The sequence below is a fragment of the Flavivirga amylovorans genome, assembly GCF_030540875.1.
Classification (GTDB): domain Bacteria; phylum Bacteroidota; class Bacteroidia; order Flavobacteriales; family Flavobacteriaceae; genus Flavivirga; species Flavivirga amylovorans.
In genome coordinates, this window is record NZ_JAUOEM010000008.1 from 57,672 (window position 1) to 115,342 (window position 57,671).

Annotated in this window: 57 protein-coding genes and 1 tRNA gene (2 of these 58 cut by a window edge); 30 read left to right on the top strand and 28 right to left on the bottom strand. The window is 31.6% G+C overall.

The window, feature by feature from the left end:
* Positions 1 to 395: the 5' end (the start) of a molecular chaperone DnaJ gene (gene dnaJ, locus Q4Q39_RS18675; RefSeq protein ID WP_303284093.1), read on the bottom strand. The gene continues 724 nt to the left of window position 1, outside the view; the window shows 395 of its 1,119 coding nt (coding positions 1-395); the start codon lies at positions 393 to 395; its stop codon lies off the left edge, out of view.
* Between the two features lie 9 nt (positions 396 to 404).
* Positions 405 to 956, bottom strand: coding sequence for a nucleotide exchange factor GrpE (locus tag Q4Q39_RS18680; RefSeq protein ID WP_303284094.1), 552 nt, complete (start codon positions 954 to 956; stop codon positions 405 to 407).
* 427 nt (positions 957 to 1,383) lie between these two features.
* Here Q4Q39_RS18680 and Q4Q39_RS18685 point away from each other — a divergent pair, with 427 nt between their 5' ends.
* A complete protein-coding gene (locus Q4Q39_RS18685; protein WP_303284095.1) occupies positions 1,384 to 2,604 on the top strand; it encodes a hypothetical protein in 1,221 nt (406 codons plus the stop codon).
* On the opposite strand, the gene Q4Q39_RS18690 is transcribed toward Q4Q39_RS18685, so the two are convergent.
* From Q4Q39_RS18690 to Q4Q39_RS18700, 3 genes are all read right to left on the bottom strand, one after another.
* The gene (locus tag Q4Q39_RS18690; protein WP_303284096.1) at positions 2,596 to 3,501 is read right to left on the bottom strand and encodes a TIGR01777 family oxidoreductase; all 906 of its coding nucleotides are present in this window, start codon (positions 3,499 to 3,501) and stop codon (positions 2,596 to 2,598) included. The genes Q4Q39_RS18685 and Q4Q39_RS18690 overlap by 9 nt on opposite strands.
* A gap of 108 nt (positions 3,502 to 3,609) precedes the next feature.
* Positions 3,610 to 4,299: a tRNA (5-methylaminomethyl-2-thiouridine)(34)-methyltransferase MnmC2 gene (gene mnmC2 / locus Q4Q39_RS18695; RefSeq protein ID WP_303284097.1), complete on the bottom strand. Its 690-nt coding sequence runs from the start codon at positions 4,297 to 4,299 to the stop codon at positions 3,610 to 3,612.
* A 2-nt stretch (positions 4,300 to 4,301) separates the two neighbouring features.
* Positions 4,302 to 4,805, bottom strand: a complete 504-nt coding sequence (locus tag Q4Q39_RS18700) for a DUF4920 domain-containing protein (RefSeq protein ID WP_303284098.1) — start codon at positions 4,803 to 4,805, stop codon at positions 4,302 to 4,304.
* Positions 4,806 to 4,899: 94 nt separating this feature from the next.
* On the opposite strand from Q4Q39_RS18700, the gene Q4Q39_RS18705 reads away from it, so the two are divergent.
* Complete coding sequence (locus tag Q4Q39_RS18705; RefSeq protein ID WP_303284099.1) at positions 4,900 to 5,967, top strand: branched-chain amino acid aminotransferase; 1,068 nt, start codon at positions 4,900 to 4,902, stop codon at positions 5,965 to 5,967.
* Positions 5,968 to 6,123: 156 nt separating this feature from the next.
* On the opposite strand, the gene Q4Q39_RS18710 is transcribed toward Q4Q39_RS18705, so the two are convergent.
* Positions 6,124 to 6,510 (bottom strand): pyrophosphohydrolase domain-containing protein, encoded by a 387-nt coding sequence (locus Q4Q39_RS18710; protein ID WP_303284100.1) that lies wholly within the window; start codon positions 6,508 to 6,510, stop codon positions 6,124 to 6,126.
* A 403-nt stretch (positions 6,511 to 6,913) separates the two neighbouring features.
* Here Q4Q39_RS18710 and Q4Q39_RS18720 point away from each other — a divergent pair, with 403 nt between their 5' ends.
* Positions 6,914 to 7,984, top strand: a complete 1,071-nt coding sequence (locus Q4Q39_RS18720) for a hypothetical protein (RefSeq protein WP_303284102.1) — start codon at positions 6,914 to 6,916, stop codon at positions 7,982 to 7,984.
* A gap of 636 nt (positions 7,985 to 8,620) precedes the next feature.
* Here Q4Q39_RS18720 and Q4Q39_RS18725 read toward each other — a convergent pair.
* A complete protein-coding gene (locus Q4Q39_RS18725) occupies positions 8,621 to 10,660 on the bottom strand; it encodes a dipeptidyl-peptidase 3 family protein (RefSeq protein WP_303284103.1) in 2,040 nt (679 codons plus the stop codon).
* A gap of 184 nt (positions 10,661 to 10,844) precedes the next feature.
* On the opposite strand from Q4Q39_RS18725, the gene Q4Q39_RS18730 reads away from it, so the two are divergent.
* The 4 genes from Q4Q39_RS18730 to Q4Q39_RS18745 all read left to right on the top strand — a co-directional run bounded on the left by Q4Q39_RS18730 (position 10,845) and on the right by Q4Q39_RS18745 (position 14,298).
* On the top strand, positions 10,845 to 11,867 hold the full coding sequence (locus Q4Q39_RS18730) for an SRPBCC family protein (RefSeq protein ID WP_303284104.1): 1,023 nt from the start codon (positions 10,845 to 10,847) through the stop codon (positions 11,865 to 11,867).
* 3 nt (positions 11,868 to 11,870) lie between these two features.
* Entirely contained in the window at positions 11,871 to 12,236 is a 366-nt protein-coding gene (gene crcB, locus Q4Q39_RS18735; RefSeq protein WP_303284105.1) for a fluoride efflux transporter CrcB, read from the top strand.
* A gap of 142 nt (positions 12,237 to 12,378) precedes the next feature.
* On the top strand, positions 12,379 to 13,227 hold the full coding sequence (locus tag Q4Q39_RS18740; protein WP_303284107.1) for a helix-turn-helix domain-containing protein: 849 nt from the start codon (positions 12,379 to 12,381) through the stop codon (positions 13,225 to 13,227).
* Positions 13,228 to 13,287: 60 nt separating this feature from the next.
* Positions 13,288 to 14,298 (top strand): NAD(P)-dependent alcohol dehydrogenase, encoded by a 1,011-nt coding sequence (locus Q4Q39_RS18745; RefSeq protein WP_303284108.1) that lies wholly within the window; start codon positions 13,288 to 13,290, stop codon positions 14,296 to 14,298.
* A gap of 121 nt (positions 14,299 to 14,419) precedes the next feature.
* On the opposite strand, the gene Q4Q39_RS18750 is transcribed toward Q4Q39_RS18745, so the two are convergent.
* On the bottom strand, positions 14,420 to 15,028 hold the full coding sequence (locus tag Q4Q39_RS18750) for a DUF1684 domain-containing protein (RefSeq protein ID WP_303284110.1): 609 nt from the start codon (positions 15,026 to 15,028) through the stop codon (positions 14,420 to 14,422).
* A gap of 43 nt (positions 15,029 to 15,071) precedes the next feature.
* On the bottom strand, positions 15,072 to 16,478 hold the full coding sequence (locus Q4Q39_RS18755) for a cytochrome P450 (RefSeq protein ID WP_303284111.1): 1,407 nt from the start codon (positions 16,476 to 16,478) through the stop codon (positions 15,072 to 15,074).
* A gap of 403 nt (positions 16,479 to 16,881) precedes the next feature.
* Between Q4Q39_RS18755 and Q4Q39_RS18760 the strand changes: the two genes are divergently transcribed.
* Genes Q4Q39_RS18760 through Q4Q39_RS18780 form a run of 5 tightly spaced genes read left to right on the top strand, consistent with a single transcriptional unit; the run spans position 16,882 to position 19,940 of the window.
* Entirely contained in the window at positions 16,882 to 18,132 is a 1,251-nt protein-coding gene (locus tag Q4Q39_RS18760) for an MDR family MFS transporter (protein ID WP_303284113.1), read from the top strand.
* Positions 18,123 to 18,500, top strand: a complete 378-nt coding sequence (locus Q4Q39_RS18765) for a VOC family protein (protein WP_303284114.1) — start codon at positions 18,123 to 18,125, stop codon at positions 18,498 to 18,500. The genes Q4Q39_RS18760 and Q4Q39_RS18765 overlap by 10 nt, the downstream gene beginning before the upstream one ends.
* Before the next feature lie 35 nt (positions 18,501 to 18,535).
* Entirely contained in the window at positions 18,536 to 18,679 is a 144-nt protein-coding gene (locus Q4Q39_RS18770) for a hypothetical protein (RefSeq protein ID WP_303284115.1), read from the top strand.
* Positions 18,680 to 18,689: 10 nt separating this feature from the next.
* The gene (locus Q4Q39_RS18775) at positions 18,690 to 19,433 is read left to right on the top strand and encodes a DJ-1/PfpI family protein (RefSeq protein WP_303284116.1); all 744 of its coding nucleotides are present in this window, start codon (positions 18,690 to 18,692) and stop codon (positions 19,431 to 19,433) included.
* Between the two features lie 3 nt (positions 19,434 to 19,436).
* A complete protein-coding gene (locus tag Q4Q39_RS18780; RefSeq protein ID WP_303284117.1) occupies positions 19,437 to 19,940 on the top strand; it encodes a hypothetical protein in 504 nt (167 codons plus the stop codon).
* 3 nt (positions 19,941 to 19,943) lie between these two features.
* Here Q4Q39_RS18780 and Q4Q39_RS18785 read toward each other — a convergent pair whose 3' ends face one another.
* Positions 19,944 to 20,387, bottom strand: a complete 444-nt coding sequence (locus tag Q4Q39_RS18785; RefSeq protein ID WP_303284118.1) for an Lrp/AsnC family transcriptional regulator — start codon at positions 20,385 to 20,387, stop codon at positions 19,944 to 19,946.
* Positions 20,388 to 20,509: 122 nt separating this feature from the next.
* On the opposite strand from Q4Q39_RS18785, the gene Q4Q39_RS18790 reads away from it, so the two are divergent.
* Positions 20,510 to 20,905 carry a hypothetical protein gene (locus Q4Q39_RS18790; protein ID WP_303284119.1) on the top strand — a complete coding sequence of 132 codons (396 nt, stop codon included), beginning with the start codon at positions 20,510 to 20,512 and terminating at the stop codon, positions 20,903 to 20,905.
* Here the strand turns inward: Q4Q39_RS18790 and Q4Q39_RS18795 are convergent.
* Positions 20,902 to 21,333, bottom strand: coding sequence for a hypothetical protein (locus Q4Q39_RS18795; RefSeq protein ID WP_303284120.1), 432 nt, complete (start codon positions 21,331 to 21,333; stop codon positions 20,902 to 20,904). The two genes, Q4Q39_RS18790 and Q4Q39_RS18795, sit on opposite strands and share 4 nt — an antisense overlap.
* 465 nt (positions 21,334 to 21,798) lie before the next feature.
* Positions 21,799 to 25,239: a methylmalonyl-CoA mutase family protein gene (locus tag Q4Q39_RS18800; RefSeq protein WP_303284121.1), complete on the bottom strand. Its 3,441-nt coding sequence runs from the start codon at positions 25,237 to 25,239 to the stop codon at positions 21,799 to 21,801.
* A 147-nt stretch (positions 25,240 to 25,386) separates the two neighbouring features.
* Between Q4Q39_RS18800 and purU the strand changes: the two genes are divergently transcribed.
* From purU to Q4Q39_RS18815, 3 genes are all read left to right on the top strand, one after another.
* A complete protein-coding gene (purU, locus tag Q4Q39_RS18805; protein ID WP_303284122.1) occupies positions 25,387 to 26,241 on the top strand; it encodes a formyltetrahydrofolate deformylase in 855 nt (284 codons plus the stop codon).
* Positions 26,242 to 26,647: 406 nt separating this feature from the next.
* Positions 26,648 to 27,358: a DUF4197 domain-containing protein gene (locus Q4Q39_RS18810; RefSeq protein WP_303284123.1), complete on the top strand. Its 711-nt coding sequence runs from the start codon at positions 26,648 to 26,650 to the stop codon at positions 27,356 to 27,358.
* A gap of 13 nt (positions 27,359 to 27,371) precedes the next feature.
* Positions 27,372 to 27,713: a hypothetical protein gene (locus Q4Q39_RS18815; protein WP_303284124.1), complete on the top strand. Its 342-nt coding sequence runs from the start codon at positions 27,372 to 27,374 to the stop codon at positions 27,711 to 27,713.
* Here Q4Q39_RS18815 and Q4Q39_RS18820 read toward each other — a convergent pair.
* The gene (locus tag Q4Q39_RS18820) at positions 27,710 to 28,216 is read right to left on the bottom strand and encodes a hypothetical protein (RefSeq protein ID WP_303284125.1); all 507 of its coding nucleotides are present in this window, start codon (positions 28,214 to 28,216) and stop codon (positions 27,710 to 27,712) included. The genes Q4Q39_RS18815 and Q4Q39_RS18820 overlap by 4 nt on opposite strands.
* Positions 28,217 to 28,357: 141 nt before the next feature.
* Here Q4Q39_RS18820 and Q4Q39_RS18825 point away from each other — a divergent pair, with 141 nt between their 5' ends.
* Positions 28,358 to 28,597: a Lacal_2735 family protein gene (locus Q4Q39_RS18825; protein WP_303284126.1), complete on the top strand. Its 240-nt coding sequence runs from the start codon at positions 28,358 to 28,360 to the stop codon at positions 28,595 to 28,597.
* 179 nt (positions 28,598 to 28,776) lie between these two features.
* Here the strand turns inward: Q4Q39_RS18825 and Q4Q39_RS18830 are convergent, their stop codons facing one another.
* The 3 genes from Q4Q39_RS18830 to prfA form a co-directional block, all read right to left on the bottom strand.
* Positions 28,777 to 29,595: an ABC transporter substrate-binding protein gene (locus tag Q4Q39_RS18830; RefSeq protein ID WP_303284127.1), complete on the bottom strand. Its 819-nt coding sequence runs from the start codon at positions 29,593 to 29,595 to the stop codon at positions 28,777 to 28,779.
* A 42-nt stretch (positions 29,596 to 29,637) separates the two neighbouring features.
* The gene (gene pyrF / locus Q4Q39_RS18835) at positions 29,638 to 30,462 is read right to left on the bottom strand and encodes an orotidine-5'-phosphate decarboxylase (protein ID WP_303284128.1); all 825 of its coding nucleotides are present in this window, start codon (positions 30,460 to 30,462) and stop codon (positions 29,638 to 29,640) included.
* A gap of 119 nt (positions 30,463 to 30,581) precedes the next feature.
* Positions 30,582 to 31,658 carry a peptide chain release factor 1 gene (gene prfA, locus Q4Q39_RS18840; RefSeq protein ID WP_303284129.1) on the bottom strand — a complete coding sequence of 359 codons (1,077 nt, stop codon included), beginning with the start codon at positions 31,656 to 31,658 and terminating at the stop codon, positions 30,582 to 30,584.
* Positions 31,659 to 32,062: 404 nt separating this feature from the next.
* Here prfA and Q4Q39_RS18845 point away from each other — a divergent pair, with 404 nt between their 5' ends.
* Positions 32,063 to 32,725 carry an ATP-binding cassette domain-containing protein gene (locus Q4Q39_RS18845; protein ID WP_303284130.1) on the top strand — a complete coding sequence of 221 codons (663 nt, stop codon included), beginning with the start codon at positions 32,063 to 32,065 and terminating at the stop codon, positions 32,723 to 32,725.
* Between the two features lie 158 nt (positions 32,726 to 32,883).
* On the opposite strand, the gene Q4Q39_RS18850 is transcribed toward Q4Q39_RS18845, so the two are convergent.
* From Q4Q39_RS18850 to Q4Q39_RS18865, 4 genes are all read right to left on the bottom strand, one after another.
* Positions 32,884 to 35,439 (bottom strand): adenosylcobalamin-dependent ribonucleoside-diphosphate reductase, encoded by a 2,556-nt coding sequence (locus tag Q4Q39_RS18850; protein WP_303284131.1) that lies wholly within the window; start codon positions 35,437 to 35,439, stop codon positions 32,884 to 32,886.
* Positions 35,440 to 35,623: 184 nt separating this feature from the next.
* A complete protein-coding gene (locus Q4Q39_RS18855; protein WP_303284132.1) occupies positions 35,624 to 36,583 on the bottom strand; it encodes a DUF3078 domain-containing protein in 960 nt (319 codons plus the stop codon).
* A gap of 69 nt (positions 36,584 to 36,652) precedes the next feature.
* On the bottom strand, positions 36,653 to 37,831 hold the full coding sequence (locus Q4Q39_RS18860; RefSeq protein ID WP_303284133.1) for an AIR synthase related protein: 1,179 nt from the start codon (positions 37,829 to 37,831) through the stop codon (positions 36,653 to 36,655).
* A gap of 134 nt (positions 37,832 to 37,965) precedes the next feature.
* On the bottom strand, positions 37,966 to 40,152 hold the full coding sequence (locus Q4Q39_RS18865; protein WP_303284134.1) for a glutamine synthetase III family protein: 2,187 nt from the start codon (positions 40,150 to 40,152) through the stop codon (positions 37,966 to 37,968).
* Between the two features lie 275 nt (positions 40,153 to 40,427).
* On the opposite strand from Q4Q39_RS18865, the gene Q4Q39_RS18870 reads away from it, so the two are divergent.
* Positions 40,428 to 41,444, top strand: a complete 1,017-nt coding sequence (locus tag Q4Q39_RS18870; RefSeq protein ID WP_303284135.1) for a glutamine synthetase beta-grasp domain-containing protein — start codon at positions 40,428 to 40,430, stop codon at positions 41,442 to 41,444.
* 245 nt (positions 41,445 to 41,689) lie between these two features.
* On the opposite strand, the gene Q4Q39_RS18875 is transcribed toward Q4Q39_RS18870, so the two are convergent.
* Positions 41,690 to 42,634 carry a calcium/sodium antiporter gene (locus Q4Q39_RS18875; RefSeq protein WP_303284136.1) on the bottom strand — a complete coding sequence of 315 codons (945 nt, stop codon included), beginning with the start codon at positions 42,632 to 42,634 and terminating at the stop codon, positions 41,690 to 41,692.
* A 246-nt stretch (positions 42,635 to 42,880) separates the two neighbouring features.
* Here Q4Q39_RS18875 and Q4Q39_RS18880 point away from each other — a divergent pair, with 246 nt between their 5' ends.
* The 5 genes from Q4Q39_RS18880 (at position 42,881) to Q4Q39_RS18900 (ending at position 48,035) form a co-directional block, all read left to right on the top strand.
* Complete coding sequence (locus Q4Q39_RS18880) at positions 42,881 to 43,237, top strand: BlaI/MecI/CopY family transcriptional regulator (protein WP_303284137.1); 357 nt, start codon at positions 42,881 to 42,883, stop codon at positions 43,235 to 43,237.
* 6 nt (positions 43,238 to 43,243) lie between these two features.
* Positions 43,244 to 44,830 carry a M56 family metallopeptidase gene (locus tag Q4Q39_RS18885; protein WP_303284138.1) on the top strand — a complete coding sequence of 529 codons (1,587 nt, stop codon included), beginning with the start codon at positions 43,244 to 43,246 and terminating at the stop codon, positions 44,828 to 44,830.
* Positions 44,831 to 45,319: 489 nt separating this feature from the next.
* Positions 45,320 to 45,472 carry an SsrA-binding protein gene (locus tag Q4Q39_RS18890; protein WP_303284139.1) on the top strand — a complete coding sequence of 51 codons (153 nt, stop codon included), beginning with the start codon at positions 45,320 to 45,322 and terminating at the stop codon, positions 45,470 to 45,472.
* Between the two features lie 461 nt (positions 45,473 to 45,933).
* Positions 45,934 to 46,701, top strand: coding sequence for an XRE family transcriptional regulator (locus tag Q4Q39_RS18895; RefSeq protein WP_303284140.1), 768 nt, complete (start codon positions 45,934 to 45,936; stop codon positions 46,699 to 46,701).
* Positions 46,701 to 48,035, top strand: a complete 1,335-nt coding sequence (locus tag Q4Q39_RS18900) for an exonuclease domain-containing protein (RefSeq protein WP_303284185.1) — start codon at positions 46,701 to 46,703, stop codon at positions 48,033 to 48,035. Before Q4Q39_RS18895 ends, Q4Q39_RS18900 begins: the two co-directional genes overlap by 1 nt.
* Positions 48,036 to 48,286: 251 nt before the next feature.
* On the opposite strand, the gene Q4Q39_RS18905 is transcribed toward Q4Q39_RS18900, so the two are convergent.
* Positions 48,287 to 48,360: transfer RNA gene (locus tag Q4Q39_RS18905), tRNA-Arg, on the bottom strand.
* Positions 48,361 to 48,442: 82 nt separating this feature from the next.
* Between Q4Q39_RS18905 and Q4Q39_RS18910 the strand changes: the two genes are divergently transcribed.
* From Q4Q39_RS18910 to Q4Q39_RS18935, 6 genes are all read left to right on the top strand, one after another.
* Positions 48,443 to 49,072, top strand: coding sequence for a Crp/Fnr family transcriptional regulator (locus Q4Q39_RS18910; protein WP_303284141.1), 630 nt, complete (start codon positions 48,443 to 48,445; stop codon positions 49,070 to 49,072).
* Between the two features lie 138 nt (positions 49,073 to 49,210).
* On the top strand, positions 49,211 to 49,768 hold the full coding sequence (locus Q4Q39_RS18915; RefSeq protein ID WP_303284142.1) for a YeeE/YedE family protein: 558 nt from the start codon (positions 49,211 to 49,213) through the stop codon (positions 49,766 to 49,768).
* 3 nt (positions 49,769 to 49,771) lie between these two features.
* Positions 49,772 to 50,185 (top strand): DUF6691 family protein, encoded by a 414-nt coding sequence (locus tag Q4Q39_RS18920; RefSeq protein ID WP_303284143.1) that lies wholly within the window; start codon positions 49,772 to 49,774, stop codon positions 50,183 to 50,185.
* Positions 50,186 to 50,977 carry a sulfite exporter TauE/SafE family protein gene (locus tag Q4Q39_RS18925; RefSeq protein ID WP_303284144.1) on the top strand — a complete coding sequence of 264 codons (792 nt, stop codon included), beginning with the start codon at positions 50,186 to 50,188 and terminating at the stop codon, positions 50,975 to 50,977.
* Between the two features lie 103 nt (positions 50,978 to 51,080).
* Positions 51,081 to 52,490, top strand: a complete 1,410-nt coding sequence (locus Q4Q39_RS18930; protein ID WP_303284145.1) for an MBL fold metallo-hydrolase — start codon at positions 51,081 to 51,083, stop codon at positions 52,488 to 52,490.
* Between the two features lie 2 nt (positions 52,491 to 52,492).
* Positions 52,493 to 52,762: a heavy-metal-associated domain-containing protein gene (locus Q4Q39_RS18935; protein WP_303284146.1), complete on the top strand. Its 270-nt coding sequence runs from the start codon at positions 52,493 to 52,495 to the stop codon at positions 52,760 to 52,762.
* Positions 52,763 to 52,775: 13 nt separating this feature from the next.
* On the opposite strand, the gene Q4Q39_RS18940 is transcribed toward Q4Q39_RS18935, so the two are convergent.
* The 6 genes from Q4Q39_RS18940 to Q4Q39_RS18965 all read right to left on the bottom strand — a co-directional run.
* Positions 52,776 to 53,051 carry an ATP-dependent Clp protease adaptor ClpS gene (locus Q4Q39_RS18940; protein ID WP_303284147.1) on the bottom strand — a complete coding sequence of 92 codons (276 nt, stop codon included), beginning with the start codon at positions 53,049 to 53,051 and terminating at the stop codon, positions 52,776 to 52,778.
* 15 nt (positions 53,052 to 53,066) lie between these two features.
* Positions 53,067 to 53,903 carry a 50S ribosomal protein L11 methyltransferase gene (gene prmA / locus Q4Q39_RS18945; protein WP_303284148.1) on the bottom strand — a complete coding sequence of 279 codons (837 nt, stop codon included), beginning with the start codon at positions 53,901 to 53,903 and terminating at the stop codon, positions 53,067 to 53,069.
* A gap of 198 nt (positions 53,904 to 54,101) precedes the next feature.
* Positions 54,102 to 54,851 (bottom strand): triose-phosphate isomerase, encoded by a 750-nt coding sequence (gene tpiA, locus Q4Q39_RS18950; RefSeq protein WP_303284149.1) that lies wholly within the window; start codon positions 54,849 to 54,851, stop codon positions 54,102 to 54,104.
* A gap of 39 nt (positions 54,852 to 54,890) precedes the next feature.
* Positions 54,891 to 55,373, bottom strand: a complete 483-nt coding sequence (locus Q4Q39_RS18955; RefSeq protein ID WP_303284150.1) for a TlpA family protein disulfide reductase — start codon at positions 55,371 to 55,373, stop codon at positions 54,891 to 54,893.
* A 7-nt stretch (positions 55,374 to 55,380) separates the two neighbouring features.
* Positions 55,381 to 56,457, bottom strand: a complete 1,077-nt coding sequence (locus Q4Q39_RS18960) for an ABC transporter permease (protein WP_303284186.1) — start codon at positions 56,455 to 56,457, stop codon at positions 55,381 to 55,383.
* 101 nt (positions 56,458 to 56,558) lie between these two features.
* Positions 56,559 to 57,671: the 3' portion of a BT_3928 family protein gene (locus tag Q4Q39_RS18965; RefSeq protein WP_303284151.1), read on the bottom strand. It continues 225 nt past the right edge of the window; 1,113 of the gene's 1,338 nt are visible here — the last part of the coding sequence; its start codon lies beyond the right edge, outside the window — the gene reads right to left on this strand; it ends in the stop codon at positions 56,559 to 56,561.

A 57,671-nucleotide genomic window follows, 5' to 3' on the forward strand; every position in this document is an offset into this window, starting at 1 on the left:
AAAGTCAATTTTACACGAATACGGAGATTACTTCCCTTTACACGACGTTGGCCTCCGCCACCGCCAAATCCAGAGAATCCGCCGCCGCCAAAACCGCCGCCAAAAATATCTCCAAATTGACTAAAAATATCATCCATATTCATACCGCCACCGCCAAAGCCGCCGCCATTTTCAAACGCTTGATGTCCAAATTGATCGTAACGTGCTTTTTTATCGCCATCACTCAACACCTCATAAGCTTCGGCTGCTTCTTTAAATTTAGCCTCGGCTCCTTTATCGTCTGGATTCTTATCTGGATGAAACTCTATAGCTTTTTTTCGGTAAGCTTTTTTTATTTCCGCAGAGGTTGCTCCTTTACTAACTCCTAAAACCTCGTAATAATCTCTTTTAGCCATGTCTATATTTTATTGCCCTATAACAACTTTTGGAAAACGAATTACTTTCTCGCCAAGTTTATATCCTTTTTCGATAACATCAATAATTTTTCCTTTTAAATCGTCACTAGGAGCTGGTATTTGAGTAACAGCTTCATGATCGTCTGCATTAAAAGTATCTCCTTTTTCAACTTTAACAACCATTAATCCTTTTTGCTCTAAAGTTTTTACTAACTTTTGGTAGATTAATAAAACACCTTTGCGTAGCTCTTCTGCTTCTTTATCTTCATCTATATGAGTTAGTGCGCGCTCAAAATCATCAAGAATTGGCAATAACGTCTTCATAACATCCTCACTTGCTGTGGAAAATAACTCAATACGTTCTTTAGAAGTACGACGTTTATAATTTTCAAACTCAGCAAATAAACGAAGAAACTTATCCTTCTCTTGTTTTAATTCTTCCTGAAGCTTTTCTTCTACTGTTTGTTCTTCTATAACTTGTTCTTCAACGTCAACAGTTTCACTTTGTACACTGTCTATTTGATCGTTTTCTATATCGTTCGTTTTGTCTTTCTTACTCATTACTGCATTTAAATTTTAACAAATACTAAAATTAGTTGGCAAAAGTACTGCCAATATTATAAAAATGTCATAATGTCATTAAATATTTTTTAATATTAATTAAAGAGGCTTTTTATCCATAATTTACTAGAGAATTATTTTTCTCGAATCACGTTTCTAATGGAATGTATAATTATTATGTGCAACAAAATTGCACAAAGCCTTTAATTGTCCTCTTTATAGATATTTAAGTAAAATAATACAGCATAAATATTATTGCTTGTTAGAAAATAATATAGGTTCAAAGGTAAATTATTTTGTTACATCCCATTAAAAATAAACTATAAGAACAAAGAACTTTTTTAATTAAAGTTGTCATCTTAATTATAAGATTTTATATATATATTCGCTTGCTAAAGATACCACAATAAGAGATCACACATTTACTATGTCCAAAAAAACAGCCCTAATTATACTTCTAATTTTAACGCAAAACATATTTTCCCAAGAAACTTTTAAGAAAGGGTACTTTAAAAATAATAATGGAGAAAAAATTAATTGTTTTATTTTAAACGAAGACTGGAAAAACAATCCGAAAACATTTATTTATAAACATAGTGAAAATTCAAAACCAACCAAAGGTCTTATTCAAAACATTTCAGAGTTTGGTTTTGACAAAACGAAGTTCACAAGGGCTTTTGTGAAAATAGATGCTTCAAGTAATCAAACAAACAAATTAAGCAAAACTAAAAGCCCTGATCTAAGAGATAAAACATTATTTCTAAAATATCTGGTTGAAGGAAAGGCTAATTTATTTGTATATCAGGATAACAATGCTAGACTTTTCTTTTTTAATAATAATGAAAAAATCGAGCAGTTAATCTATAAAAAACATTATACTTCCCAAACCATAACTAAGGAAAACAATCAATATAAACAACAGATTAACAGTAATTTAAAATGCAACACCTTAACAATAGATCACATAAAAAAACTAAAATATAATACAACGAGCTTAATGGAGTATTTTATTAAATATAATGCATGTAATGATCTCAATTATACAAACCCCATACAAGGAGAAAAAAATACCGGGAAATTTAATTTATTTATAAAACCAAGTATTAATTTCACTTCATTATCTACTGAAAATAAAAATAGTGCTCTAGGCAAAATAGACTTTGGCAATAATTTAAATTTTGGGATAGGTTTAGAATCAGAATTTGTCTTACCATTTAATAATGGGAGGTTTGCATTATTATTTGAACCAACATTTCAAAGTTTCAAATCTGAGATTGATGACTATGTTTATGTTAATACTACTTTAGGTCCCAAAACAACGAAAGTATCTATTAATTACAAAGGAATTGATTTACTATTCGGAATTAGGTTCTACTTCCCTATTAGTCGTTCTTCAAAAATATTTGTAAATGCCTTATATAATTTTAATACTATAGATTTGGGTTCTAATTTTGATTACGAAACAACTAGTTTATTAGATTTGGGATTAAGAGGAAAAAACTATTTTGCATTCGATATAGGCTATAAATTTAATAATAAAATAAGCTTAGAAGCTAGATTTTCCTCAAATCAAACAATAATAACAAATAGTTTGTTTGATACGAATTATCCTAGGACATCAATTATTTTTGGATATAATCTATTTTAATAAGTCCTCTAGAGCTAACAACAAGTGATGGTATTTAAAAACAAATCCCTTATTTTCTATTTTCTTAGAACTAACTCTTTGGCTTTCAAATAGCAATGTATGCATCTCTCCCAATACTAACTTTAAAAAGAATTTAGGAATATTAGGCAAAAACAAAGGTCTGTGTATCACATTAGACACCGTTTTTATTAATTCATTGTTTGTGACAGGGTTTGGCGCTACGCCATTATAAATGCCTTTTAAGTTATTTTCCAAAACATATAAAAACATATTTGCTAAATCCTGAACATGAATCCAGGACTGCCATTGTTTACCGCTACCAAAAGCTGCTCCTAATCCAAACTTAATAGGCTTGACCATTTCTTGAAGTGCTCCACCATTCTCAGCCAGAACCAAACCTATTCTTATCTTGGCAACTATGATATCTAATTTAGTAAACGCATCGACTTCTTGTTCCCAAGTCTGTACCACTTCACTTAAAAAAGACTGGCTAAAATCTTCAGAGGTTTCTTCATAATAATTGATTAAGGAGTCTGAATAAATTCCAATAGCACTAGCAGAAACAATCTGTTTTATAGTATGACTCTCTCCTTTTAAAGCATTAATCAATAATTGAGTCGTTATTTTTCTACTAGATAAAATGTCTTCTTTATAAGATGGTGTCCATCGTTTTGATACAGTCGCTCCTGCTAAATGTATAATAGCATCAACATTTTTAAAACAACCTATGTCAATATCTTGACTTTTCGGATTCCAATAAAACCCACGATAATTTTCTTTTTGGGATATTTTTGATTTACGCGTTGTTAAGTAATTAACCGCAATATCTTTTTCTTGACAAAGTGTTACTATCTCCTGCCCTACCAAACCTGTCGCACCTGTTATTAAAACTCGCATTCTCTTTTTTTATAAAGTTACAAAAAGACACCTCTGTTTGCTAACGTTTTATATTAGGTTTAACAGTCTACAATCTGCAGACCAGAAAATTATTAAGTGCACTTTAGATCACGCTTCTTTACAAGCGCGTAACATTTCACGCTTACCAGGCGGTCCTGGTAAACGTTCCACTATAAAACCAACTGCTTGCATAGCACGACGAACACTTCCTTTTGCTGAATAAGTAACCAATACGCCTCCTACTTTTAATGCAATATACATTTTCAAGAATATAGACTCAGTCCATAATTCGGGTTGTACTCTAGCTCCAAAAGCATCAAAATAGATCATATCATACATGTTCTTTTCTGTAATTTCTGAAAAAAAACGGTTTTGCTTCTCTATTGAAAAGTTTTCAGAAATCATATGCTTTTCCTCCCAAGCAACTTTATGCAGCTGTTTAAAAAGAGAGGCTTTACTTTGTGCATTTAATTCAATCGGGTAATTTAATTGATCTATTTCATCCGTTAAAACCGGATAACCTTCAACTCCAAAGTAATTAATATTAATATTTAACTTTTCTGCTTCTAATAAAGTAATAAAAGCATTCAACCCAGTTCCAAAACCAATTTCTAAGATAGATACTTGTTGATTTGTGTTTTTACTTTGTTCTGCATGACAAAAGTGATGTAAGCCATGCTTTATAAATACATGATAGGCTTCTTGTATGGCGCCATGTTTAGAATGGTATTGCTCATCCCAATCTGGTAAGTGAATAGTAGACGAACCATCTCCCGTTATTACAACTTCTCGTTTCAAAATTATTGTTTTAGTAAAACGCCATCTGCTTCAAATGAATACGTCCTTTCTGGTTTTGTAATAGCTTCAATATCTTCAAGAGATTTACCTGCATCTTCAGCATAGTGTCTTAATTCATCAATAGGCACTTCTTTTATATAAGCTTTTCCATTTACAATAACCTCTTTACCTGCTATGTTTTTAGGCACAAAAAAACCATAGTCTTTAAATTTCACCATGACTTCATTACCATCTTCTAAATTTAGAGTCATCCAACACCCTTTTGCCTGACAGACACTATTAACTTTAGCGAACATTTTAGAATTAATGGAATCTCCTACATTCATAGTTTTGTAGTGTGATGCCATAGAGGTAGCTGCAATAGCATCATCTGCAATAATCTCTTTTCCAAAAGATACATATTCTACAGCTTCTTTTTTTGGTGTTTTTTCAGATGATTCATCATTTTTCTTTTTGCAAGAATTTAACATTAAGGCACACACAATTACTAAGATAATCGACTTCATGTTATGAATATTTCAATTTTAAACGATTTATGTAAATATACCGTTTTTTTAAAAACGTTTTTACCTAAATTTGTATCATTAAATAACTAGACTTATGAACTCTATAATCAACAATATCGAGATTATAAAAGCCAAAACTACTAAAATAAATGATGTAGATTTTGACAATTTGAAATTTGGGCATGTATTTTCTGATCACATGTTAGAATGTAAATTTAAAGATGGTGAATGGCAAGCTCCTAAGGTTGTTCCTTACCAAGCTATTAATTTAGATCCATCTGCAAAGATTTTTCATTACGGTCAATCTGTATTTGAAGGAATGAAAGCCTACAAAGATACCAATGAGAATGTCTGGTTATTTCGTCCATTAGAGAACTTTAAACGTTTAAATATTTCGTCAAAACGTTTAGCGATTCCAGAATTGCCAGAAAATTATTTTATGGATGGACTTAAAACGTTATTACAAGTTGATAATGAATGGATTCCTAAAAAGGATGGGAGTTCTCTCTATATAAGACCTTTTGTTTTTGCATCTGGTAACGGTTTTCATGCATCTCCAGCAGATGAATATACATTTATTATAGCTTGTGCACCTTCTGGTTCTTATTTCTCTGGAAAAGTGAGGGTTTTAATTGAAGAAAAATACTCTCGTTCTGCCAATGGTGGGGTTGGTTTTGCAAAAGCTGGTGGAAATTATGCTGGACAATTTTACCCAACACAATTGGCTATAGAAAAAGGCTATCAACAAGTTATATGGACAGACGATAATACTCACGAGTACATTGAAGAAGCTGGTGCTATGAATATTTTTGTTCGTATAAATGATACGCTTATTACTGGTCCAACGAGTGATAGAATTCTAGATGGTATTACACGTAAAAGTATTATTCAATTAGCTAAAGCGGAAGGTATTCCTGTTGAAGTTAGAAAACTATCTGTTCATGAAGTAGTTACTGCTGCAAAAGATGGTTCTCTTAAAGAAATGTTTGGTGCTGGTACAGCTGCCGTTATTTCTCCTATAGCCGGATTTGGTTATAAAGGTGAAGATTTTGACTTACCTGAATTTGAAGATACATACGCTAGTTCTCTGAAGAAGCGTATTACTGATATACAAACCAATAAAGCCAAAGATCCTTTTGGTTGGAGGCTTAAAGTAGAATAAACATAGTATTCATTAAAAAAGAGGCTGTCTAAAAAGTCTATAAATTGTCATTTTGAGCGCAGTCGAAAAATCTCAACACGCTGGTATTCAAAATGTTTAATTTAAAGAGATTCTTCATTTCATTCTGAATGACACTTTTTTAGACAGCCTCTTTTTTTATTTATCTAAAATAGATTCAATATTAGGTTTAAAATAATTAGGTCCTTTTAGAACTTTTCCATCTTCTCTATAAATTGGCTGTCCGTCTTCTCCCAATTTACTCATATTACTTCGTTGTATTTCATCAAACACTTCCTCGATTTTATACTGCATGCCATGCTCTATAATAGTCCCGCATAAAATATAAAGCATATCGCCTAGTGCATCAGCAACTTCAACCAAATCATTATTATTTGCAGCTTCAAAATACTCTTCGTTTTCTTCTTTCATTAAATTGAAACGTAGTGTATTTTTATCTTTTCCTAAATCTGCTTTGGGAGATTCCCTATGCCCTATTTTAAATGCGGTATGAAACGCTTTTACGGCTTCTATTTTGTTTTTCATTATATTAATAGTGTTTTTTTAATTTCCTTGGAGAAGGAAATCTTTAGTGTTTTCTTAAATTTGCATAAAAATAACCATATGTTTAGTAAAGGTCAAATCATTTTTGGAGTTTTATTTTTTATTGCCTTCGCCATTATAATAGGATATACTTACCGAAAAGATTTAAAACTTCATAAGCGCTTTTACGCTGGTAGTATATGGATACTGATTGCTTTTATTGCTTTTATCTTATTAATAGTTGCTATAAAGTTTTTCTTAAAATAAACGCTTTGTCTGATTTTTTAAACACTTTATCGATTATATTGTCTTTTTAAGCGTAATCTTATGCATAATTTTTGCTCAACTAAACTAATATTTCTAGTTATGCACAATGAATTATATATTAACAAATGATAATAAAACTATGAAATTCTTTAAACCATTATTTACATTAATTGCTTTTTCAGTATTATTTTTTTCCTGTTCTTCGGATGATGATAATAATAGTGGAAATGAACAACTAGCAAATGAGCAAAATCAATTAGAAGAAGCTGATGTTCCAATAGCCAATTTAAATTCTGACATTTCTGTCGTAGGAGCAACAAAAAACCAAGGAACGCCTCCAGCACCTAATAGCAATTTAAATTTAGAAATAAGTTCTGATAAAGCTGAAGCTTTTCAAAACTCAGGTTTTAATCTAAAATTTTCTACAACAGAAACAAATATTGCTGGTGCTTACTTATTATTTAAAGATTCAGATAACAATAATGCTTCTGATTATTTTGATATTCCAGTTTCTGAGTTCAATACAAACAAATCTAGTGATACTAAAAACAAGTCTAGAGGGCCATTAAAATCTAGCAAAACTTTAATCGATGGTGAATACGAAATTGATGTAGATTTTGGAGACTCGTTTCCTCCTGGAAAATTTTGTGCAGATTTATGTATTTATGACGAACAAGAAAACATTAGTCAAATCGTTACCGTTTGTGTAGAAGTAGAAGCATGGGGTGGTAATGCAGCTATTGTTGGTGAATGGGTTCTAGAAGAGTCAACTGATGACGATAAATATGAGGTTACTTGTGAAAATCAACAAACAATTGAAGTTGATTATAGTATGATAATTAAAGATGAGGTGATACTTAACATTGAAAGTAACGGTGATTTCTATATAAAAGAATATGAAGAGTATAAAGCCATAAATACTGAAGCCACTGGAGCTGATTGTACTGCTACTTATTTCGATGAAATTAAAAAATACGATGACAAAGAAACTGGTAAATGGGCTTATAATGAAACTGACAAAACTTTGACTTTAGTATCGTTTAAATATGAAGATTTTATTGATCCGAAATATAGTGAAGATTACCCTAATGGAGATCTCATTTTAGAAAGTGGGGAAGTAAAATTTGTTGATGGAAAACTAGTAATTACTGATACTTACACAGAGGCTGGTCAAACTTACACTGATGTGTTTACATTTACAAGAAAATAAACTATATGATTTTCAGTCACCGTAATATACGGTTGACCATTTTTAATATTATTAAAAAAACCAGAGAAGTTGGCTTCTCTGGTTTTTTGTTATATAGTTGTCTCGTCTTGAAATAGCGTTACACAAAACCCAATGCAATGAAAACAAATTATGTAAAACGCACCGAAAAATATAGTAAAGAATAATTTCCCCTTAATAAAGTCTTTCAGCGTTGATGCCTCATTATTTAATCTTAATTTGTTTACAAATTGACTTTAGGCATAATTATTGCCAAAATCGCACTAAAAAACACCATGACATAATTAAATTCTTAGCTTAACAATAGCTTATTTCTAATTTTCAATGAGATTTAATGACTTTAGCCCACCCAATATCAGATGTTTATTGTTTTTAAAGTAAACGACTGTGGTAGGAAAAAGAAGATTTAATCTGTTATATAAATAGTTGCAAGATTTTCACGCAACCTTTTTTATTTTTTTGCATCTAATGTTTAACAAACAAACTCAAACTAATGAAAATACTAATTATAATTAGCATCCTAATAGTTGTTAATTTAATTCTTTTGACTTTTAGTGTTAACAAAAGAACAGATCCTTAATTTATATGGGTCTGTTCTTTTGTTATAAGTTAAATTAACTAGTTAACCTCTGGTAAAAAATTGTAGTTTTTGCTATAATTTAACATTTGGCCAGCAAAGGTTTCTGGTTGTGTCACTTTCACCCCAATTATTTCTCCTTCTTTATTTTTATCTACTACTAATACTGGATTCACAAAACCATTATATGGTGCCGATAAAAATTGCTTGTTACGTTCTAAAACCTCTGCATGTAAATCTTGATTTACTTTAACCCCATAACCTTCAACTAAAGCTTCTACTGCTTCATAATCGCCTTCAGACTTTATACGTTGTGTTTCACGTAATAATGTTCCAAAAAGTTCACGCAACTTATCATAATCATTAATATTGTAATACGTTTTTCCATCACGTACAACTTTTTCTATGACATTGTCTATTTTACCTTTCTCAAACACCCATGCACTTACCCACTGTCTATTTCTCATATGAGCTTCTTCAACATCATCACCTAAATTTAAACGAATTAATTGCATTACTAGACCATTTCTAATATAATCATCATAAGCCGTTTTCCCGACACTTTTCCAATCATCTACTAAACCTAGTTCTTCCAATTTAGCATCATATAAATAATACAATCCAACTAAATCAGCACGGCCTTCCTCTAAAGTTGAAGCATAATTTTTCAACGTTTCCTTGGTTTCTCCTACTCCTGGATTTAACTGTCCCGATGCATGACCTATAACCTCATGCAATGCTGTATGTAGCTTGTCTGCTAGTTGCCCATATTTTTCTGCTAATTTTAATTCTTCATTATCATGAGCAAACTCTTTTAAACGACCTGAACCACCTGCATTATTATAAGCATGTATAATATTTCCTAAAGAAACTGACTTACTTCCTACTTCTTTTCTAATCCAATTAGCGTTAGGTAGATTTACACCAATTGGTGTACTTGGTGATGCATCTCCAGCTTCGCCTGCTACTGTAACAACTTTATAAGAAACACCAATAACACTATCTTTTTTATGCGCTTCCATTAAAGGAGAATTGTCCTCGAACCACTGTGCATTATCCGATAACACTTTCATTTTTTGAGACATATCAAAATCATTAATTTGAATAATGCTTTCATATGAACCTCTATAACCTAGAGGATCATTATACACTTCAATAAAACTATTTATATAATCAATATTCCCAGCTGTAGCAGAAGTCCAGGCTACATTATAGTCATCCCACGTTTGTAAATCTCCCGTTTTATAATAATCAATTAACAAGCCTAGAGCGTTTCCTTGTGCCTCATTTTCAGCAACACTCTTAGCCAATTCTAGCCACTTAATAATTTCGTCTATTGCTGAACCGTATAAACCTCCAGATTTATAAACACGCTCTTTTAATTCGTCGTTTTCTTTTACTAATTGTGAATTCAACCCAAAAGACAACGGTCTATTAGAATTTGGAGATTTTTTTGCTGCATAAAAACGTTCTACATCATTATTAGTAACATCTGTTCCATAAAAATTAACCGCAGAAAGGCCTACATTATCAACACCTTTAGCTTGATTTACTTTTTTAGTATCTACATCATTAAAAATAACATCAAAAGCATCACCTTCTAAAGTAGTATTTGTTTCTGTTAATAACTGCTTTAAATAGTCTGATGAAAACTCTGGTTTTAATTTATCATTCGAATAATGATGGTGGATTCCATTACTAAACCAAACACGTTTTAAATACGTTTCAAAAGCACTCCAATTTGTAGATCCTTTATCTCCTTTATAATTAGAATACACATTTTCCAGCGCTTTTCTTATTTTAAGATTATGCCTATAGTTTTGATCCCATATAATATCTCTCCCTGCCAAACCAGCTTGAGTAAGATAATATACTAAGGTTTGTTCTTTTAAGGTTAAATTTTCCCATCCAGGAATTTGATAGCGGAGTATTTTAATATCTGCAAATTGCTCTACATTATGATCAAAAGCTGAGACTTCTTTAACTTCTGTTTTTTCCGGAGTTTGCTTAGATTTATCATGACCACATGACAAAAATAAAATAGCAATTAGCACTAAATTTAGTATTGATTTTAGTTTCATTATATAAAAATGTTTTTAATTATTGTTCAAAAAGTTGATTGATAGTCACCTGTAAATTATTGATTAATCACAAAAACAATTATTTGTTTAAGGAAAATCTATTTTCGATGTAACAAATATAATAATTTATTAAACGAGGTTTAAAAATGATTATATTTGATTTGTATAATAAACCAAAAAGACAATGAAAACTTTTAAGTACATTTTATTCCTATTACTTATTGCTCTTATAGGTACTGCTATTTACATTGCTGTGCAGCCTAATGAATTTGCTTTTTCTAGAAGTAAAGTTATCAAAGCTCCTGCTTCATTATTATTTAATAAAGTAAATGATTTCAAAAATTGGCCAGATTTTTCGCCATGGATTGAAAAAGAACCAAATGCCACTTTAACTTATGGAGAAACAACATCTGGTATTGAAGGAAACTATGGATGGAATGGAGATATTTTAGGTGAAGGTAGTATGAAAACTTTAGACGTTGAAAAAAATAAGTCTATTGATCAACATATTGTTTTTATAAAACCTTTTGAATCTGAATCTGATATAAATTGGACTTTTGAAAATACTGAAGAAGGTACCAAAGTAACATGGGGAATGAAGGGAAAACAAGATTTCATGACCAAAATGTATACCACTTTTGCAGGATCTATTGAAGAGGCTACTGGTCCAGATTTTGAAAGAGGTTTATTTAAACTGGATAGTATTGTTTCTGCAGATATGAAAAAATACAGCGTAAAAGTAGATGGCATCACCCAACATAGTGGTGGTTATTATCTTTACAACACGACATCTTGTAAAATTTCTGATTTAGAAGCTAAAATGACCGAAATGCTTCCTAAGGTTGGTAATTATGCTATGAAAAATAACATCACAATGGCTGGCGCTCCGTTTACCAGCTATCACAAATGGGATGTAGAGAATAATGCCGTTATGTTTTCATGTTGCGTTCCTACAACTGAAAAAGTGATTTCTTCGGATAGCGATATTCTTACTGGACAGTTAAAACCATTTAAGGCTATTAAAACAACGCTAAAAGGTGATTATGATAATTTAAAAGAAGCATGGGAAACGGCTTCTAAACATATAAAAGAGCATGGTTTAGAAGAGTTACATGATCAACCAGCCCTTGAGGTATACAAAACAGATCCTATGAGCTATCCTAACCCTGCGGATTGGGTTACTGAAATATACATTGCCGTAAAATAGTATATGAAGCATCTTTTATTGGTTTTTTTAGGTGGTGGTTTTGGTAGTGTACTACGTTATATTATTGGAAAATATTTAAATAGCGCAGAAACTGGTATTCCCTATGGCACTTTTGCTGCTAATATTTTAGGAAGTTTACTCATTGGTATCATACTTGGCTTAGCGGCAAAAAATGATTCGCTAACACAAAATCAAACCTTACTTTTAGCTACTGGTTTTTGTGGTGGTTTTACCACCTTTTCAACGTTTGCCTACGAGAACCATGTGTTTTTAAAATCGGGTGACTTTACAAGTTTTGCTTTTTATACTATTGCTAGTTTTATTGTTGGATTTTTGGCTGTGTTCTTGGGGATGTTTTTAGTCAAGTAAAAACCTTGACTTTGTAAAAATTTTCTTCTACCTTCGTTTAACAAATGATAAAGTTCATTAAAACGGAACTTTATCTAAGCATTAGCACCAATTATAGAGGAGGAAACAAAAAGAATTTAACCGAGAATAAGGGATAAACTTCATGGCGAATATATTTAATCAAATCCTACTTTATGAAAAACCATTATTCTCATGGTATAAGGTTTCTACGCCCTTAGAAAATGAAATAAATTTACCAGCCGAATCTTGTTTTGCCTACATTTTAGAAGGTGATGCCCAAGACCTAACAAAATCAGGATTTTTAGCTACAAAGGGGACAGTTATTCTTTCATTATGCGGCAAAACAGTCGGTCGTAGCTTCTCAATAATTAAAACTGGAAATTTAATAAGTGCTATTGTTGTTCATTTTAATAGAGAAGTACTGCAAAAAGTTTTTGATGGCGAAAAGCCAAAATTTTGGAAAGAATTGGATCACCCCTTAAAAAAAGACACCTTTCAAGAAGATGCTACTGCCTTAGTAAAAGCCTATTTTTTGAGTATTGCTAAATTTTTCGACCACAAAAATGCACTCAGCGAAGAAATTTTGGCGGTTAAGTTAAAAGAGATTATTCTACTCCTCCTGCAATCAGAAGAACCTTCAAACTTGAATTTAATTATGAGACGTTTATTTTCTGATAAGATTTTTTCATTTAGGGAAGTCATTGATTCTAATCTGTATGAACCTTTAGACCTTCAACGCTTGGCAGCCATGACAAACAACAGTATGGCCTCTTTCAAAAGAAAATTCAACAAATTGTATGACAGCACACCAGCTAAATACATTACTCAAAAGAAGTTGGAAAAGGCACGAAGCATATTAGCCTTTACTCAAAACTCTATAAAAGAGATTTGCTATGACTGTGGATTCACTAATACCTCCAGTTTTTCGCGAATGTTCAAAAATCAATATGGCTGTTCGCCCACGGGATTTAGAAAGAACCTCAGTGAATAATGATTGAGCCTACAGGTCAAGACTGCATCGTCACTCCTTTATAAATTTGCTTCAAAAAATATGAAACATTTAAAATTAATGCGTGCTATCGTTTTTCGTAACTATGGCGATCCTCAAGAAGTAATGGAACTTGTCGATGATAGAAAAATACCTAAGCCTAATAAGAATGAAGTTTTAGTGAAAATTGAATGTGCCTCCATTAATGCTGCAGATAGGTATATTGTCAGGGCTAATTATTTTATTATTCGAATGGTTTTTGGACTTTTCAGACCTTCTAAGAAAAAAAGGATCTTAGGAATGGACATTGCTGGAACGATTCAACTCATTGGTAAAAATGTTAAGGGTTATCAAGTAGGTGATGCGGTCGTAGCTGATATTCGCAAATCTTTTGGAGGAGGCTATGCAGAGTATGCAATCGTAAATGCACAACACTTAGTTAAAAAGCCAGAAGCAGTTTCTTTTGAAAAAGCCGCAACAGTACCAATATCTGGTCAAGCTGCAATGATGGGAATGATCCTTTGTTCAATTAATCCTGGAGATAAAGTGTTGATCAATGGAGCTTCGGGTGGAGTAGGGTCTTTTGGTGTTCAGATAGCAAAAGCTCAAGGTGCCTATGTAACGGCTATTTGTTCAACCAAAAAGGTAGAAGCTGTAAAGAGTTGGAGAGCAGATGAGGTTGTTGATTACAGAGAAAAGGACTCAATCAAAGCATTAATAGGTAATGAGTTTGATGCTGTTTTTGATACTGCATCTTTCGAATGTCCAAGCCGATACAAACAGATTTTAAAAAAAGATGGTAAATATGTATTAGTCGGTGGTGATTTTTACAATATGCTTAAAGTAAAATTTCTTGGCCGATTTGGTCGTGGAAGTCAGAAATTCATGGCTTTAACTCAAAAGGTTGAGGTTACAACAAATATAAAAACAGTACTTGAAATGATTGCTGATAAAAAGATAAAGCCCGCTATACAAAAAGTTATTTCATTAAAAGACGTACCAGATGCTCTTCATAGTCTTGAGCAGCGTACCGTGGTTGGTAAAATAGTTGTAAATTTAAATAAGGAAGTCTAAACCTATCCATAAGAAAAAAAAGGCTAACACTGTATATGAAATCATAGCCGCCTATCGGCAGGCTACGCTTCATATATTAACCGTTAAACGAACATAATAACGAGAAGCAAGTATAGTATACCTAATACTTACTAAAAGCCTTCACCCCTGCCTCTATTCGAGTTTTTAAATAATTTTTTCTGGGTACTAAAGGACAAGAATATTTATCATTATAAGCACAATATGGGTTATACGCTGTATTAAAATCTATGATAAAAGTGTCTCCTTCTGGAATTCTGGCATCAAGATAACGACCTCCTCCGTAACTTTCAATACCATTAGTTTCATCTAAAAAAGGTAGAAATAAATAATCTTCAAAACCTTCTTTTTTTATCAAACCCTGATTTTGGTAAATGTTTAATGTAAAATTTTCTCCTTTTAAGTTAAACATTAACTCACCGTATTTCACATATTCAGGAAGTCTGGTAGTCGTGGTTTTCATTTTAAAAGGTCTTTCATTTGGGGTTCTTTTAAACTGGGCTTTTACAATATAAGTAGAATCAAATTTAAAGAAATCCAAACCTCTAAAATGCTTTCTATCTTTATCTTTTAATGGTGATGTTGTAGCATCTTTATATTCTGCATTTATTTTTTTTTGAAACTCAGTTTCTCCTAAAAGCGTTTTTTTATCTTGAGCACAGCTGAATATAGTCGTTAAAAATAATACGGTTAAAAGGTAATTTTTTATCATGCTTTTCTATTTATAGATGACTGTAATATGTTTTGGTTTAGTTTTATTTTACTGGTACAAAAGTAATTTTTAAATTTTCTGGATACATGGTAAATTCAAATTGCTCTCTAATAGTTTCTGGCTCAACTTCTAGTTTAAAATCGAAATGCTTACATAATGTTGAAATTAATACAATCATTTCTGTTTTTGCCAAATGCATGCCTGGGCAGTATCTCGCGCCTCCTCCAAAAGCTCTCATAACACTAGGGACATGATTTTTATGCATTGGACATTCACTTTCAATCCACCTTTCCGGGATAAAACTATTAGGGTTAGAGAAATAATCATTATGCGTTTGTGCTACTTTATTCTGCAAAATAATACTAGTGCCTTTAGGTATGGATACATTTTCTACAATAACATCTTCATTGGCCTCTAAATACAATTGGGGTGTTGTTGGTTTTAATCGCATCGCTTCCTGTGCTACTGCATTTGCATATTTTAAATCGTCTACATTTTCATAAATATGTGGTACATCCTCAGAATAAACAAGTATAGCTTCTTCTCTAACCTTAACTACAACCTCAGGATGTTGCGCTAAATAAAACATGCCCCAAGACAGTGTATTAGATGTTGTATCTTCTCCTGCCAATAACATGGTAAACACATTTCCGTAGATCTCTTCATCAGTAAAATTTGCATCTTTATTTTCTACTAATAAGGCTTCTAAAAAATTTGAAGGCTGCTCTTTTAGTGCCGGATTTTCTGTTATGCGTTTTTTAGCATCATTAATAAATTCATAAATTACTTTTTCAATAGATTTTAAAGAATCAATAAGTATTTTATCTTTTTTTCTTTTGAAATACCGCCATATAGGAATTGGAGCCGTAACACGCGTATTGATCATTGGAAAAATAACTTCTAAATGCTTCTGAAAACGATTCGATTTATTATTTATAGTGTCCAACTTATGTCCAAAAGCAATCTCCGTAGTAATATCGATTGTAAATGCCATAAATTCTTTTTGTACATCTACTATAGTTCCTTGTTTAGAATAGTTTTTAAACTTTTTAAGAACCTCGTTTGTTTTATCCAGAATTACAGGATAATATGCTTTTACATTTTTTACACTTAAAGCTTCTGCTGTTGGTTTTCTATGTCGTTTCCAAGCGTCTCCTTCTGCATTAAAAACACCATCGACCCCCATCTCTTTTAAAATCTCATCAATTTTAGAAAAACGTTTAAAACCTTCAGGCCTTAATCTTAGCATTTTATTATTAAAATCTGGATTTGCTGATACCACAAATTCCTTTCCTACAAAATGTATTTTAAATAGTTCTCCACACTCTTCAACCCAACGTTCTAACACTTGATGTTTATTATAAGTATTAAACTGAGGCAAATGTCCTAATACAAGAGTTCCTTTTGGAGATTTTAAATCATTAATTTCAATCAACTCATTATCAAACATATAAACTGTTTTATTTTAATTCTAAAAAGGCTAAGAGTACTATGCTTTTTCGATATTTAAAAAATATTCTCATTTCAAAAATACAACTTAAGAATATTTTATATAGTTTTGTAACTTCAAAATAATTAGAAATGCGTTGTATTGTCACAATTTATAGAAAGCAATGGACCTCTTTAAAGAGAGAAGGTTGGGCTTGTCATATATTGTGGTGATATAAATATAATATATTACAATATGTAAAAGTCCGACTGAGAAGTCGGACTTTTTATTTTTAGTGAAACTTGAAATTTGACTGTTGCGTAGCAACTGAATAAATTTAATTAGTTGAACTAATTCTGACAAAGCTCAGGATCTAAATAAACAAAACTATATGTAAAAACAGAAACTTGAACACTTAGAACTAATGAAAACTTTATTAAACAATTACTTAAACACATTCAAAGGCTTATCAACAGAAGTATGGTGGCTTGCATTAATAACACTTATTAATAGAGCAGGTACCATGGTCATTCCGTTCTTATCATTATACTTAAGGGAGAGTCTTAATTTTACTTTTAATGATATTGGATGGGTTATGAGTGCTTTTGGTTTAGGCTCTGTTATTGGTTCTTGGTTAGGAGGTAAATTAACCGATAAAATCGGCTATTATAAAGTCATGACATTTAGTTTGCTTGCAACTGGTATGCTGTTTATAGCATTGCAATTTCTAAACACTTTCGTATCATTCTGTTTAGGCATATTTTTGGTTATGCTTGTTGCAGATATGTTTCGTCCTGCCATGTTTGTTGCCTTAAGTGCTTATAGTAAGCCAGAAAATAAAATACGATCAGTTACTTTAATTCGTTTGGCTATAAACCTTGGTTTTTCTGCTGGACCTGCTATTGGAGGTCTTATAATTACCTCGCTTAGTTATGGTGGTTTATTTTGGGTAGATGGTATTACATGTATGATGGCTACTTTAGTTTTAATAAATGTTTTGAATCCTAAAAAAGCTAAAATTCTGGATGATGTAAAAACTAAAAACCCGAAATCTGCTTATGGTGATAAAGCATTTTTAATATTTCTCGCTGCTATGGTTCTTTTTGGTATTGTATTCTTACAGTACTTCTCTACCATGCCATTATATTATAAAGATGTACATCATTTAAGTGAATTTGATATAGGCATTATTCTAGGGATGAATGGTTTTATCATTTTTGTATTTGAAATGCCTTTAATAAAATGGTTAGAAAACACCAATTTCACTAAATCTGGGCTCATGCTTTTTGGTGGTGTTCTAACGGGTTTAAGCTTTATTATCTTAAACTTTACAAATTGGGCTGGTGTTTTAATAATAGGTATGTTGTTAATGACATTTGGGGAAATGATAGCGTTTCCTTTTTCAAATGCATTTACTATGGATAGAGCGAAAAAAGGTAATCAAGGAGAATATATGGCCTTGTACAGTATTGCTTTTTCGGTAGCTCATATATTTGGTCATAATGCAGGTATGCGAATGGTAGATGCGCTTGGTTTTGATAATACCTGGTATATTATTACATTACTTGCTGCACTTTGTGTTTTCTTGTTATTTATACTAAGACACTATTTAAATGCAACAAAAAAACGTAAAGAAAAAATAAAAGAAGAAGAAAAAGAAATTTTATGGATTTAAATCAAATTACCATACCGTCTTTAGATGTTGAAAAAGCAACCGCATTTTACAAAACCTTGGGATTGCATCTTATTGTAGATGCCATCCCAAGATATGTACGATTTGAATGCCCTGATGGCAATAGTACATTTTCAATTCATAAGGTAGAGGCTTTACCAAAAGGTAACGGTATTACTATATATTTTGAAGATGATAATCTTGATGATTTAGTTGTTAAACTACAAGATAAAGGTATCATTTTTACACAACTACCAGAAGACAAATCGTATTTATGGAGAGAAGCTCACTTGCAAGACCTTGATGGAAATAATATCATTATATTTCATGCTGGGAAAAACAGAAAAAATCCACCATGGCGTATCAATTAATATTAAACAAGCGTATGAAACATTTGTTTTATATAATGAACTCATTTAGACTTTTTGGATTTAAGCGAAAATTAGAAGTTTTTGGCTATGTTGAAGGCTTTTTTGAGTTGCATAGCAGAGCTACGGAAGGAAAAAAAGACAAAAACAGAGCTGAAAACAGCAATTTTTTAGCAAATTGAAAAAGTCTAAATGAGTTCAACAACCATGCTTCTTTTTATAAGCTGTAATTCTTCTAAAAAAAGGAAAGAAACTACCGATAATCAGATACTGAAGCAAGAACATAAAAAACAGTTTCCTAAACTTGAGCCTACTAGGTATAATGTTGCATTCCTGATTATGAATGGCACTTATAATACAGAACTAACAGCTCCTTTTGATATTTTTCAACACACAATATTTAGAGATAATATCAAAGCTATGAACGTATTTACTGTTGCTAATACCGATGATGCCATCACTACTTTTGAAGGTATGCGAATACGTCCAGATTTTAATTACCTAAAAGATTCAATACCTCAAATCGATATTCTTGTTGTACCTAGTGCAGAACATCATTTGGACTCCGATTTAGAGGATATTACCATGATCAATTTTGTAAAACAGGTAGATAAAAATGCACAATTTATTACCTCGCATTGTGATGGGGCGTTTGTTTTAGCTAAGGCAGGATTACTTGATAACGCCGTTTCTACAACATTTCCAAGCGATATTGACAAAATGAGAACCATGTTTCCTAAACTGGATATTAGAAAAGAGCTACTCTTTGTTCATGACGGAAAATATATTACTTCAGCTGGTGGCGCAAAAAGTTTTGAAGCTGCTTTATATTTATGTGAGCTTCTTTATGGGAAGAAGGTGGCACAAGCTTTAGCAGGTGGTTTGGTGATTGATTGGAACCTAGATAGTATACCTCATTTAATAATTAAGAAATAAACCATGAAACAGTGGCAAAAACTACCCGTATTTCAAAAGGCTATGGAAATACAAAAATTAGTAGATTATATTGTTAAATCGGTTGAAAAAACTGATATTGATTTTGAGCAAGAAATTCAAGTTGAAATGATAGAAAATAATCTTGATTATATGCGAAAAAATTCATTGATCATTCCAGCTAAAATTGCAGGAGCTTCAGGTAAGGATATGCTATATGATATTAAAATGGAAAATGCTGCCATAATTCGTAAAGCTGCACGAGATCTCATTACTGACGCTAGTGCTATAGAAATGCACGGTTTTAAAGACACCGAATATTTAGACTTATTAAGAACTGAAATAGACGCATTTAGAATCTTATTTGCAGAGTGGGTAAAGACCTTCGACCAATGGAATTATATTATAGATCGCTGGGGACTTTTTAATCCTCCAGGGATAAATTATGATGATAAAGATCCTGATGATGATATTCCATATAATCCAGATGATACATTTGGAAATCTGTAATTTCTATTTCAACGATTTGATCTCTTTTTGTTTGACAACATCAGATAGCACTATTTGTGTTTTACTTTCACCATAAACGATAAGTTGATCTATAAATGACTCCATGTGTTTTTGGTTTTTTAAAACCACTTCCATAACAATATTTTCATCCCCAGTAATTCGATAACAATTCACAACTTCATCATAGGTTTTCACCTTTTCTAAAAATGGTTTTAGCTTTCCCATAAAAGCACGTAATGTAATGATCGCTTTTAGTTGATAACCAACTTCCAATGGAGAAACAATTGTTTTATAACCTTCAATAATACCTAGATCTTCCATCTTTTTAATACGCTCTGAAACTGCCGGTGAACTAACGCCAACACGTCGTCCAATTTCAGCATTAGAAAGACGCGCATTCTCTTGTAAACACCTTAAAATCTTCCAATTAAGCTTATCAATATCCATTTAATGAAATTTAACTATAAATAATTAAAATTTAAAGCAAATATACATTTTTACTTTAAAACCTAAAGTTGAAAATGATATCTTGTGATTAATTTTGATAAAAATGCTAAGAGAAAAAGAATATGTCATCTAATACCCCACTAAACCTATCGGAATTACCGATTTACAAAAAAGCTGTAGAGATTTTCACACTTTCTCAAAATATCTCTAAGTATCTTAATCATGATCTATCTACATTGAAAAATGATGGTACTGAAGATTCTAATATTTATTTCTCAGGTGACATTGTGCAACAATCAGTATCATTAGCTCCAGAAATTTTAAATGCAGAATTAGAGCGTTATTCAGAAAGAAAATATAAGCATATTGCTTCACTAAAACGTCTTACTAATATGCTTTATAAAAACTCATACCGTTTGGAACGCTCAAACAGTAACGGTAAAGACTTCTTACCAATTTTACGCAGCGAATTAAAAAAGTTTAAAAAACTACAGCGTACTTGGTTACTAACACTTTAATCAGGTAGTTTTATAAACTTTTGCCCACAAGGTTCTATACACAGATACCAAAGTATTAAGTTGGCTCCTTCTATTTTATAAAACACTTTAGGTTCAACAAAATTAGAATCACAGTCATTAGGTATAATTTCTCCATCACTAAAATCACTTCCAGAAACAGCGGAATAAGTACCTGAACTTTCATCACCAACTTGAGAACTCATAAAACATAAAATACCATTTATTGTTACTGTACCATTGCTAAAAAACTCAATAGTTCTATTACTATCTATTGAATTAAATACACCGCTTCCATCTCCTGGGTCTGAAAGCTGTTCGATTAATTTCCATTTACCAAGTAATTCCGAGTCTTCTTCTTTTGGTTTGCTATCATCAGATGTGCAATTTATTAACACTAAGGAAAGAAAAATTAAAATACCCTTTTTCATTGTTATAGATTTTTAAGGTTTTATCTTTAAGATGATTAATTTTGAAAATGGTTGCGTTAATTAATATAATTTATATGATCATTTAGGATTAAACGACTAGCTCGCTTTTGCTTTGATAAAAAGAGGGTATTAAGTTTATAAGTTTTCTTTAATGAGATCCCTCGACTGAGCGCGGGCAATGTTATTAAGTTAAGAAAATTTATGTCTGTTCGAGCGCAGTCGAGAACTCATCATTCTAACAAACTAAAAGGTTTCGACTGTGCGCTCAACCAGACAATTGAGGCTCTAGAAACTCTTAACTTAATGACATTGTGCGCGCAAGATAAGCGACTCACACATTTTTTGCAAAAAAAGCAAAAAGTGGTTACTTTGTTTATAAGATTCCTTTGATGAGATCCCTCGACTGCGCTCGGGATAAGCGATTCACACACTTTTTGCAAAAAAAAGCAAAAAGTGGTTCGCTGCTTACATATTACGTCTGTACTGTCCTCCTACTTCAAATAATGCACTCGTTATCTCTCCTAAAGAACATACTTTGCATACTTCCATTAATGCTTCAAAAATATTTTGATTATTAATAGCTTTTGTTTGCAATTCTTTTAATAACGCTTTTGTATCATTTGCCTTATGAAGGTTTTCTAAGGTTTTTATTTGAAACTGTTTTTCTTCTTCTGTAGCACGAATAACTTCTTTTGGAAGCACTGTGGGAGATCCTTTAGAACTTAAGAATGTATTCACTCCTACTATCGGGAAATCACCATTATGTTTTAAAGTTTCATAATACAAGCTTTCTTCTTGAATTTTACTACGTTGATACATGGTTTCCATAGCTCCTAAAACACCGCCTCTCTCAGTAATTCTATCAAATTCAAGTAATACTGCTTCTTCTACTAAATCGGTTAATTCTTCAATAATAAAAGATCCTTGAATTGGATTTTCATTTTTAGCTAAGCCCAATTCTTTATTTATAATAAGCTGTATTGCCATAGCACGGCGCACCGATTCTTCGGTCGGTGTCGTAATAGCTTCATCATAAGCATTCGTATGTAACGAGTTACAATTATCATAAATAGCGTACAATGCTTGTAATGTAGTACGAATATCATTAAAGTCTATTTCTTGTGCATGCAAACTACGACCAGATGTTTGAATATGATACTTAAGCATTTGTGCTCTGGTATTAGCATCATATTTATGTTTCATGGCTTTAGCCCAAATTTTTCTGGCAACACGTCCAATAACAGCATATTCTGGATCGATACCATTAGAAAAGAAAAACGATAAGTTTGGTCCAAATTTATTAATGTCCATACCACGACTTAAATAATACTCTACATAAGTAAATCCATTAGAAAGTGTTAAAGCCAACTGCGTAATAGGGTTTGCTCCTGCTTCAGCAATATGGTAGCCAGATATAGATACAGAATAAAAATTACGAACGTTATTTTCAATAAAATATTCCTGAACGTCTCCCATTAATCGTAAAGCAAATTCGGTTGAGAAAATGCAGGTATTTTGAGCCTGATCTTCCTTCAAGATGTCAGCTTGTACTGTTCCCCTTACTTGAGAAATTGTTTTTATTTTAATATCATTATAAACATCTAATGGTAATACTTGATCTCCCGTAACACCCAACAACATGAGTCCTAAACCATCATTCCCTTCTGGTAACTCGTCATTATACTTTGGGCGTTCTTTCCCTTTATATATCCCTTCTATTTTAGCTTCTATTTCTTTTTCTAAGCCTTTTTCTTTAATATAAATTTCGCATTGTTGATCTATAGCTGCATTCATAAAAAAGCCAAGCAACATAGGTGCCGGACCATTAATAGTCATACTTACAGAAGTCATAACATCAGCCAAGTTAAAACCTGAATACAGTTTTTTAGCATCGTCTAAACAGCAAACTGAGACACCGGCATTTCCTATTTTTCCGTAAATATCTGGACGATGATCCGGATCATTTCCATAAAGTGTCACACTATCAAATGCAGTAGATAAGCGCTTTGCTGGCAACCCCTTGCTTACATAATGAAAACGGCGATTTGTTCGCTCTGGCCCTCCTTCTCCTGCAAACATACGTGCTGGATCCTCTCCTGTTCTTTTAAATGGATACAACCCAGAAGTAAAAGGAAATTCTCCTGGAACATTTTCTTGTAAACACCACCGTAGAATATCTCCCCATGCCTGATATTTAGGTAATGCTACTTTTGGAATTTGAGTATGTGATAGGGACTCTGTATGCGTGTCAATCTTAATTTCTTTATCTCTAACTTTAAATGAATAAATTGGGTTTTTATATTTGTTCACTTTGTCATTCCAACCAATAATAACTTCCCAATTATAAGGATCTAAATTAAGTTTTACTCTATCAAACTCCTTTACTAATAAATCTAGAAATGATTTATTACTGTCATTCTGAGCTTGTCGAAGAATCTCTTCATGATTTAATCCAAGCTTTTCCAGAAAAGACCTTTCGATAGTATTTGACTTAACATTTGTAACCGAACAAATTGTTTTATAAATACCATAAAGTTTTTGAGCAACTTCAACTTGGTTGTTTGCTCTTTGATCGTAAGCCCTATTTGTTTCAGCTATTTCAGATAAATAACGGGTTCTTGAAGGTGGTATCACAAAAATCTTCTCACTCATTTCATCAGATATAGCAAATGTAGATTTTAAATCTGCTTCAGCTTTGTCTACCAACTTATCAATAACGGCTTTATAAAGCGTATTCATTCCCGGATCATTGAATTGAGAAGCAATGGTTCCAAAAACGGGTAATTCATCTTGAGGCACATCCCAAAGATTATTATTACGCATATACTGCTTTTTAACATCACGCAATGCATCTAAGGCACCTCGTTTATCAAATTTATTGATAGCAACTAAATCTGCGAAATCAAGCATATCGATTTTTTCTAGCTGTGTTGCAGCTCCAAATTCTGGAGTCATGACATACAACGATACATCAGAATGCTCTATAATTTCAGTATCAGATTGTCCAATACCTGATGTTTCTAAAATAATTAAATCGTATTCAGCGGCTTTTAAAACTTCGACGGCTTCATTTACATATTTAGATAATGCCAAATTAGATTGACGTGTTGCTAAACTACGCATGTATACACGAGGTGAGTTAATGGCATTCATACGAATTCGATCTCCTAACAAAGCACCTCCCGTTTTTCGTTTTGAAGGATCAACCGAAACAATACCTATTGTTTTTTCAGGAAAGTCAATTAAAAACCTTCTAACCAATTCATCTACTAAACTAGATTTACCTGCACCCCCAGTTCCAGTAATACCTAAAACGGGTGTTTTAGAACTCTTATTTTTTAAATGAATTTTATCTAAAGTATCTTTAGCTACTTCTGGAAAATTCTCTGCAGACGATATAATCCTTGCTATTGATTTCGGTAACTTTTCTTCTATTGTATTAATTTCCCCATTTAAAGTATCTCCAATTGCAAAATCTGATTGTTTAACCAAATCGTTAATCATGCCTTGCAATCCCATTTCACGTCCATCATCTGGAGAATAAATACGGGTAATACCATGATCCATCAAATCTTTAATCTCAGAAGGCAGGATTACGCCGCCGCCGCCGCCAAAAATTTTGATATGACCAGCACCTCTTTCTTTTAATAAATCATGCATGTACTTAAAATACTCATTATGACCTCCTTGGTAAGAGGTTAAACAAATGGCATTTACATCTTCTTGGATAGCAGTATTAACAACCTCTTCCACACTTCTATCGTGCCCTAAGTGAACCACTTCAACACCAGTAGCCTGAATAATTCGGCGCATGATATTTATGGATGCATCGTGTCCATCAAATAATGATGCTGCTGTTACTATTCTTACTTTATGTTTGGGTTTATATGGCGCTTGTTGTTTCATTCGTAAAGAATCTTTGTTTTAAGTGTTGCAATTTACGAAATATTCAAAAAAATAAGCTATTCACGTAAGATTATCTAAAATTATTATATGAACTATTTCTTATCTATTTTTTAGATTAATTTTGGTGGCTAATTGATTTTTAGTCATATGAATAAGATTATACTTTTAATCCATTGTAAAGACCGTTCTAACATTATTGCTTCTGTAACAAACTTTATTGCCAAAGAAGGGGGCAACATTGTATATATAGATCAACACGTAGATAGAGAACAGGACATCTTTTTTATGCGTTTAGAAAGCGAATTTGTAATAGATACTTTCACTACAAATGGTTTTAAAGAATCTTTTAAGAACACTTTAGCCAATGAGTTTGAAATGAAATGGCGTATTTATTCTTCGAAGATCAAACCAAAAATGGCCTTATTTATTTCTAAATATGATCATTGCTTATACGATCTTTTAGGGCGCTATAATTCTGGCGAGCTCAACTTAGAAATTCCTTTTATAATAAGTAATCATTTAGATTTAAAACCTATTGCTGATAATTTTAAAATTCCGTTTCATCATATTCCTGTTACTAAAGAGACAAAAAGTGACGCAGAAAACAAACAATTAGAATTATTAGAAAGTCACAATATAGATTTTATAGTTTTAGCTAGGTATATGCAAATTGTTTCAGGTAAACTTATTAGTAAATATCTTAATAAAATAATTAACATTCATCACTCTTTTCTCCCTGCTTTTGTTGGTGCAAAACCATACCATTCAGCATACAAACGTGGTGTTAAAATTATTGGAGCTACAAGTCATTATGTTACCGAAGAACTTGACGCAGGCCCAATAATCGAACAAGATGTAGCGCATGTATCCCATACGCACTCTATTCAAGATTTAATTGCAAAGGGACGTGATTTAGAAAAAATTGTTCTAGCCAACGCTGTTAAATTACATACTGATAGAAAAGTGATGGTTTATAATAATAAAACTGTTATTTTTTCTTAAAAAACAACAGTCTTTTCTAGACAATAAACAACTGATTTTCAATACATTTTATTTCTTTCTGATCTATTAAATTATTTTCCGGTATTCTTTTTTATAAAAATGTGACTTTTCTTTTTTCTTCGTGTCTAATGAACAAGGTTTAAGATAAAAAACCCATTACTGTAAAGTTTAAATGGAACACTAGTGGGATTATTTAGTTTGTGCAAAAGGCACCTTACTCTCAAGGTGTCTTTTCTTTTTAATTTCTTCTAATCAAAATAGACTAAGATGAAAGATTGCGATAACAATTCCAACTAAAACCTTAAGGATTCTTTTTGAATACATCCTAAAAGCATAATTAAGTATAAATTTGAAATGGTTTAACATCTAAAACATATATTTGTTAAACATATAAAACCTAGAAAAAATGATTCGTAAAATTTTAGCAGTCGTGTTAATCTTTAACCTTACTGCATGTGCAGAACTACAACAAGTTGTAAATCAATTACCTCAAGATACTGGTGGAATTATTGGCAATACAGAAATTGCTTCTGGATTGAGACAGGCTTTAGACTTAGGAATAGATAAACAAGTTACTAAATTGACACGAACTGATGGTTTTTTTAAAAATGAATTAGTAAAAATAGTTTTACCTCAAGAATTACGTAAAGTAGACAAAACGCTTAGAGATGTTGGTTTAAGCAAATTAGCCGATGAAGGGTTAAAGGTACTCAACAGAGCTGCAGAAGATGCGGTAAAAGAAGCAACACCCATTTTTGTTGATGCTGTTAAAGGCATCACATTCGCAGATGCTAAAAATATTTTGCTTGGTCAAAATGATGCTGCAACTCGGTATTTAAACAGTAAAACTCAAACAGCTTTATATAATAAATTTAGCCCTGTTATAAAGAACTCTTTTAGTAAAGTTGGAGCAGATAAAATTTGGAGCAATTTAATTAATAAATATAATAATATTCCTTTCACAAATAATGTGAATCCAGATTTAACAGATTATGTTACTGGTGAAGCTTTAAAAGGCGTATTTACTATGATTGCTGTTGAAGAAGCAGAGATTCGAACTAAGCTATCTTCTAGAACAACAGATTTATTGAAAAAAGTTTTTGCATTGCAGGATTAATTTGTTTTTTATCATGGATTTAAATAGAGTTAGTAAACTTTCCAATGAGCAATTAATAAAATTATACAAGAATCCTAACATTGATAATGAAATTAAAGAATCTTTATTAAAAGAGATTAAGCTAAGAGAACTAGAAAACTTAGAATCTGAAATTTCACAAAAAGAAGTTGAATTCACGGAAATCGAAAAATTCAAGCTTTTATTCTTACCTTTCTTATACCGGTATCACCAGAAAATAATGTTTAAAGAATCGTGGTCAAGAAAACGTGACAAACAATTTTGGAATTATATTACAAAAGGAATAATTTTATATACTTTCCTCTTATTAATTGGTTTATTACTTAGGAACCATTAATTAGATTTTTTATACAATCCGTCAAAGACCACACTAATATCTTTACCATTGGCAATGGTTTCCCAATATTGTCTAACAGAACCATCGTCATTTAAAGTCCAGGTAACACGATGAAAATATGAATTACCATCTTTATTATTAGCAACCTCTGTTTTTAAAATCATCTGGTTATCAACTCTATTTCCTTTTAAATGTAAACTTCCTCCTTGGTTATCAATCCAGATTTGTTCCCATTGCTCAGTAACACTATTATAAAAATTATTACTTGTGCCTGTAAAATGTCCTTTGGCACTTGTCCAGTTTTCCCTTAAAATGCAATTATTCTGAATTTTATCGATCTCATTTTTTCCAACAATCTCTCCTTTAGTGTTAGTAACCGTCCATGATCCTAACCAGAAGTCAAATTCGTTATTTTTTTCATTACAGCATTTACAATTTACATCTTGAGCATAACTCGAAAATGAAAAAAGTAACATAAAAAAGACGTTTACATATAATTTCATGGTTCACAATTTTTGTTGATCAACTAAAATTATTGTTTTTTTTATAACCGATAGCCTAATTAACAAATGTTTATAATTATCTGAAGATGAGTCTGATTTAGATAAATAATTCTAATATTCCTTTTAATTTCTGATTAAAAAATGTATATTTATTTACCTTCTATTTCGTGGGGACGCATGAAAAAAATAGACTACATAAAAACGCATCAAAGCAAACTCAATCAACGCTATAAAGAACTTATTGAGCAGGCTTATAATTTTCGTCAAACAGATTCTGCTTTAAGTGATATCTCTGAATACAGAGCTATTAAATTACTTAATAAACTTAACAGATTAAAATATCTATCTAGAGAGCCCTCACATATGATCCCTTCTAAATAAAATTTAGCAATTCCTTAACTTTCTTCTGACATCCAAAAAATATTTTGGCACGTACTTTGTATTAAAAGAAGTTATGAGTACACATTATTGTAGAGTTGGTAAAATAAAACCAAATTTAAATAAGCTAATTAGCTTAAAAGAACTGGAAAATAAGATCGCTAATTTTGTAGAAGACGCAACTAAAGTTGATCGTTCTCAAGATTTAAGCGCAAGTTTTTAAAATATTTAAAAGCTTTTGCTAATCTAGAGCCATACCAGGAAAACATCTCACCATCAGCTAAAATAATAGCTGAGTTGGGATAAAATTCTTGTATGTCACTTTTATGCTTTTCTTTAAATGGGTAAGGCTCACTGGATAAAAGCACGATATCTACATCTTTATTTATAAAGGATTCGTTGAGGTTTACTTCTGGATAACGAACCTCATCCTTAAAAATATTTTCAAACTTATTAAGTTTCAACAAATAGTTGATAAACGTATTACCTGCGGCAACTATCCATGGATCTTTCCATATAAAATAAACGGTTTTTAATAGTGATTTATTTTTAATGAATGTATTAAAATCATCAATCTCCTTTTTAATACTAGTTCTGATAACTAAAGCTTCTTTTGATTTATTAAAAATTTCGCCATATTGGTGAATTAACTCTAAACTATCATCAATTGTAAAAATATCAGAAACATGTACATTACAAATACCCTCACAAGTTTCTACAATAGCCTTAGTATTTTCTTCTTTGTTACAAAGAATAATATCTGGTTGTAAGGCTTTAATTTTATCTAAATGGATTTGCTTTGTGCCTCCAACAACAGCGATATCTGTCCTAATATGATGCGGGTGTACACAGAATTTAGTGACACCAATAAGGGAACTTTCTAAACCTAAATCACATAATAATTCGGTTTGACTTGGTACTAAGGAAATAATACGCTTTGGAGTTTCCTTTAAATGTATGACTCTGCTTAGTTGATCTTCTACTATTTTAGTTTTCAACATTACGCAGAGATTTTATAATTCTTTATAGTAATACCCCAGTGGCTATCCCGCATAACGATTCAATTCAACTTCCATTTCTTGCTGAAGTTCTTGAGCTTTTAAAGCACTCGCTTCAGCAAAATCGGCATCTTTAGATGCATAAATAATCCCGCGAGAGGAATTAATAAGCAAACCAACCTGATTGTTCATTCCATATTTACAAACATCTTGCAAATTACCTCCTTGAGCACCAACGCCTGGTACCAATAAAAAGCTTTCTGGAATAATTTGTCTGATATCTGCTAAAAATTCAGCCTTGGTAGCTCCAACTACATACATCAAATTTTCTGAACGTTTCCATGTTTTTGAAGTCTCCAAAACGTGTTTATATAATTCTTTTCCATCAATCGTTTTTGTTTGAAAATCAAATGCTCCCTGATTGGATGTTAATGCTAGAAGTATGGTATGTTTATTATTAAAAGCTAAAAAAGGTTCTACTGAATCTTTCCCCATATAAGGAGCAACTGTTACAGAATCAAAAGCTAAATCTTCAAAAAAAGCCTTAGCATACATGGTGCTTGTATTACCAATGTCGCCTCGCTTCGCATCAGCAATAGTAAAAATTTCAGGATGCTTTTCGTTTAAATAATTAATGGTTTTTTCTAAAGCTTTCCAACCTTTTATACCATAGGCTTCATAGAATGCCGTATTGGGTTTATATGCTATACATAAATGATGTGTTGCATCTATAATCGCTTTATTAAAAGCAAAAATAGGATCTTCTTCTTTTAAAAGGTGCGATGGTATTTTATTTAAATCAACATCTAATCCTATACATAAAAAGGATTTCTTTTTTTTGATCTGCTGAACGAGTTGGTTTGTTGTCATTCCTCCTTAATCCTCCAAAGGAGGAAACTATTATGTGTTTATTTTTATGTCTGTTTATTATTCCGATGCAAAAATTTCTGACTTTGTGTCTTTACTTTCGAGAAAGAGTCAGACAGTGACTAAATCACATCATCGTTAGCCTTCAACTTCTCAGTGTTTTCAGCTAACATCAATTCATCAATTATTTTTTGAATATCACCGTTTACAATATTACTTAAGTCGTAAAGGGTTAAACCTATTCTATGATCAGTTACACGCCCTTGTGGATAATTATACGTTCTAATCTTAGCACTTCTATCACCAGATGACACCATGCTACCACGCTTTGCAGCATCTTCTTCTTGTTTCTTTGCCAATTCCAAATCGTATAAACGAGAACGTAATACTTTAAAGGCCTTTTCTTTATTTTTATGCTGTGACTTTTGATCCTGACATTGCGCCACTAATCCTGTTGGAATGTGTGTTAAACGTACCGCCGAATAGGTAGTATTTACAGACTGACCTCCTGGACCAGATGAACAGAAAAAATCAATACGTACTTCCTTTGGATTGATTTCCACATCGAACTCTTCTGCTTCGGGGAATACCATAACGGTAGCGGCACTAGTATGCACTCGTCCCTGAGTTTCGGTTTGCGGCACACGCTGTACACGGTGTACACCTGCCTCAAATTTTAAAGTTCCATAAACATCGTCCCCACTTACTTCAAACTGAATTTCTTTAAAGCCGCCATTAGTACCTTCACTAAAATCTACAGTATCTACACGCCATCCTCTTCCTTCGCAGTATTTAGTATACATTCTAAATAAATCGCCAGCAAAAATACTCGCCTCATCTCCCCCAGTACCAGCACGTAACTCAACTACGGCATTTTTAGCATCTTCCGGGTCTTTAGGTATTAAAAGGACTTTAATTTCTTCTTCCAACTTAGGAATTCCTTCTTTTGCTTCATCATACTGCATTTTGGCCATTTCTACCATTTCAGCATCACTTCCATCGGCAATTATCGATTCAGCTTCCTTTAAATTATCCGTAAGTTCTATATATAGTTCTCGCTTATCCATAAGAATTCGCAAGTCTTTATATTCTCTATTAAGTTCTACATAACGTTTTTGATCTGTAATTATATCTGGTTGAATAATTAAATCACTAACCTCATCAAAACGCTGTTTTACTATTTGTAATTTCTCTAACATCTACCTTTTTAATTGGGAATCAAAAATACGATAATTTATGAATTTTAAGCACCAATATACCTGCCTATTAATCATTAGACTAGAATAATATTCAACTTCTACCGTTTCTAATCATATATTATGAATCAATTATTTTCCATATTCATTTTTTACAGGCCTTTTATTTTTTGGTCGTTTGGCTTAAATATCATTTTTTCATTTTTGAAATATGATATCCTTCCCATTCTTATTGCAAAACTATTTTTAGTCATTTTTTTATGGTTTTTTATCAATGAAACCCATGCCAAACGAAAACTAATATTTTACAAAAACTTAGGGATCTCTCCTTTCAAATTATTTGCTCTATTGTATGTTATTGATGTGTTTTTAAGTATTCCATTTCTTTTACTTCTTAAAGAGTTTGTATGATTATAGAGATTGATAATGTTGAACTTTATTTCAATAACCAACCTATTTTAAACGGTATTTATCTAAAAGCTGAAACAGGAAAAATTACGGGCATTTTAGGAAGTAATGGCTGTGGAAAGAGTTGTCTTTTAAATATTGCTTTTGGTAATCTAAAAGCCAAATATAGTTTGATAAGAATTAATAACACCCCTATTTTAAAACGACTATATCTAACAAAATTAGTTAGTTATTTGCCCCAGCATCATTTTATTCCTAATAAAATGATGATTAAGACTGCTTTTAAACTTTTTAAGGTAGACTGGGATGTTTTTGTTAATATATTTGAAACTCTAACCCCTTATAAAAACTTTTATTTCAAAAAATTATCTGGAGGAGAACGTAGGATTATAGAAATTTATCTTACTTTAAAATGTCCAAGAAAAATAGTGTTTTTAGACGAGCCTTTCTCTCATGTAGCTCCTTTATATATTGAAAAAATAAAAGCTCTTATTGAAGAAGAAAAGCAGAAAAAAGCTATCGTCATCACAGATCATATGTACGAACACATTATATCTATTTCTGATGCTATATATCTTTTAAAAAATGGTTGTACAAAACTAATTGACAACGTAAAAGAATTGGAAAATTATAAATATTTAAGTATGAATTCTTTGGATTGAATAAAAAATGACTGCATAAAAACAATATTTGGGTGTCAGTTCGAGCGCAGTCGAGAATTAAAGTTCCTCACTAAATATGAAGGTTTCGACTACGCTCCAGACATCCAATTTTTATTTACCTTTTAAACAATCTTCTTTACTTATTATTAAATAAGATATTACCCGCACTTAGAAGATCCACAATCTTTGCAAGTTAGACAGCCTTCTTGGTAGATTAAATTTCCTGATTTACAAGAATCACACGTCTGTCCTTTAACTTCTGTTCCATCAGCTACATAACGTTTCAATGCACGACCTACACCATTTTTCCAGGTATTAATAGATTCTGTATCTAATTGCAAACTATTAATTAAATCAACAATTTTATCAATTGGCATACCATGGCGAAGTGTACTGGAAATAAGTTTCGCATAGTTCCAAAATTCTGGATTAAACTTATGAGATAAGCCTTCTATAGTCGTTTTGTACCCTCTTTTATTTTCATATTGAAAATCGTAACGAGACGTACCATTTTCATTTCTGTTCTTTATTATCAATCCATTGTTTACCCAACGAGGAATTAAAATACCGTCTTCATCATCTGTTAAACCTGTAAAAATCTCATAAGGTTTCTCGTCTATCAACCCAATAAAAGCAATCCATTTTTCTTTATTATTCTGAAAACGAACAACATCTGCTTCTAATATTTGAGGACGTTTAATTGGAAATGCTGTTAATAAATCTTTAGATTTTTCTTCTTTCTTATCATCATTAGAAATTAATACACCAGATCTAGAGCCATCTCTATAAACGGTGACTCCCTTGCATCCTACTTCCCATGCTTTTAAGTATAATTCTCCAACCAAATCTTCAGAAACATCATTAGGCAAGTTAATGGTTACACTTATGGAATGGTCTACCCATTTTTGAATAGCGCCCTGCATACTCACTTTGCTTAACCAATCCACATCATTTGAAGTCGCTTTATAATACGGTGACTGTTTTATTAAATCATTTAATTCTTTCTGAGAGTAATTTTTAGAAGTATTTATATTATTAGCTTCCATCCATTGTTTAAATCTATGGTGAAAAACAACATATTCTTCCCAAGAGTCACCAACTTCATCAACAAAATCTACACGTACATCTTTGTCGTTTGGATTTACTTTTCTTCTCCGCTTATAAACGGGTAAAAATACAGGTTCTATTCCAGATGTTGTCTGCGTCATTAAACTAGTAGTACCGGTTGGAGCTATAGTTAGTAAAGCAATATTCCTCCTACCATATTCTAGCATTTCATAATACAGCTTGCTGTCTGCTTCTTTTAAACGTTGTATAAACGGATTGTTTTTTTCTCGTTCTGCATCAAAAATATTAAAGGCGCCTCGCTCTTTTGCCAAATGCACCGATGCTCTATAGGCTTCTATAGCGATTGTTTTATGCACTTCTAATGAAAAGGCATTACCTGCTTCACTTCCATATTGAATGCCTAATGCAGCTAACATATCTCCTTCTGCTGTAATACCAATACCTGTTCTACGTCCTTCTTCTGTTTTTCGTTTTATATTAATCCATAAATTACGTTCGGTAGCCTTTACCTCATCTAGTTCGGGATCTTCATCAATTTTCTGTAAAATAGCATCAATTTTTTCTAATTCCAAATCAATGATATCGTCCATGATTCGTTGAGCAGAAACAATATGCTTTTTGAATAAAGAGAAATTAAACTTAGCATGTTCAGTAAAAGGGTTTTCTACATAAGAAAACAAATTAATAGCCAATAACCTACAAGAGTCATAAGGACATAGAGGGATTTCACCACAGGGGTTTGTAGATACTGTTTTATATCCTAAATCGGCATAACAATCTGGAATGGATTCACTTATAATGGTATCCCAAAATAAAATTCCCGGCTCAGCAGATTTCCAGGCATTATGAACAATTTTTTTCCATAAATTGTTCGCTTTTATTGTTTTAGATACTTTAGGTTTTTTACTAAATACAGGATACTTCTGAATATAATCGCTTCCATTTTTAACAGCTTCCATAAAGTCATTATCCATTCTAACCGATACATTGGCACCTGTTACTTTACCTTGTTCTAATTTTGCATCAATAAAGTCTTCAGAATCTGGGTGGTTAATAGAAACCGATAGCATTAATGCACCACGTCTACCATCTTGCGCAACTTCTCTGGTAGAATTGGAATAACGTTCCATAAACGGAACGATACCCGTAGAGGTTAATGCAGAATTTTTAACTGAAGAGCCTTTAGGGCGGATATGAGATAAGTCATGTCCAACACCTCCCCGACGTTTCATAAGCTGAACTTGTTCTTGGTCAATTTTCATAATACCTCCATATGAATCTGATTCCCCAGAATTACCAATTACAAAACAATTAGAAAGTGATGCTATTTGATATGGGTTCCCTATACCAGCCATAGGACTTCCTTGTGGTACTATATATTTAAAATCTTTAATTAAACTGAAAATATCATCTGTAGACAATGGGTTCTTATATTTTTTTTCAACCCTTGCCAATTCTTTAGCAATTCGCAAATGCATATCATTTGGAGTTAGCTCGTAAATATGTCCTTGAGAATCTTTAAGGGCATATTTATTTAACCATACGCGAGCAGCTAAATCATCATTATTAAAATACTTTAATGCTTTATTAAAGGCCTGGTCTTGTGTGTAAGTTTTTGGTGGAGTTTTTGTGACATTGTCATTCATTAGTAAGTTGTATTTTGGATTATTTAATTAGAGTATAAATAAACTAAAAGCGTACAACTTAAAATATGATAAAAATCATAAAGCCAACAAACAATAATAAACAAACTACTATTTATCAGTGTTTTAATTTTTTATTAACATTAAAAAGTTAACAAATTTTTGAAATTAAAAGAAGGTATATTATTTAAAAATCAACGGCAAATCCAACGCCTAAAATTTGTTTCCACTGTATCTTTGCACCAGCTTCATCAAACTCTCCTTCAATCTCTGAAGGCTCTTTCGTTTTTACATCGTCGTCATATTTTAAATGAGAACCGAGCGTGGCTCTTATAAAATTATTTACTTTAAAATTAAAATCGATTCGCCAATCTAAATCTACATTTCCAAAATTATTTATGTAATCGGAATATAAACTCACAACATGCTTCATGTTTATATTATTTGCGACTTCCATCTCATAACTATTAGTCACTAAAATACCTACCTCTTCCCGTAAACGTTCCCCAGGAGTGATCACATTACCATCTGCATCTAACACCGCAGGAGTAACTCCAAAAGATCCTGCATTAGCCAAATCTTCATCAAGTACAAAAGTCGCTTTTAAAGTTATTGGGGAAAAATAAAATGACAATTCTTCAATCTCTTTTCCGTATTCCATACCACCACCAAAGAACAAATATCCTGGTGCCATTAATCTGGAAATCGGGACTTCTTTATTTGGGTATTTATACCCATTGGTAAGCTGTGTTTTAAAATTAAGCCTTGCCGAATAAAACCAGTTTGATGAATTATTAGACTTATAACCAATGTTTGAGGTAATTTCGAACAAATCGTCAGTTTTTCTCAATTCTCTAGACTCTTGCTTATTTACTCCATAACGTATTGATAAGTCATTTCTCCATGAAAAATAAGTATCTCTATAATTTGCTGAAGAATTAAGTCCTATAAGACCTGATATTGAATTACTACCACCTGCATTCCAATTGGTAAATGAAACCTGACTTAAATCTATTGTGGCTTTATTTTTTTGAATCCACTCTGGTCTATCTTCTTTTTTCTTCTTTTTTTCTAAAAAAAGGGAATCTGGCTGCGCAGAGATTAATTGAAAAAAGAAACAAAAAGAGAGTAAGAGGGTGGTTTTCATGGTTTAACTTAATTAATTATACAAATTAAAAGCTACCTATCAATAATCATTCCGTTTTTAACAAAAAAACTAATAATTAAATTCTCCAAATTCAGATTTTATTGTAAGTCTTTTCGTTTTAGAAGCTTTAACGCGGCCAATTATTTTAGCGTCAACGTTAAAAGATTTTGATATAGCGATAATATTTTCAGCAATTTCCGGAGACACATATAACTCCATTCTGTGTCCACAATTAAATACTTGGTACATTTCTTTCCAATCTGTTTTAGATTGTTTTTGAATGAGTTTAAATAGCGGTGGAATTGGAAACATATTATCTTTTATGATATGAAACTCGTCAACAAAATGAAGGATTTTTGTTTGAGCTCCTCCACTACAATGAACCATTCCATGTATTGTTTCGCTGTTAAACTCTGATACTATTTTTTTAATAATCGGCGCGTATGTTCTTGTTGGAGACAATACTAATTTACCAGCATCTATAGGAGCATCTTCAACATGATCTGTTAATTTAACTCCTCCCGAATATACTAGTTCTTCAGGCACTGATGCATCAAAACTTTCTGGATATTTTTCAGCAAGATACTTACTAAAAACATCATGCCGGGCAGACGTTAATCCATTACTTCCCATCCCACCATTATATGATTTCTCGTAAGTTGCTTGACCGAAAGATTCTAAACCGACAATAACATCACCCGCTTTAATATTCGCATTATCAATAACTTCGTCTCGCTTCATTCTTGCTGTTACTGTAGAATCTACAATAATCGTTCTAACCAAATCACCTACATCTGCTGTTTCACCACCTGTAGAATGAATCGTTACTCCAAAGGATTTTAAATCTTCAAGTAATTCTTCGGTACCATTAATAATTGCAGAAAGCACCTCTCCTGGAATTAAATTCTTATTTCTTCCAATAGTTGAAGACAGCATTATATTATCTGTTGCTCCCACACATAACAAATCATCAATATTCATTATTAGAGCATCTTGTGCAATTCCTTTCCAAACTGAAATATCTCCAGTTTCTTTCCAATACATATAAGCCAAGGATGATTTTGTTCCTGCCCCATCTGCATGCATAATCAAACAATAATCATCATCGTTTGTTAAATAATCTGGTACAATTTTACAGAATGCCTTTGGAAACAATCCTTTATCTATATTTTTTATAGCATTATGTACATCTTCTTTTGATGCAGAAACCCCACGCTGTGCGTATCGTTTAGAAACTTCTTGACTCATAATATTTTATTGTGGTGCAAAAGTAAAGGAATATTTTAAAATTAACCATCCTTAACATAAGTATATGGTACTTTTAATTCAATTTGTTTTTTAATGAAATATTCTTATTTTTTATTAGTCTATTCAATAGTCTCCTACCTTGTAAATAATAATTCTCTATATTTTGTTAATGGCCAAATCTCATCATCTACTAATAATTCTAACTTATCACAATGATAACGAACATCGTCAAATAAAGGCTTTACTTGATTGCAATATGCTAATGCCTTCTTTTCAATATCTTCGAATGCGTTAGCTTTTTTGCGTTCATTTATCATCTTCGTAACATTTACATTAATGCCTTCTATATGACTGGAAATCTCTTCAATTAAATTAATCTGTTCTTTGGAAACAGAATTAAATTTCTTATCAAATATCTCTTTTAAACCCCTAACATTTTCAATTAAAATATTCTGGTATTTAACAGCCGTTGGCACAATATGGTTACGTGCAATATCTCCCAATACGCGACTTTCAATTTGAATATGCATAATATAAGCTTCAACTTCTATTTCGTAACGAGCTTCGGTTTCAATTCTACTCATAACATTCATTTCTTCAAATAATGCAATGGTTTGTTTTGAAACTTTAGCTTTCAAAGCTTCAGGAGTTGTTTTATTATTACTTAAACCTCTTTTCTTAGCTTCTTCTTCCCATGCTTTTCCATAACCATTGCCTTCAAACAAAATACTTTTAGTAGATTTAATATATTCTCTCAATACATTAAAAATAGCTTCGTCTTTCTTTAAGTCTTTCTTATCAATTAACTTATCGACTTCAATTTTAAAGTCTTTTAATTGTTTAGCGACTATGGTATTTAAAATAGTCATCGGGTTACCGCAATTTGCTGTAGATCCTACCGCTCTAAACTCAAATTTATTTCCGGTAAACGCAAATGGAGACGTACGGTTTCTATCTGTATTATCAAGTAAAACATCTGGGATTTTACCAACAACATTGAGTTTAAGTTCTGTTTTTTCCTGAGGTGATAATTTTCCTTTAGTCACCCCTTCCAACTCTTCTAAAACTTTGGTTAATTGTTCTCCTATAAATACTGAAATGATAGCTGGCGGTGCCTCATTAGCTCCTAATCTGTGATCATTACTAGCTGATGCAATTGCTGCTCTTAAAAGTGCTTCGTGTTCATGAACCGCCTTAATGGTATTAATAAAGAATGTTAGAAACTGAAGGTTACTCATAGGTGTTTTTCCTGGACCTAATAAATTAACACCAGTATCTGTAGACAACGACCAATTGTTGTGTTTTCCAGAGCCATTAATGCCTTCAAACGGTTTTTCATGTAACAATACTTTAAAATTATGGCGTGCTGCTACACGTCCCATGATATCCATTAGAAGTGAATTATGATCTACTGCCAAATTAGCTTCTTCATAAATTGGTGCCAGTTCAAACTGATTGGGCGCAACTTCATTATGCCTTGTTTTTACAGGAATTCCTAAAAGCATACATTCTGTTTCTAATTCACGCATAAAATTCAATGCCCTATTAGGAATAGAACCAAAATAATGATCATCTAGTTGTTGGCCTTTTGCAGGAGAGTGTCCTAATAAGGTTCTACCTGTTAAGGAAATATCTGGACGGCTTGCTGCCAACATTTTATCTATTAAAAAATATTCTTGCTCCCACCCTAAAGAGGATGATACTTTCTTTACGTTTTTATCAAAATATTTACATATAGCCGTTGCTGCATCATCTACTGCATGTAAAGCTCTTAATAAAGGGGTTTTATAGTCTAAGGCCTCACCCGTGTAAGCTACAAATATGGTTGGAATACATAAGGTTGTACCGTATATAAACGCTGGTGATGTTGGATCCCAAGCGGTATACCCTCTGGCTTCAAATGTATTCCTAATGCCTCCACTTGGAAAGCTAGAAGCATCTGGTTCTTGTTGCACTAACTGGCTACCTCCAAATTTTTCAATAGCCATACCATCCCCTATAGTTTCAAAAAAGGCATCATGTTTTTCTGCTGTAGACCCCGTTAATGGCTGAAACCAGTGCGTATAGTGCGTAACTCCTTTTGATAACGCCCAATCCTTCATTGAAGAGGCTACTTGATCTGCGATACTCCTATCTATTTTTTTACCATATTGAATCGCATTCGTAACACCTTTAAAAGCGTCTTTTGTTAAATATTGACGCATGGTATTCTCGTTAAACACATTCTTTCCAAATAGGTCTGATCTGCGTTCTTTCTCTTCTACTCTAACAGGTTTATATGCAAGGGACTCTTTGATAGCATGAAATCTTAATGTTGGCATTTTCAGAAAATTTACTAAGTTTGATAATGACTATATTTTTATGCAAAAATAAGTAGCAAAAACAATAAAAACATAAAAACACAAAAGTTTATTGTTGACATTTTTACAATTTTCATATAAAATAATATTCTTTTTTTAAAATAAACCTTAAAATAATGGGGTATAAATAAAAATAACCAATACTTATATTAAAATACCCCCTATAAATTTAAAGTATTTATATAATAATTTATATTTGTGGATATTATTAAAATTTCACTCATAAAATATTCATTATGGCAAAAATTAAATTAGAATACCTTTGGTTAGATGGTTATAAGCCAACTCAAAACTTGAGAAGTAAAACTAAGGTAGAAGAGCATGAAAACTTTAAAGGAACATTAGAAGAAATAGGAAACTGGTCTTTTGATGGTTCATCAACACAACAAGCTGAAGGAGGATCTTCAGATTGTTTATTAAAACCTGTTGCGATATACCCAGATCCTGCTCGTATTAATGGATATTTAGTAATGACTGAAGTTTTAAATGCAGATGGAACACCGCATGAATCTAACGGAAGAGCTGGTATTGATGATGGCGATAATGATTTCTGGTTTGGATTTGAGCAAGAATACTTCATCATGGATACGCATACACAACTACCTTTAGGATTCCCAATTGGAGGATATCCTGGACCACAAGGTATGTACTACTGCTCTGTTGGTGGAAAAAACACTCACGGTAGAGATTTTGTAGAAGAGCATGCTAATTTATGTATTGATGCTGGTTTAAACTTTGAAGGTATTAACCAAGAGGTAGCTAGTGGACAATGGGAATTCCAATTATTTGCTAAAGGAGCTAAAAAAGCTGGTGATGAAATTTGGATTGCTAGATATTTACTAGACAGATTAACTGAAAAATACGGATACTATATTGATTATCATCCAAAACCAATAAAAGGCGACTGGAATGGTTCTGGTATGCACGCAAACTTCTCTAATACGACTTTAAGAACTTGTGGTTCTCAAGAAGTTTATGAGAAAATATGTGAAGCATTCAGACCTGTTACCAAAGAACATATTGAAGTATACGGTGAGTTTAACGACCAACGTTTAACTGGTTTACACGAAACAGCTTCTATTAATGATTTCTCTTATGGAATATCTGATAGAGGAGCATCTATTCGTATTCCTATTATTACTGTAGAAAAAGGATGGAAAGGATGGTTAGAAGACAGAAGACCTGCTTCAAACGGAGATCCATACAAAATTGCTGGTAGAATTATTAAGACTGTTAAATCCGCTAACGTCTAATAATAACACTAGTTTTGTTCATAATAAAAAAGGGCTTGCAAAATTTTGCAAGCCCTTTTTTATACGAACTCATTTAGACTTTTTGGATTTAAGCGAAAATTAGAAGTTTTTGCCTATGCTGAAGACTTTTTTGAGTTACATAGCAGAGCTACGGAAGGAAAAAAAACAAAAACAGAGCTGAAAACAGCCATTTTTTAGCAAATTGAAAGTCTAAATGAGTTCTACGTTTAAATATACTTTGTACTCTATCCTCTGGTAAATATTAAAAACATAAAGGCACCATAAGCGAATACTAAAAAGAATCCTTTTGCCCTGCTGATTTGTAATTTTTTCGGCAAAAATATTATTGGTATTAAGATAAAGCTAAAACCCAACATCCAAAAAATATCATGGGACAATATTTGAGGCTCAGTAACCGTAATAGGTTTTATTATAGCTGTTAGACCTAAAACCGACGCTATATTAAAAATATTAGAACCTATTAAATTACCTAAAGAAATAGCCTTTTCTTGCTTTGCTGCAGCTATCACAGATGCTGCTAATTCTGGTACACTGGTACCTATCGCTATTAAAGAAACTCCTATAACCGCTTCACTAACACCTAACGAACGTGCAATGTCTTTTGATCCTTCTACTAACCACTCACTTCCAAAATACAAGGCTGTTGCTCCTATGACTAACCAAAGAATTATTTTAAAATTAGAAACAACTGCTAAAGCATCATCAACATCTTCTACACTTATATCTTTTCTTCCTTTTTTAATCAATGTATATAAAAAGATAATAAGACCTACAAATAAAATCCCGCCTTCTTTAGCTGTGAGAACATTATCATTTTTAAGAAAGTAATAGAGCACTATTGAGAAAACCATCATAACTGGCCAATTAAGCTTATAAAATGACTTATCAACGGCTATAGTCCCTACCATAGCTGTAACACCTAGTACCAATCCGATATTTGCAATATTAGACCCTACAACATTGTTAATTGCTATAGCTGGCGATCCCGATAATGCTGCTTGTACACTCACTAATAGTTCTGGTGCCGAGGTTGCAAAAGATACTACCGTCATACCAATGACCATTTTAGATATACTAAACTTAAATGACAAAGCTACAGATGAACGCACAAGAAACTCACCTCCTATTACTAATAATGTAAAACCAAGGATGACCCAAAGTATACTCATAAAATATTTTTTTGCGAAGATAGTGTAAATGGTAGCGAAAAATTGAAAGTGAAAAGTGAAAAATTTTATTAAAAACTTTAAATATAGTTAAATAACTATTAATTTAGTTGTATAACTATAAAAATAGTTATAGATTTGTTTAGTACTTTGGTTAATAATAAAAATAAGTTGGAAAATCAAACTTAAAAAAGTAACGCCAAAATTAGTAACAAGATTTCCTTATTTGAGGAAAAAATAGCGTAAACAATGGAAAAACTAACAAATAAAGAGGAAGAGATCATGCACATAATATGGAAGCTGGAAAAAGCTTTTGTAAAAGATGTACTCGCTGAAATAAAAAATGACAAACCACATTATAATACACTTTCTACAATCATTAGGAATCTAGAAGATAAAGGCTACGTATCTTATAATGCTTATGGCAAAACTCATCAGTACTACCCCATTGTTAGTAAAGAGGTTTATAAGAAAAAGTATATGAATTTAGCCATAGACCATTATTTTAACAACTCTTATAAAAATATGGTGTCATTTTTTGCCAAGGAAGAAAAAATTAGTGTAAAAGAGCTTAAAGAGATTATTGCACTCATTGAAAAAAAATAACTAACCATGGAATATTTATTAAAAGTTAGTGCCGTTATTACTATTTTTTATATCGTTTACAAAGCTTTTTTGCAGCGCGATACTTTTTTCGAATCGAATAGAGTGTTTCTTTTATCTGGCTTAATAAGTTCGTTTATTATTCCTTTTCTAGTAATTCCAATATATATTGAACAGGTTCCTACTTTTATATCAAATTATAATTTTGGAGATACTCCTGTTGAAAATGTAAAAAAGGCTTTTAATATTTTAGATTACTTGCCTACGGTTTATTTAGTAGGCCTTCTTATCTTTTCTATTCGTTTTATTATACAATTAGCTTCATTATATGTATTAATTTTAAAAGATAAAAATGTAAAACATGGTGATTTTAGATTTGTAAAAGTCAATACAAATGTTTCCCCATTTTCTTTTTTTAACTGGATTGTTTACAATCCAAATCAATTTAATAAAACCGAGTTAGATCAAATTATTGCACACGAAAAAGTACATGTAAAACAATACCATTCTATAGATATATTATTTGCACAACTTTCTTGTATTGCACTCTGGTTCAATCCTTTTGTATGGTTATACAATAAAGATTTAAGACAAAATCTAGAGTTTTTAGCCGACAATTCTGCTATAAACAAAACAAAAAGCAAGAAAGATTATCAATACACTTTACTTAAAACAAGCATGCCATCTCATCAAATGGCCTTAAGTAATAATTTTTATAATTCATTAATCAAAAAACGAATCGTTATGTTACACAAATCAAAATCAAAAAAAATTAATCAGTTCAAATTTGCTATAGTAATTCCAATATTAACCCTGTTTTTAATGAGCTTTAATACAAAAGAAGTTTATATCAACAAAGCTAAAATTTCTGAAGACACTTTAAGTAATGATGTCATCAAAATTGCAATTGCTAAAAAAGACACTGAAACCATCGTTATAACTAAAGATTTTACCGACACTAACTTAGATAACCTCATTAGTAAATTAAAAAAGAAAGATATTACAATTAAATTTAAAGGTGTTAAACGCAATAGCAGTGGGGAAATAATAGCGATAAAGATTAACGTTGAAACCAAACATTCTAATGCTAATTATAATATTAACTCCAATGCTCCTATAAAACCAATAAAAATTACTTTTGATAAAAAGAGGGAAAATATATCTATAGGAAATGTATCGAAAAATCAGAAATATGTCGTTTATAATAAAAAAGGAAAACCCAAAACACATAAATCTCATGATAATGATGAAATCGAAATAGAACATGAAATTGAAATAGTAGATGAAGACGAAGTAGAACATGAAACAGAGCATGAAGTTGAAACAGAACAAATCGTTGAAGAAAATAAAATAATCTTAAGTCATGATGCCTTAAAGAATAAAACAAAAACCACTAACAAAATGGCGATTTATAATAGCGAAGGTAAAAGCCCAATATACATTGTAAATGGTAAAGAAGTTAAAAAATTAGATTTTGAGGAATTAGACCATGATGATATTAAAAATATAAATGTTATAAAAGGAGATGTAGCTATTGAAAAATATGGAGAAAAAGGTAAAAATGGCGTTATAAAAATTATTACTAAAAAAGAATAAAATAATCATAGCAAATGATATGATTTTAAGACACTCGATATTGAGTGTCTTTTTTTATGTTTTATAATTAAAAAAAGATGAAATTGATAAAAAACATCTTTTTTAAAGCAAATTCCCTCTAGACAATTGAAAAAACACTCAAAACACCTCTACAATTGTTAAATATTAAAACAAAAAATACGAATATTAATTACATAATATAACTTTCATATAGGAAGTCACTTAAACATGGTAATCAATTCCATTTTATCACTTACAAATTTATATTTAATTTCATCGATTTTCATTAAAACGTTTGGTAAACATATGGGTAAATATATATCTTCAGTAAACATTGATACAAATAGTCTATTTAATAACCCTTAAAACCTGAAAATATGATCACACTTGCCAAACTTATAATGGATGTAATATTAATTATTATCTCAATTATATAAATTTCACTAAATGTAAAACTTAGTCTAGAATAAGTTTTACTATTTTTATAAAATGCAAAAGCAAGTATTTAAATTTTTAGCGAAGGTTAATAAAATAGTTTTACCAAGTTATTCAAAACAACGATTAGACTTAGCAAAAGCGAATAAGCTACAAATGGCAATTATTGGCTGGAGATGGTTTATTACTAAAAATGCTTTGGATTAATTTAATTTTAAAATTAATCCAATCGGCATAAGGTAACTAGAGGATCTTTTATTCTATTCTTATGGCTCATAAAATTTTAACTTAAAATCTGTGGATATAAAAATTCATTCAAATCTTACATACGTTTATAAAACTTAAAAACTACAAATATTATATTCATATAAAGAAATCATCAGAAACATAATTAATAAAATACAAAACCTTGTAAATCAATTTTTGTGCAAAGTTTTTTATTCAAATAAATTTTTGTGCCGATTATTACGGATCCAGTACACAAAAACACCATCGATATAGCGAAAACATGTTATAAAATACCAAAACTGTAGATTGCATATTTAACACAATATCTACTATACCAAGAACAGCATTAATAGTTTTTTTATCCATGGTAATAGACTTTTTTATTCACGCTACAATCAAAGCTACATTATTAAGCATTTATTGCTTATATTTGTAGCATCATGAAAATAATATCAAAAAACATTCGGCATTTAAGACATTTAAAGGAACTTACTCAAGAAAATCTGGCAGATAACCTACAAGTACCTCGTTCGCGTATTAGCTCTTATGAAGAAGGACGCTCTGCTCCTACTATTGAGATGCTTATTTTAATTTCAGATTATTTTAAATTACCCATTGATATTTTATTACGTAACGACTTAACAAAAGCTACGGATACATCTTTTATTGAAGTTGGTAACCAACGAGTCTTGTTTCCTATTACTGTAGATAACGATAATAATAACTTAATAGAAGTGGTTCCTATAAAAGCATCTGCTGGGTATTTAGCTGGTTATGATGACCCAGAGTATATTGAACATTTAGAGAAAATTAAGCTTCCATTTTTACCCACAGGAAAACATAGAGCCTTTCCTATAAAAGGAGATTCTATGTTACCCATGAAAAGTGGCTCTTATGTTGTTGGCCGTTTTATTGAAGATAGAAATGATATAAAAAGTGGAAAAACCTACATATTGGTAACTCTTAATGATGGTATGGTTTATAAAAGAGTGATAAATAACATAGAGCTTAATAATTCGCTACTCTTAATATCTGATAATAAAATGTATCATGACTTTAGTGTCCCTATGAATGAAGTTCTTGAAATTTGGGAGTTTACTTGTAGTATCAATACTCAGGAATATGATGAACATGAACTAAAAATAAGCAGTATTATTAATATGTTTAACGATTTAGGGGTTGAATTAAAAGCTTTAGAAAAACGGTAATAATGTACACCATAATAGATGTTGAAACGACAGGCGAAGGAAATAAAATCACAGAAATTTCTATTTTTAAATATGATGGCACACAAATTATTGATGAATTTACATCCTTAGTCAACCCCGAAATTTCTATTCCAGTTTATATTACTACTTTAACAGGTATTGATAATGCCATGGTAGCAAATGCTCCAACATTTTCTGAGATTGCAGAAGATATTTTAGCCATTACAGAAGATACTATTTTTGTTGCTCATAGCGTGAATTTTGATTATAACATAATACGCAATGAGTTTAAAAACATTGATCTTGATTTTAGAAGAAAAAAATTATGTACAGTAAGACTCTCTAGAAAACTAATTCCTGGACACAAATCCTATAGCTTAGGAAAAATCTGCAAGGCACTAAATATAGATATAAACGGAAGGCACAGAGCTCGAGGCGATGCCAAAGCTACCGTTATACTTTTCAAAAAATTATTAGATGCCGAAAATGCTGAAAACGTATTCAACGATTTTCTTAAAAAATCATCAAAAGAAGCCACACTACCTCCCCATTTACCAAGCTCTGTTTTTAATGATATTCCCAGCAAAGCAGGTATTTATTATTTTAAGAATAAAAAAGGCAAAGTCATTTATGTTGGAAAGGCAAAAGACTTAAAAAAACGCGTCCTAGGTCATTTTTACAACAAGACCGAAAAGGAACTGAATTTATGTCGAGAAACCGCTGACATCGATTTTGAATTATCTGGTAGTGAGCTTATCGCTCTTCTTATGGAAGATGCCGCTATAAAACAATACTTTCCAGAATATAATCAAGCGTCCAAAAGAAACACAAAAGCTTATGGTATTACTATGTTCGAGGACAGAAACGGCATCATTCATTTAGCTTATAATACTTTAAAAGCAACACCAAACCCATTATTCATATTTTATAATATAACAGATTGCAGACAATTTTTAGAACGCCTCTGTACTCAATTTGAATTATGCCCCAAATACTGTCATTTGCAAGAAGGTGTCTCTCATTGTTCACATTACAAAATTAAAACTTGTCATGGTATTTGTATTGAAAATGAGCCTAGTTACAAATACAATGAACGTGTTTTAAATGGTATAAAGCATACGCTTGAGAAATCTAAAAACTTAGTTATCAAAGAAAAAGGACGCCATTCTGAAGAAGAAGCATTTGTTCTTATCGAAAATAATGTTTATTTAGGTTATGGTTTTATTAATAAATCAGAACAAGTAACCACACGTGAAACTTTAAAAAGTTATTTGATTCCCCAAAAAGATAATATAGATGTACAGAAAATATTGAAGAGAATTTCATTCAATTGATAAGTCATAAATGATTTTTTTAAATAATTATATAACGAAAGAGTAACATAAAATGAATTTTAATGAACTTAACTGAAAACAAAAACTCCACAGTTTAGATAAACTGTGGAGTTTTTAATTAAATAGAACTTATTTTGTGACCTCGACAGGACTTTCAAAGAACATCCTGACAAAGCTCCGCTTTGAAAATAGTACAAACAAAAAAACGCTCAAGCAAGCTTGGCGTTTTTCTTAATTGAACTATTTATTCGTGACCACGGCAGGATTCAAACCTGCAACCTCTTGAGCCGTAATCAAGTGCGCTATTCAGTTGCGCCACGTGGCCTTTTTTGTGGCTGCAAATATAGTATTTTTATTAAAACATCACCAAATTTTTATTCCAAATTTGTAATTCATTACTTTTGAATATGGGAAAGGAATTATTATATCAAAAATTTAATCATATTTTAGATAACACACTTATCAGTGAAATTGAAAAAGTGGGTACTATAAGAACATTTTTAAAAGATGATATTATTATCGATATTAATCAACCATTACAGTATATACCGCTTTTATTAAGTGGAAATATTAAAATACTTCGGGAAGATAATGATGGTAACGAATTACTCATTTACTTTTTAGAAGCAGGAGAAACTTGTACAATGTCATTAACCTGTTGTATGGGGACTTCTAGAAGTAAAATTAGAGCTGTTGCCGAAAAAGATTCAAGTCTTATCATGATTCCCGTTCAAAACATGCAAGTATGGTTTCATAATAATGAAAGTTGGAGAAATTTCATCTTAGAAAGTTACCAAACCCGTTTTGATGAAATGCTAGAAGCTATAGATAATCTTGCTTTTATGAAAATGGATGAACGGCTTTATAAATACCTAGTTAATAAAGTTAAACTTCACACCTCTAAAACTATTATAGCCAAGCATCAAGATATCGCAGAAGATCTGCATACATCTCGTGTTGTTATCTCCAGGCTTTTAAAGCAATTTGAAAACGAAAATAAAATAAAACTTAGCAGGAATAAAATTGAAGTTTTGTAATTATTATTTCTTAAACATAGCTTTCCTCAACAAACCTGTCCAAAACAAACAATCAAATTTAGCCACCAGTAATAAGTAACATTTATTACAAAACTTCCTTTAGTTTAGCTCTACATTTGTAATAAAATTATAGTAAAAATGGAATACATTTTAAATCCTTGGCCATGGTATGTATCTGGTCCATTAATCTCCTTAGTCATGGCATTGTTACTCTATTTCGGTAAGACATTTGGTATGTCTTCCAACCTTAGAACCATGTGTTCAATTATAGGAGCTGGAAAAACAACATCTTTTTTTAAATTTAATTGGAAAGAACAAATATGGAATTTAATTGTTGTTTTGGGAGCCATTATTGGTGGTTTTATAACAACCCACTATCTATCTAATGATAGTTTGACCGATTTAAATCCAGCCACTGTAGTTGAGCTTCAAAATATGGGATTTGAAAATTCTGGAGCTACATTAGTTCCCAATGAAATGTATAGCATTGAAGCACTAACATCTCCTAAAGGATTACTCCTTTTAATTTTAGGTGGTTTATTAGTTGGTTTTGGCACACGCTATGCTGGTGGTTGTACTTCTGGTCATGCTATAACTGGTCTTAGTAGTTTACAAAAGCCATCACTAATAGCCGTCATAGGCTTTTTTATTGGCGGATTAATCATGACTAATTTTATTTTACCCTTAATCTTTTAAATCATGAAATATCTAAAATTTTTATTAGTTGGCATTTTTTTCGGAATTGTTTTAGTAAAATCTGAAGCTGTTTCATGGTATAGAATATATGAAATGTTTAGATTTCAATCATTTCATATGTATGGTATTATAGGTACTGCTATTGCTTCCGGGATCTTATTTCTTCAAATTTCAAAAAGAGGGATTGTAAAGAGTATAAAAGGAGCCGATATTTTTGTTCCCAAAAAAGAAAAAGGAATTACTAGGTATATAATAGGCGGTATTATTTTTGGATTCGGTTGGGCACTTATTGGAGCATGCCCTGGTCCAATGTACATCCTATTAGGCACTGGTGTTTATAGCATGATCGTTGTAATAATCGCAGCCATTTTAGGCACATATATTTATGGAGTTTTAAAAGACAAACTCCCTCACTAAATGGACTCCACACAACTCTTAGGATACATTGGAGCATTAATTGTTGGGTTAGTTTTAGGCTTAATTGGAGGCGGAGGTTCTATACTCACCGTACCATTATTGGTATATCTCCTAGGTTATAATCCAGTTATTGCAACTGCATACTCCCTTTTTGTAGTAGGGACTTCCTCTATGGTTGGTACATATCAAAAACATAAAAAAGGATTAGTCGATTTTAAAACCGGGCTTGCCTTTTCATTCCCATCATTCATTGCTGTTTATTTATCTAGACGCTATTTAGTACCTGGTATTCCAGACACCATTTTTAGTTTTGGTGATTATGCCCTTACTAAAGAAATGGGTATCATGATATTTTTTGCTATCATCATGATATTAGCCTCGTTTTCTATGATAAAAAAGGAAAAAAATAATGGTAGTGCTATCCCCCCCCAACCCTATTATAAAACATTTATTCAAGGTTTGATTATTGGAACTGTAACAGGTCTTATTGGAGCCGGTGGAGGATTTTTATACGTACCTGCATTGGTAGTTTGGGCTAATCTTCCAATGAAAAAAGCTGTAGGAACCTCTTTAATTATTGTAACTATTAATTCTTTAATTGGTTTTATAGGAGATGTTCAAACTTTAGAAATTGAATGGCTATTTCTTCTTTCTTTTACTTTAATTTCTATAGTAGGTATTATTTTAGGTGTATTTATATCAAAATTTATAAGTGGAAAAAAACTCAAAAAAAGTTTTGGCTTTTTTGTTTTAATAATGGCTGTTTATATTATTTATAAAGAGCTTAAGTAGTTGTAATGTGACATAAGTCACAAAGTGATCCATTTAGGATTCGTAATTTTGAAATGTTTTAATTTAAAAGAATTTCTGTTTACACTATAATTAAAAATAGATTATGAAAATAGAACAAATTTATACAGGATGTTTAGCTCAAGGAGCTTATTATATAGAATCTAATGGAGAAGTCGCCATTATTGATCCACTACGGGAAACACAGCAATATGTAGACAAAGCAAAGAAAGAAAATGCAGAAATAAAATATATATTTGAAACTCATTTTCATGCAGATTTTGTTTCTGGTCATGTCGATTTAGCAAAAAAAACTGGTGCTACTATTGTTTTTGGCCCTGGAGCCGAAACAACATATGATGCTTATATAGCAACAGATAATGAGACATTTAAAATCGGAAACATTACTATTAAAGTATTACATACACCTGGTCATACTTTAGAATCGTCAACATTTCTTTTAATCGATGAAAAAGGAAAGAATCATGCTATTTTTAGTGGAGACACCTTGTTTTTAGGAGATGTAGGTCGTCCTGATTTGGCAATAAAATCTGATTTAACAAAAGAAGATTTAGCTGGTATGCTATATGAATCTTTACGAAACAAAATCATGCCACTGGCTGATGATATTATTGTATATCCCGCTCATGGCGCTGGTTCTGCCTGCGGAAAAAGTTTAAGTAAAGAAACGGTTGGTATTTTAGGAGATCAGAAAAAAACGAACTATGCTTTAAGAGCAGATATGACAAAAGAAGAGTTTGTTGAAGAAGTTTTAGACGGTATACCACCACCACCACAATACTTTGCTAAAAATGCGATGATGAATAAATCTGGTTATGATAATTTTGAGACTATTCTACAAAAAGGAGATACAGAACTCGAACCAGAAGCATTTGAAGCTATAGCAAATCAAGAAGATGCATTAGTGCTTGATGTTAGAACTGAAAAAGAATTTGTAGAAGCCCATATTCCAAATTCTATTTTTATTGGAATACATGGCGGATTTGCACCATGGGTTGGTGCTTTAATCACCGATTTAAAGCAACCTATACTACTCGTTGCACCAGATGGAAAAGAGAAAGAGACAGTAACTCGATTATCTCGTGTGGGGTATGACAATACTTTGGGGTATTTAAAAGGCGGCATTAATGCGTGGAAAAGCGCAGGTAAAGACATTGAATCTATTGAGTCTATATCTGCGGATGAATTTTCCAACCGTTTTAAAAATGATTCGATTAATATACTAGATGTTAGAAAAGATGGCGAATACAAATCTGGACATTTAGATAGTGATTCTGTACAGCATTTTGCTTTAGATTACATTAATGAAAATATGAATGCGATTGATAAAACTAAAACCTACCATTTACATTGCGCAGGTGGATATCGTTCGGTTATTGCTGCATCTATTTTAAAAGCCAGAGGGTTTGATGTCATAGACATTGCTGGTGGGTTTGGTGCAATTAAAAACACAGATTTACCAACTACAGTTTTTATTTGCCCATCAACTTTATAAAAATGAACATAACTTTAGAAATACAAAACCTTAAATGTGGTGGTTGTTCTAATACAATTACTAATAAGTTATCGGATATAGAACATGTTAGTGATGTAACAACTAATAATGAAGAAAACACTGTTACTTTTTCTTATGAAAACGAAGAAACATTATTGGAAGCCAAACAATTGTTGTATAAAATAGGCTATCCTATTGTTGGAGAAAGAAATGCATTAACAACAAAAGCTAAATCCTTTGTTAGTTGTGCAATAGGTAGAATGAGTAGTTAATAGAAATATCTTATTAGATAATCTCAGCACTTAACCCTGCTTCAACAAGCATCGAACAGCGTGGCTTTAAATCGTCGTATAGCCCTGTTTTAACTGTACATTTTCCTTTATAATGTACTATCAGTGAACATTGTTCTGCTTGTTCTGCAGTATGGTCGCATGCATGAATAAGCGTTTCTATAACATGATCGAATGTATTAACATCGTCATTGAACAAAACAATTTCATTTTGAGTTGATACTTCTTCTTCAAGTAGTAACGCTTCTGATGTTTTTTCTCTAGTGCTCATTTTTCAATTTTTATACTAATTTAAAAATTTTAAAGAAACCCAATTGTTTCTTTCTGATTTTTCTTCAAATTTTAACAAATGCTTTTCGCATTCATCGATAATCATAGGAATATCATCATTATAAAACCCACTTAAAAATAAAGTGCCATTTTTATTTAAGCAAGATGCGTAAGTCTCCATATCTTGCAATAAAATATTTCGGTTAATATTGGCTATAATAATATCGTACTTTTTGTTTTTTAAAACCGATGCATCTCCTTCAATAACTGTAATATGCTTACAATTATTACGTTCTACATTCTCTATACTGTTTAAATAACACCAATTATCATAATCTACAGCATCAATAGGTTTTGCACCTTTCATTTCTGCCAAAATAGCTAATACTCCTGTACCACACCCCATATCTAAAACAGATTTATTTGTCATATCATTATTTAAAATGTGTTGTATCATCATGTGCGTCGTTTCATGATGCCCCGTACCAAAGCTCATTTTTGGCTCGATAATAATATCAAACTTTGTGTTTGGTTTGTCATGAAATGGTGCACGAACCGAACACATATCATCAACAATAATAGGATTAAAATTCTTTTCCCATTCCTTATTCCAGTTGGTTTGCTCTATGTCATTAAAAGTAAAACTGATTTCAAACTCTTCAGAATTTAAAATTTGCACATCTTCAAGTATCGATTCGTTCCATTCTTCTTTTTGAATATACGCGGTAACCCCTGTTTCTGTTTCAACAAAGCTTTCAAAACCAGAATATCCCAATTCAGCTATAAGTATTTCTACACCTGGTTGTAATGGAGTTACTGTAAACTCGTAACCTATATAAATAATGTTTGACATCGTCGATTTTTTTCAACTGCAAAGATAGATGTAAATACTATAATAATTGTTTTTCTGAAACTATTTAAATTATTCCAATGTTGTTTTTAATATCGAATTACTCATCATTTTTATATAGAAACAACAAAGGGTATTCACTAAATTTATGAATTCAATGAAATACCCTTAAATATAAATTTTTAAGTCTAGCTATTTAATCTAAAATGCGTTTACAATGGCAAAAAAGTCGTCTGCATTAAGTGCAGCTCCTCCAATTAAACCACCATCTACATCTGGTTTAGAAAAAATTTCTTCTGCATTTGCAGGTTTAACACTACCTCCATAAAGAATTGAAACTTCATCAGCTACATTATCCCCGTATTTATCAGCTAATGTCTTTCTTATAAAAGCATGCATATCCTGTGCTTGCTCTGGACTAGCAGTTTCACCTGTACCTATTGCCCAAACAGGCTCATAGGCCAATACGATATTTTGATAAGAGGCTGCATTTAAGTGAAATAATGCATTTTTAATTTGGTTTCCAACAACCGTTTCTTCGTTTCCAGATTTTCTATCGGCCAACTCTTCTCCAAAGCAAAAAATAACGCGCATCCCTTTTGCTAATGCTGCATCTACTTTCTTTGCAAGTAATTCATCTGTTTCATTAAAATACTCACGACGCTCGCTATGTCCTAAAATAACAGTTTCTATTCCGATACTTTTAAGCATACTCGCACTTATTTCACCTGTATAAGCACCATTTTCTGCGAAATGCATATTTTGTGCAATAACTTCTACATTCGTATTTTTTAATACGCTGGAAGCATGGGATAAATTAGTAAATGTTGGTGCTACCATGACCTCTGCATTTGAAGTTTTGGTTTTACTTTTCAACGCATCGATTAATGATTTGGTTTGTGATAAATCATTATTCATCTTCCAGTTTCCTGCTACAATTTGTTTTCTCATTTTAATGTAAACCTTTAAAATAAAGGACTTTATTAATTATTATAAACTTTCTTTAATTCTTATATCATCAGCTTCTACAGCCTCAAATAACTTAATAGTTCCATTGCCATCTACCACCATATAGCGAGGTATCCAATCTAGGTCTATAAAATCGCAAAATACACCATCCCAACCAGATTTTATAAAATAGTGGAGACCTTCAACCTGATATTTTTCAATGCCCTTTTTCCAGGCTTCCTGAGTTTTATCTAAGGACAAAAAGATATAAGTAACATCCTTATGCTCGGCTTGTAATTCTTTTACTATAGGCATTCCTTTTATACAATCACTGCACCACGAAGCCCATACATCGATCACTAATGTTTTTCCCTTATGAGCTTCTAAAATATCTTTAAATGGAATAGAATCGCCTTCTAGAGTAATAAATATATCGTTTAAAGCTGCTTCTGAAAATTGTGTTGGAGATTTTTTACAGCTTAATAAAGTGATTAATAATATAAGTATACAGCCTATTTTTTTCATATATCAATTATTGCAGCTTTACTTTTGGATCTAACCATACATAAATTAAGTCCACAAAAATATTAATAATTATGAAGAGTAACGCTATAATTAGCACTGAACCCATAATGATAGGTAAATCTAATGTATTTAAAGCATTTACGATTTCCTTTCCTAGTCCATTCCAACCAAAAATATATTCTACAAAAACAGCTCCAGCCAACATGGAAGCAAACCAACCAGATATGGCTGTAACAACAGGATTTAAAGCATTCTTAACAGCGTGTTTTTTTATAATTTGGAATTCACTTAACCCTTTTGCTCTTGCCGTTCGAATATAATCTTGATTAAAAACTTCCAATAAGGAGTTTCTCATAAGTTGAATAACTACAGCCAGCGGCCGAATTCCCAATACAACAGCGGGTAAAATTAAGTTTTTCCATTTAATATGCATGGCTTCACCGAAATCGTCTAATTCATATAAGCTTCCTGTCATCTCCAAATTTGTATACTCATGTAGTATATATCCAAAAAACCAGGCAAACAAAATGGCACTAAAAAATGATGGAATACTCATCCCTAAAGTACTAAAAATCTGAATGGTTTTATCTAACCATTTATCTTTGTATAGTGCAGAAACAATACCTAAAAGAACCCCCAAAATCATAGCAATTATTATAGCAGTAACAGCCAGTACAAATGTATTGGGTAATGTTTCAGCAAGAACTTGACTGACTTTTTTACCTTGTTTAGTAAACGATTCCCGTAAATAAGGAAATTTTAAAATAGTGGTCGTATTGCCTACTGAAAATAATTTAGCTCCACTATATTTACCTTCTCTTAAAAAGGTATAATCCGTTTGTTTATTTGAATGAAATGAAATAGGAGACAAATCATTTAAATAATAGAAATACTGAACGCTAATAGGTTTATCGAATCCGTATTTTTGTTTGACGATAGCCAGTTGTTCACTATCTTCATTTTGTCCTAGCATCATTTGAGCTGGATCTCCAGGAAGTACATTAAATAAAAAGAAAATAACAGTAACTACTCCAAATAGTGTGAGTAAAGCATAGATGATTTTATTTAGTAAATAGCTTATCAGTTGTTAGTTGTTAGTTGTTAGTTGTTAGTTGTTAGTTGTTAGTTGTTAGTTGTTAGTTGTTAGTTGTTAGTTGTTAGTTGTTAGTTGTTAGTTGTTAGTTGTTAGTTGTTAGTTGAAATTACGTCTTTATTTTTAAGTTTTATCTCAACAAAGCCACTATAATTAGTATTATTAACCGCATTTATTGAATCTAAAAATTCTTGATTATCTTTTAAAACATAAGCTTCCTCTATATCCTCTTCTTCTAGTTCCAAAGCTTCAAAGTCTCCTTCTTTTAAATGCTCCCCATCAATCATATACAAAACACCATCGTTTTTAACGGGTTCTGGTTTTCTCTCAACCTTTGGCAACTCTAAATCTTCGATGTCATTCCAATGTACTTTTTGTTTGATCGTTCCTTTATCCATTTCCAAAACACCAGGGTTAGAACGTACTACTGTTTTTAAGGCCTTTTCATCGCACAAATAAAATTCAAAATCAATTCCATAAGCTTCCTTAATATGTTGTTTGGCTTCTTCACCAGACGCTGTTAAACCAATAACTTTATAACCGTTTTTAGTAGCTTCTTCAGATAAACTCTTTAATTTTACAGCTCCCTGCCTTTCTATTTTCTCTAAACTATAGGACACTATAACGATAACATTTTCTTCTGCTAAAAACTGTTCAGTGAAATCACCATCATTACTTTCTATTGAAAAATCGTAAATAGGTGGTTGATAACCTTCTTGAATCACTTTTGTATCAACACTAACAAAATCACCTTCAACTGATGGGTAAGACCCATTAGTTGTTACAATCTTCTCTTCTCCACCGACATTAAATTTCCAGCTATATTCTACAATAGGTTTTGCAGCATCTTCAGGAACACTCATTCCTTCTTGAATATTAGCTCCAATTTTATATGCTCTAAAATCTTTAACAGGTAAATGCTCCAATACATGATAGCCAAACCAAAGGCTAAAAATAAAACCTAATAATGCAATCACTGTTGTTAATAGCTTATTAAACAAAGGTTTTATATGTTTAATTCCAAAAAATAAAATCAATATAAAAAACAGTAAAACCAAATCTTTTGTAAAGCTTTCCCATGGTGTTAGTTTTAAAGCATCACCAAAACAGCCACAGTCTTTTACTTTATCGAAATATGCAGAATAGAATGTTAAAAATGTAAAAAACACAATCATTCCTAGCAAACTCCAAATGGTAAATTTCGG

Coding starts and splice junctions, on each gene's coding strand:
- tpiA (WP_303284149.1), bottom strand. CDS start 54,851: ATGAGAAAACAAATTGTAGCAGGAAACTGGAAGATGAATAATGATTTA.
- Q4Q39_RS18710 (WP_303284100.1), bottom strand. CDS start 6,510: ATGAAAAACAAAATAGAAGCCGTAAAAGCGTTTCATACCGCATTTAAA.
- Q4Q39_RS18760 (WP_303284113.1), top strand. CDS start 16,882: ATGAAAACTTTATTAAACAATTACTTAAACACATTCAAAGGCTTATCA.
- Q4Q39_RS18925 (WP_303284144.1), top strand. CDS start 50,186: ATGGACTCCACACAACTCTTAGGATACATTGGAGCATTAATTGTTGGG.
- Q4Q39_RS18700 (WP_303284098.1), bottom strand. CDS start 4,805: ATGAAGTCGATTATCTTAGTAATTGTGTGTGCCTTAATGTTAAATTCT.
- Q4Q39_RS18790 (WP_303284119.1), top strand. CDS start 20,510: ATGTCATCTAATACCCCACTAAACCTATCGGAATTACCGATTTACAAA.
- Q4Q39_RS18705 (WP_303284099.1), top strand. CDS start 4,900: ATGAACTCTATAATCAACAATATCGAGATTATAAAAGCCAAAACTACT.
- Q4Q39_RS18680 (WP_303284094.1), bottom strand. CDS start 956: ATGAGTAAGAAAGACAAAACGAACGATATAGAAAACGATCAAATAGAC.
- Q4Q39_RS18730 (WP_303284104.1), top strand. CDS start 10,845: ATGAAAACTTTTAAGTACATTTTATTCCTATTACTTATTGCTCTTATA.
- Q4Q39_RS18795 (WP_303284120.1), bottom strand. CDS start 21,333: ATGAAAAAGGGTATTTTAATTTTTCTTTCCTTAGTGTTAATAAATTGC.
- Q4Q39_RS18865 (WP_303284134.1), bottom strand. CDS start 40,152: ATGCCAACATTAAGATTTCATGCTATCAAAGAGTCCCTTGCATATAAA.
- Q4Q39_RS18770 (WP_303284115.1), top strand. CDS start 18,536: ATGAACTCATTTAGACTTTTTGGATTTAAGCGAAAATTAGAAGTTTTT.
- Q4Q39_RS18785 (WP_303284118.1), bottom strand. CDS start 20,387: ATGGATATTGATAAGCTTAATTGGAAGATTTTAAGGTGTTTACAAGAG.
- Q4Q39_RS18755 (WP_303284111.1), bottom strand. CDS start 16,478: ATGTTTGATAATGAGTTGATTGAAATTAATGATTTAAAATCTCCAAAA.
- Q4Q39_RS18815 (WP_303284124.1), top strand. CDS start 27,372: ATGGATTTAAATAGAGTTAGTAAACTTTCCAATGAGCAATTAATAAAA.
- Q4Q39_RS18845 (WP_303284130.1), top strand. CDS start 32,063: ATGATTATAGAGATTGATAATGTTGAACTTTATTTCAATAACCAACCT.
- Q4Q39_RS18780 (WP_303284117.1), top strand. CDS start 19,437: ATGAAACAGTGGCAAAAACTACCCGTATTTCAAAAGGCTATGGAAATA.
- prmA (WP_303284148.1), bottom strand. CDS start 53,903: ATGTCAAACATTATTTATATAGGTTACGAGTTTACAGTAACTCCATTA.
- Q4Q39_RS18830 (WP_303284127.1), bottom strand. CDS start 29,595: ATGTTGAAAACTAAAATAGTAGAAGATCAACTAAGCAGAGTCATACAT.
- Q4Q39_RS18750 (WP_303284110.1), bottom strand. CDS start 15,028: ATGATAAAAAATTACCTTTTAACCGTATTATTTTTAACGACTATATTC.
- Q4Q39_RS18870 (WP_303284135.1), top strand. CDS start 40,428: ATGGCAAAAATTAAATTAGAATACCTTTGGTTAGATGGTTATAAGCCA.
- Q4Q39_RS18895 (WP_303284140.1), top strand. CDS start 45,934: ATGAAAATAATATCAAAAAACATTCGGCATTTAAGACATTTAAAGGAA.
- Q4Q39_RS18880 (WP_303284137.1), top strand. CDS start 42,881: ATGGAAAAACTAACAAATAAAGAGGAAGAGATCATGCACATAATATGG.
- Q4Q39_RS18775 (WP_303284116.1), top strand. CDS start 18,690: ATGAGTTCAACAACCATGCTTCTTTTTATAAGCTGTAATTCTTCTAAA.
- prfA (WP_303284129.1), bottom strand. CDS start 31,658: ATGTTAGAGAAATTACAAATAGTAAAACAGCGTTTTGATGAGGTTAGT.
- Q4Q39_RS18740 (WP_303284107.1), top strand. CDS start 12,379: ATGGCGAATATATTTAATCAAATCCTACTTTATGAAAAACCATTATTC.
- Q4Q39_RS18915 (WP_303284142.1), top strand. CDS start 49,211: ATGGAATACATTTTAAATCCTTGGCCATGGTATGTATCTGGTCCATTA.
- Q4Q39_RS18875 (WP_303284136.1), bottom strand. CDS start 42,634: ATGAGTATACTTTGGGTCATCCTTGGTTTTACATTATTAGTAATAGGA.
- Q4Q39_RS18810 (WP_303284123.1), top strand. CDS start 26,648: ATGATTCGTAAAATTTTAGCAGTCGTGTTAATCTTTAACCTTACTGCA.
- Q4Q39_RS18855 (WP_303284132.1), bottom strand. CDS start 36,583: ATGAAAACCACCCTCTTACTCTCTTTTTGTTTCTTTTTTCAATTAATC.
- Q4Q39_RS18910 (WP_303284141.1), top strand. CDS start 48,443: ATGGGAAAGGAATTATTATATCAAAAATTTAATCATATTTTAGATAAC.
- Q4Q39_RS18860 (WP_303284133.1), bottom strand. CDS start 37,831: ATGAGTCAAGAAGTTTCTAAACGATACGCACAGCGTGGGGTTTCTGCA.
- Q4Q39_RS18820 (WP_303284125.1), bottom strand. CDS start 28,216: ATGAAATTATATGTAAACGTCTTTTTTATGTTACTTTTTTCATTTTCG.
- crcB (WP_303284105.1), top strand. CDS start 11,871: ATGAAGCATCTTTTATTGGTTTTTTTAGGTGGTGGTTTTGGTAGTGTA.
- Q4Q39_RS18890 (WP_303284139.1), top strand. CDS start 45,320: ATGCAAAAGCAAGTATTTAAATTTTTAGCGAAGGTTAATAAAATAGTT.
- purU (WP_303284122.1), top strand. CDS start 25,387: ATGAATAAGATTATACTTTTAATCCATTGTAAAGACCGTTCTAACATT.
- Q4Q39_RS18930 (WP_303284145.1), top strand. CDS start 51,081: ATGAAAATAGAACAAATTTATACAGGATGTTTAGCTCAAGGAGCTTAT.
- Q4Q39_RS18850 (WP_303284131.1), bottom strand. CDS start 35,439: ATGAATGACAATGTCACAAAAACTCCACCAAAAACTTACACACAAGAC.
- Q4Q39_RS18935 (WP_303284146.1), top strand. CDS start 52,493: ATGAACATAACTTTAGAAATACAAAACCTTAAATGTGGTGGTTGTTCT.
- Q4Q39_RS18940 (WP_303284147.1), bottom strand. CDS start 53,051: ATGAGCACTAGAGAAAAAACATCAGAAGCGTTACTACTTGAAGAAGAA.
- Q4Q39_RS18765 (WP_303284114.1), top strand. CDS start 18,123: ATGGATTTAAATCAAATTACCATACCGTCTTTAGATGTTGAAAAAGCA.
- Q4Q39_RS18955 (WP_303284150.1), bottom strand. CDS start 55,373: ATGAAAAAAATAGGCTGTATACTTATATTATTAATCACTTTATTAAGC.
- Q4Q39_RS18725 (WP_303284103.1), bottom strand. CDS start 10,660: ATGAAACTAAAATCAATACTAAATTTAGTGCTAATTGCTATTTTATTT.
- Q4Q39_RS18690 (WP_303284096.1), bottom strand. CDS start 3,501: ATGCGAGTTTTAATAACAGGTGCGACAGGTTTGGTAGGGCAGGAGATA.
- Q4Q39_RS18745 (WP_303284108.1), top strand. CDS start 13,288: ATGAAACATTTAAAATTAATGCGTGCTATCGTTTTTCGTAACTATGGC.
- Q4Q39_RS18825 (WP_303284126.1), top strand. CDS start 28,358: ATGTATATTTATTTACCTTCTATTTCGTGGGGACGCATGAAAAAAATA.
- Q4Q39_RS18800 (WP_303284121.1), bottom strand. CDS start 25,239: ATGAAACAACAAGCGCCATATAAACCCAAACATAAAGTAAGAATAGTA.
- Q4Q39_RS18685 (WP_303284095.1), top strand. CDS start 1,384: ATGTCCAAAAAAACAGCCCTAATTATACTTCTAATTTTAACGCAAAAC.
- pyrF (WP_303284128.1), bottom strand. CDS start 30,462: ATGACAACAAACCAACTCGTTCAGCAGATCAAAAAAAAGAAATCCTTT.
- Q4Q39_RS18720 (WP_303284102.1), top strand. CDS start 6,914: ATGAAATTCTTTAAACCATTATTTACATTAATTGCTTTTTCAGTATTA.
- Q4Q39_RS18920 (WP_303284143.1), top strand. CDS start 49,772: ATGAAATATCTAAAATTTTTATTAGTTGGCATTTTTTTCGGAATTGTT.
- Q4Q39_RS18885 (WP_303284138.1), top strand. CDS start 43,244: ATGGAATATTTATTAAAAGTTAGTGCCGTTATTACTATTTTTTATATC.